52 protein-coding genes and 3 pseudogenes (2 of these 55 only partly in view) are annotated in these 46,768 nt (G+C 68.1%); 26 read left to right on the forward strand and 29 right to left on the reverse strand.

What is annotated here, in order from left to right; all coding sequences use genetic code 11:
- On the forward strand, positions 1–999 hold the 3' portion of the coding sequence (locus FND50_RS01645; protein ID WP_144284536.1) for an AraC family transcriptional regulator. 24 nt of this gene lie to the left of the window's left edge; 999 of the gene's 1,023 nt are visible here — the last part of the coding sequence; its start codon lies beyond the left edge, outside the window; the stop codon is at positions 997–999.
- Positions 1,000–1,011: 12 nt separating this feature from the next.
- Here the strand turns inward: FND50_RS01645 and FND50_RS01650 are convergent, their stop codons facing one another.
- The 7 genes and pseudogenes from FND50_RS01650 to FND50_RS01680 all read right to left on the reverse strand — a co-directional run.
- Complete coding sequence (locus tag FND50_RS01650) at positions 1,012–2,280, reverse strand: acyl-CoA dehydrogenase family protein (protein ID WP_144284537.1); 1,269 nt, start codon at positions 2,278–2,280, stop codon at positions 1,012–1,014.
- Between the two features lie 90 nt (positions 2,281–2,370).
- Positions 2,371–2,607: a tautomerase family protein gene (locus FND50_RS01655; RefSeq protein WP_005572660.1), complete on the reverse strand. Its 237-nt coding sequence runs from the start codon at positions 2,605–2,607 to the stop codon at positions 2,371–2,373.
- Positions 2,607–3,398 (reverse strand): 2-keto-4-pentenoate hydratase, encoded by a 792-nt coding sequence (locus FND50_RS01660; protein ID WP_144284538.1) that lies wholly within the window; start codon positions 3,396–3,398, stop codon positions 2,607–2,609. Before FND50_RS01660 ends, FND50_RS01655 begins: the two co-directional genes overlap by 1 nt.
- Positions 3,398–4,192: a 2-keto-4-pentenoate hydratase gene (locus FND50_RS01665; protein WP_144284539.1), complete on the reverse strand. Its 795-nt coding sequence runs from the start codon at positions 4,190–4,192 to the stop codon at positions 3,398–3,400. Before FND50_RS01665 ends, FND50_RS01660 begins: the two co-directional genes overlap by 1 nt.
- A gap of 48 nt (positions 4,193–4,240) precedes the next feature.
- The gene (locus FND50_RS01670) at positions 4,241–5,056 is read right to left on the reverse strand and encodes an IclR family transcriptional regulator (protein ID WP_144284540.1); all 816 of its coding nucleotides are present in this window, start codon (positions 5,054–5,056) and stop codon (positions 4,241–4,243) included.
- 189 nt (positions 5,057–5,245) lie between these two features.
- Positions 5,246–5,989 (reverse strand): annotated as a pseudogene (locus tag FND50_RS36595) (exodeoxyribonuclease III); the annotation flags it as partial.
- A pseudogene (locus FND50_RS01680) lies at positions 5,982–6,374 on the reverse strand (wax ester/triacylglycerol synthase domain-containing protein); the annotation flags it as partial. The pseudogenes FND50_RS36595 and FND50_RS01680, both read right to left, overlap by 8 nt.
- 240 nt (positions 6,375–6,614) lie before the next feature.
- Between FND50_RS01680 and FND50_RS01685 the strand changes: the two are divergent.
- Positions 6,615–7,286: a nucleoside/nucleotide kinase family protein gene (locus FND50_RS01685; protein WP_144284541.1), complete on the forward strand. Its 672-nt coding sequence runs from the start codon at positions 6,615–6,617 to the stop codon at positions 7,284–7,286.
- A 1-nt stretch (position 7,287) separates the two neighbouring features.
- Here FND50_RS01685 and FND50_RS01690 read toward each other — a convergent pair whose 3' ends face one another.
- Positions 7,288–8,289, reverse strand: a complete 1,002-nt coding sequence (locus tag FND50_RS01690) for a Gfo/Idh/MocA family oxidoreductase (protein ID WP_144284542.1) — start codon at positions 8,287–8,289, stop codon at positions 7,288–7,290.
- A 1-nt stretch (position 8,290) separates the two neighbouring features.
- A complete protein-coding gene (locus FND50_RS01695) occupies positions 8,291–9,475 on the reverse strand; it encodes a Gfo/Idh/MocA family protein (protein ID WP_144284543.1) in 1,185 nt (394 codons plus the stop codon).
- An 86-nt stretch (positions 9,476–9,561) separates the two neighbouring features.
- Between FND50_RS01695 and FND50_RS01700 the strand changes: the two genes are divergently transcribed.
- Entirely contained in the window at positions 9,562–10,620 is a 1,059-nt protein-coding gene (locus FND50_RS01700) for a LacI family DNA-binding transcriptional regulator (protein ID WP_260850869.1), read from the forward strand.
- Positions 10,621–10,645: 25 nt separating this feature from the next.
- Here FND50_RS01700 and FND50_RS01705 read toward each other — a convergent pair whose 3' ends face one another.
- Together FND50_RS01705 and FND50_RS01710 are read right to left on the reverse strand one after the other, a co-directional pair.
- Positions 10,646–11,005 (reverse strand): universal stress protein, encoded by a 360-nt coding sequence (locus FND50_RS01705; protein ID WP_144284544.1) that lies wholly within the window; start codon positions 11,003–11,005, stop codon positions 10,646–10,648.
- A gap of 36 nt (positions 11,006–11,041) precedes the next feature.
- Entirely contained in the window at positions 11,042–12,484 is a 1,443-nt protein-coding gene (locus tag FND50_RS01710) for a sugar porter family MFS transporter (protein WP_144284545.1), read from the reverse strand.
- A 152-nt stretch (positions 12,485–12,636) separates the two neighbouring features.
- On the opposite strand from FND50_RS01710, the gene FND50_RS01715 reads away from it, so the two are divergent.
- Both FND50_RS01715 and FND50_RS01720 read left to right on the forward strand, forming a co-directional pair.
- Positions 12,637–13,275 (forward strand): TetR/AcrR family transcriptional regulator, encoded by a 639-nt coding sequence (locus FND50_RS01715; RefSeq protein WP_144284546.1) that lies wholly within the window; start codon positions 12,637–12,639, stop codon positions 13,273–13,275.
- Positions 13,272–13,934 carry an enoyl-CoA hydratase-related protein gene (locus tag FND50_RS01720; RefSeq protein WP_144284547.1) on the forward strand — a complete coding sequence of 221 codons (663 nt, stop codon included), beginning with the start codon at positions 13,272–13,274 and terminating at the stop codon, positions 13,932–13,934. Before FND50_RS01715 ends, FND50_RS01720 begins: the two co-directional genes overlap by 4 nt.
- A 36-nt stretch (positions 13,935–13,970) precedes the next feature.
- Here the strand turns inward: FND50_RS01720 and FND50_RS01725 are convergent, their stop codons facing one another.
- Genes FND50_RS01725 through FND50_RS01735 form a run of 3 tightly spaced genes read right to left on the reverse strand, consistent with a single transcriptional unit; the run spans position 13,971 to position 16,629 of the window.
- Complete coding sequence (locus FND50_RS01725) at positions 13,971–15,170, reverse strand: acetyl-CoA C-acetyltransferase (protein WP_005237808.1); 1,200 nt, start codon at positions 15,168–15,170, stop codon at positions 13,971–13,973.
- A gap of 32 nt (positions 15,171–15,202) precedes the next feature.
- Positions 15,203–15,865 (reverse strand): 3-oxoacid CoA-transferase subunit B, encoded by a 663-nt coding sequence (locus FND50_RS01730; RefSeq protein ID WP_005260718.1) that lies wholly within the window; start codon positions 15,863–15,865, stop codon positions 15,203–15,205.
- Positions 15,862–16,629 (reverse strand): CoA transferase subunit A, encoded by a 768-nt coding sequence (locus FND50_RS01735; protein ID WP_144284548.1) that lies wholly within the window; start codon positions 16,627–16,629, stop codon positions 15,862–15,864. The genes FND50_RS01730 and FND50_RS01735 overlap by 4 nt, the downstream gene beginning before the upstream one ends.
- A gap of 197 nt (positions 16,630–16,826) precedes the next feature.
- Here FND50_RS01735 and FND50_RS01740 point away from each other — a divergent pair, with 197 nt between their 5' ends.
- Positions 16,827–17,609 carry an IclR family transcriptional regulator gene (locus FND50_RS01740; protein WP_144284549.1) on the forward strand — a complete coding sequence of 261 codons (783 nt, stop codon included), beginning with the start codon at positions 16,827–16,829 and terminating at the stop codon, positions 17,607–17,609.
- A gap of 242 nt (positions 17,610–17,851) precedes the next feature.
- Here the strand turns inward: FND50_RS01740 and FND50_RS01750 are convergent, their stop codons facing one another.
- From FND50_RS01750 to FND50_RS01765, 4 genes are all read right to left on the reverse strand, one after another.
- The gene (locus tag FND50_RS01750) at positions 17,852–18,091 is read right to left on the reverse strand and encodes a DUF6400 family protein (protein ID WP_005237803.1); all 240 of its coding nucleotides are present in this window, start codon (positions 18,089–18,091) and stop codon (positions 17,852–17,854) included.
- A gap of 166 nt (positions 18,092–18,257) precedes the next feature.
- Positions 18,258–18,812 (reverse strand): YceI family protein, encoded by a 555-nt coding sequence (locus FND50_RS01755; RefSeq protein WP_144284550.1) that lies wholly within the window; start codon positions 18,810–18,812, stop codon positions 18,258–18,260.
- Positions 18,813–18,935: 123 nt separating this feature from the next.
- Positions 18,936–19,412: a carboxymuconolactone decarboxylase family protein gene (locus tag FND50_RS01760; RefSeq protein WP_005256462.1), complete on the reverse strand. Its 477-nt coding sequence runs from the start codon at positions 19,410–19,412 to the stop codon at positions 18,936–18,938.
- Between the two features lie 17 nt (positions 19,413–19,429).
- On the reverse strand, positions 19,430–19,891 hold the full coding sequence (locus FND50_RS01765; protein WP_005256464.1) for a MarR family winged helix-turn-helix transcriptional regulator: 462 nt from the start codon (positions 19,889–19,891) through the stop codon (positions 19,430–19,432).
- A 100-nt stretch (positions 19,892–19,991) separates the two neighbouring features.
- Here FND50_RS01765 and FND50_RS01770 point away from each other — a divergent pair, with 100 nt between their 5' ends.
- The 9 genes and pseudogenes from FND50_RS01770 to FND50_RS01805 all read left to right on the forward strand — a co-directional run bounded on the left by FND50_RS01770 (position 19,992) and on the right by FND50_RS01805 (position 25,942).
- Positions 19,992–20,501: a VOC family protein gene (locus FND50_RS01770; RefSeq protein WP_005256466.1), complete on the forward strand. Its 510-nt coding sequence runs from the start codon at positions 19,992–19,994 to the stop codon at positions 20,499–20,501.
- Positions 20,502–20,553: 52 nt separating this feature from the next.
- On the forward strand, positions 20,554–21,330 hold the full coding sequence (locus FND50_RS01775) for a pirin family protein (protein ID WP_144284551.1): 777 nt from the start codon (positions 20,554–20,556) through the stop codon (positions 21,328–21,330).
- Positions 21,331–21,476: 146 nt separating this feature from the next.
- Positions 21,477–22,007: an alpha/beta hydrolase gene (locus tag FND50_RS01780; RefSeq protein WP_260850870.1), complete on the forward strand. Its 531-nt coding sequence runs from the start codon at positions 21,477–21,479 to the stop codon at positions 22,005–22,007.
- Positions 21,980–22,546, forward strand: coding sequence for an FAD-dependent monooxygenase (locus FND50_RS36600; protein ID WP_260850871.1), 567 nt, complete (start codon positions 21,980–21,982; stop codon positions 22,544–22,546). The genes FND50_RS01780 and FND50_RS36600 overlap by 28 nt, the downstream gene beginning before the upstream one ends.
- Positions 22,506–22,766, forward strand: a complete 261-nt coding sequence (locus tag FND50_RS36605) for a hypothetical protein (RefSeq protein WP_397493202.1) — start codon at positions 22,506–22,508, stop codon at positions 22,764–22,766. The genes FND50_RS36600 and FND50_RS36605 overlap by 41 nt, the downstream gene beginning before the upstream one ends.
- A 56-nt stretch (positions 22,767–22,822) precedes the next feature.
- Positions 22,823–23,775: pseudogene (locus tag FND50_RS01790) on the forward strand (DUF3500 domain-containing protein).
- A 159-nt stretch (positions 23,776–23,934) separates the two neighbouring features.
- Complete coding sequence (locus FND50_RS01795) at positions 23,935–24,519, forward strand: hypothetical protein (RefSeq protein ID WP_144288952.1); 585 nt, start codon at positions 23,935–23,937, stop codon at positions 24,517–24,519.
- A gap of 140 nt (positions 24,520–24,659) precedes the next feature.
- The gene (locus FND50_RS01800) at positions 24,660–24,860 is read left to right on the forward strand and encodes a hypothetical protein (protein ID WP_005256474.1); all 201 of its coding nucleotides are present in this window, start codon (positions 24,660–24,662) and stop codon (positions 24,858–24,860) included.
- Between the two features lie 143 nt (positions 24,861–25,003).
- A complete protein-coding gene (locus FND50_RS01805) occupies positions 25,004–25,942 on the forward strand; it encodes a dioxygenase (RefSeq protein ID WP_144284552.1) in 939 nt (312 codons plus the stop codon).
- Positions 25,943–25,968: 26 nt separating this feature from the next.
- Here the strand turns inward: FND50_RS01805 and FND50_RS01810 are convergent, their stop codons facing one another.
- Both FND50_RS01810 and FND50_RS01815 read right to left on the reverse strand, forming a co-directional pair.
- Positions 25,969–26,574 carry a hypothetical protein gene (locus tag FND50_RS01810; protein ID WP_186301218.1) on the reverse strand — a complete coding sequence of 202 codons (606 nt, stop codon included), beginning with the start codon at positions 26,572–26,574 and terminating at the stop codon, positions 25,969–25,971.
- Between the two features lie 137 nt (positions 26,575–26,711).
- Positions 26,712–27,614 carry a LysR family transcriptional regulator gene (locus tag FND50_RS01815; RefSeq protein WP_144284553.1) on the reverse strand — a complete coding sequence of 301 codons (903 nt, stop codon included), beginning with the start codon at positions 27,612–27,614 and terminating at the stop codon, positions 26,712–26,714.
- A gap of 74 nt (positions 27,615–27,688) precedes the next feature.
- On the opposite strand from FND50_RS01815, the gene FND50_RS01820 reads away from it, so the two are divergent.
- Entirely contained in the window at positions 27,689–28,645 is a 957-nt protein-coding gene (locus FND50_RS01820) for a DMT family transporter (RefSeq protein ID WP_144284554.1), read from the forward strand.
- Between the two features lie 28 nt (positions 28,646–28,673).
- Here the strand turns inward: FND50_RS01820 and FND50_RS01825 are convergent, their stop codons facing one another.
- The 3 genes from FND50_RS01825 to FND50_RS01835 form a co-directional block, all read right to left on the reverse strand.
- The gene (locus FND50_RS01825; RefSeq protein ID WP_144284555.1) at positions 28,674–29,720 is read right to left on the reverse strand and encodes a diguanylate cyclase; all 1,047 of its coding nucleotides are present in this window, start codon (positions 29,718–29,720) and stop codon (positions 28,674–28,676) included.
- Between the two features lie 70 nt (positions 29,721–29,790).
- Positions 29,791–30,690, reverse strand: a complete 900-nt coding sequence (locus FND50_RS01830; RefSeq protein WP_144284556.1) for a carbon-nitrogen hydrolase family protein — start codon at positions 30,688–30,690, stop codon at positions 29,791–29,793.
- Between the two features lie 4 nt (positions 30,691–30,694).
- Positions 30,695–32,200: an APC family permease gene (locus FND50_RS01835; RefSeq protein WP_144284557.1), complete on the reverse strand. Its 1,506-nt coding sequence runs from the start codon at positions 32,198–32,200 to the stop codon at positions 30,695–30,697.
- A gap of 127 nt (positions 32,201–32,327) precedes the next feature.
- On the opposite strand from FND50_RS01835, the gene FND50_RS01840 reads away from it, so the two are divergent.
- Positions 32,328–32,924 carry a TetR/AcrR family transcriptional regulator gene (locus tag FND50_RS01840; protein ID WP_061701157.1) on the forward strand — a complete coding sequence of 199 codons (597 nt, stop codon included), beginning with the start codon at positions 32,328–32,330 and terminating at the stop codon, positions 32,922–32,924.
- 33 nt (positions 32,925–32,957) lie between these two features.
- Positions 32,958–33,335, forward strand: coding sequence for a hypothetical protein (locus FND50_RS01845; protein WP_005237773.1), 378 nt, complete (start codon positions 32,958–32,960; stop codon positions 33,333–33,335).
- 28 nt (positions 33,336–33,363) lie between these two features.
- On the opposite strand, the gene FND50_RS01850 is transcribed toward FND50_RS01845, so the two are convergent.
- The 5 genes from FND50_RS01850 to FND50_RS01870 all read right to left on the reverse strand — a co-directional run bounded on the left by FND50_RS01850 (position 33,364) and on the right by FND50_RS01870 (position 37,304).
- A complete protein-coding gene (locus tag FND50_RS01850; protein WP_007296175.1) occupies positions 33,364–33,753 on the reverse strand; it encodes a hypothetical protein in 390 nt (129 codons plus the stop codon).
- Between the two features lie 388 nt (positions 33,754–34,141).
- Complete coding sequence (locus tag FND50_RS01855) at positions 34,142–35,215, reverse strand: alkene reductase (RefSeq protein WP_144284558.1); 1,074 nt, start codon at positions 35,213–35,215, stop codon at positions 34,142–34,144.
- Between the two features lie 163 nt (positions 35,216–35,378).
- Complete coding sequence (locus tag FND50_RS01860; protein ID WP_144284559.1) at positions 35,379–35,834, reverse strand: hypothetical protein; 456 nt, start codon at positions 35,832–35,834, stop codon at positions 35,379–35,381.
- Positions 35,835–35,907: 73 nt separating this feature from the next.
- Entirely contained in the window at positions 35,908–36,303 is a 396-nt protein-coding gene (locus tag FND50_RS01865) for a universal stress protein (RefSeq protein ID WP_011596465.1), read from the reverse strand.
- A complete protein-coding gene (locus FND50_RS01870) occupies positions 36,300–37,304 on the reverse strand; it encodes a 2-hydroxyacid dehydrogenase (protein WP_144284560.1) in 1,005 nt (334 codons plus the stop codon). Before FND50_RS01870 ends, FND50_RS01865 begins: the two co-directional genes overlap by 4 nt.
- A gap of 353 nt (positions 37,305–37,657) precedes the next feature.
- Between FND50_RS01870 and FND50_RS01875 the strand changes: the two genes are divergently transcribed.
- The 8 genes from FND50_RS01875 (at position 37,658) to FND50_RS01910 (ending at position 46,456) form a co-directional block, all read left to right on the forward strand.
- Entirely contained in the window at positions 37,658–39,241 is a 1,584-nt protein-coding gene (locus FND50_RS01875; protein WP_144284561.1) for an ABC transporter substrate-binding protein, read from the forward strand.
- 66 nt (positions 39,242–39,307) lie between these two features.
- Positions 39,308–40,234, forward strand: a complete 927-nt coding sequence (locus FND50_RS01880; RefSeq protein WP_144284562.1) for an ABC transporter permease — start codon at positions 39,308–39,310, stop codon at positions 40,232–40,234.
- Positions 40,235–40,246: 12 nt separating this feature from the next.
- The gene (locus FND50_RS01885; RefSeq protein ID WP_144284563.1) at positions 40,247–41,275 is read left to right on the forward strand and encodes an ABC transporter permease; all 1,029 of its coding nucleotides are present in this window, start codon (positions 40,247–40,249) and stop codon (positions 41,273–41,275) included.
- Entirely contained in the window at positions 41,272–42,300 is a 1,029-nt protein-coding gene (locus FND50_RS01890; RefSeq protein ID WP_144284564.1) for an ABC transporter ATP-binding protein, read from the forward strand. The genes FND50_RS01885 and FND50_RS01890 overlap by 4 nt, the downstream gene beginning before the upstream one ends.
- Positions 42,293–43,303 (forward strand): ABC transporter ATP-binding protein, encoded by a 1,011-nt coding sequence (locus FND50_RS01895; protein ID WP_144284565.1) that lies wholly within the window; start codon positions 42,293–42,295, stop codon positions 43,301–43,303. The genes FND50_RS01890 and FND50_RS01895 overlap by 8 nt, the downstream gene beginning before the upstream one ends.
- Positions 43,300–44,016: a sulfite exporter TauE/SafE family protein gene (locus FND50_RS01900; protein WP_005256537.1), complete on the forward strand. Its 717-nt coding sequence runs from the start codon at positions 43,300–43,302 to the stop codon at positions 44,014–44,016. The genes FND50_RS01895 and FND50_RS01900 overlap by 4 nt, the downstream gene beginning before the upstream one ends.
- A 122-nt stretch (positions 44,017–44,138) precedes the next feature.
- Positions 44,139–45,479, forward strand: coding sequence for a glucarate dehydratase (gudD, locus tag FND50_RS01905; protein WP_144284566.1), 1,341 nt, complete (start codon positions 44,139–44,141; stop codon positions 45,477–45,479).
- Complete coding sequence (locus FND50_RS01910; protein WP_144284567.1) at positions 45,479–46,456, forward strand: 2-hydroxyacid dehydrogenase; 978 nt, start codon at positions 45,479–45,481, stop codon at positions 46,454–46,456. The genes gudD and FND50_RS01910 overlap by 1 nt, the downstream gene beginning before the upstream one ends.
- Before the next feature lie 6 nt (positions 46,457–46,462).
- On the opposite strand, the gene FND50_RS01915 is transcribed toward FND50_RS01910, so the two are convergent.
- Positions 46,463–46,768, reverse strand: the 3' portion of a protein-coding gene (locus FND50_RS01915; RefSeq protein ID WP_144284568.1) for a hemophore-related protein. 75 nt of this gene lie beyond the right edge of the window; 306 of the gene's 381 nt are visible here — the last part of the coding sequence; its start codon lies off the right edge, out of view — the gene reads right to left on this strand; its stop codon occupies positions 46,463–46,465.

Here is a 46,768-nt window from a genome sequence, read left to right on the forward strand (position 1 = left end):
GACTCCGCCTGCACCGACAGCGCCGCGTCGATGGTGCTGAGTACGCGCGAGCTGGAGTCGACCGAAGGGCGAGTGCGCTGGGCGGACACCCTCGACTCCACCTACTGCGAGATGGACGTCGACTGGCCCGACAGGCACGCCCGGTTCGCCGCGGAATTGACGGTGCGGCCCTTCGGGGACCTGACCGTGAGTGTGGTGCACGCAGACCCGCACACGGTCGTGCGCACGCCCGAGATGATCCGGTCCGACCCCAACGACGACTACCTGCTGTGTCTGATCACTCGGGGGACGGCCACCCTCCAGCAGCATTCGCGGAGTGCGACCCTCGAGCAGGGAGCATTCGGGATCCTCGACTCGGCCGCACCCTTCGTCGTGGACGGCCGGACGGAATTCGAGCAGGTCGTCCTGCGTGCACCCCGCCAGCTATTGATCTCCCGGCTTTCCGCCGAGGCCATGGAGGGCGTCGCCGGGCTGGGGATCTCCGGGCAGACCGGGATGGGCGGCCTCGTCTCCCGTTTTCTCGTCGACATAGCAACGACCGACGCCCGGTTGTCGGTGGGGTCTTCGGCATCGGTGGCCGCGTCCGCGGTCGATCTGCTCACCTCTGCCCTCACCGAGCAGGCGCGCCCCCTGACCGCGACGAAACGGGTCCACCACGACGACCTCCGGACGGTGCAGCAGACGATGACGCGGTACCTGCACGACCCCGACCACTCGACGGCCGAGATCGGTGTCGAACTCGGAATGTCCCTGCGCTACATCCACAAACTGTTCAGCTCGACCGGCACCACCCCACGCACATGGCTGTACCAATTGCGCCTCGACCGCGCCCGAGGGCAGCTCCTCGACACCGACTCGACCGTCGCCGAGATCAGCGACCGTGTCGGTTTCCGCGACGTCTCACACTTCAGCCGCGCATTCCGCAAGCGGTTCGGCGTCAGCCCCGCGCATTTCCGTGAACAGCACAACGGGAAAGGCGGTTCACGTACAGACCGTTAGGTTTTCGTCGCTCTAGCCGGTGTGGTCGCGCCCGAAGATCTGACGCGCCAGCACCCACCGTTGGATCTCGTTGGCTCCCTCGTGGATCTCGCCGATCTTGCTGTCGCGGTAGATGGCCTCCACCGGACCCTCGGTGTCGTCGGCGCCGAGCGACCGGACGAAGCCGAGTCCGCCGAAGGCCTGCACGGCATCTCGGGCGATCCGCGCGGCTAGGTCCGTGCCCCGCAGTTTCGCCATCGCCGCCTCGGGTTCGGGGAATCGCTCGCCGGCGTCGAGCCGCAGTGCCGCTTTGAGATACAGGCTGCGGGCGGACTCCAGATCCGCGGCGTAGTCGGCCATCACGAACTGCCAGTGCTGTTTCGAGGCGAGCGAACCCCCGAAGGCGTGCCGCGACTTCAGATGGGCGACAGTCCGATCGAATGCGGCCTGCGCCATGCCGACGCCCGCGGCACCGATCCCGATGCGCCCGTAGGTGAGGGTCTGCAGCGCGATGCGCAGTCCACCCCCGACCCGTCCGAGCACCGAATCCGGCCCGAGGCGGACGTCGTCGAGATTGACATCGGCGGTGATCTGCCCGCGGTTCCCCAGTTTTCGGTCGGGGGTTCCGATCGTGACGCCCGACGCGTTGGTCGGCACGATGAAGGTCGTGAGGTCGTCACCGGTGCGTGCGAGCACCACCACCACACAGGCGACGACGGAGTTGGTGATCCACCGTTTCCGGCCGCGGAGGATCCAGCCGTCACCGTCCGGGGTCGCTTCGGTGGACACGGCGTCGGGGGACAGGTCGCTGGACGCACCCGGTTCGCTGGTCGCGAAGGCACCCACGATCTCCCCCTCGACGAGGGGCCGCAGCCAGCGGCGTCGCTGCTCGTCGGTGCCCTGGTCGAGCGCGGTGCCCGCCAGGATGCAGTGCACGTCGTAGATGGCCGCGACGCTGTTGGAGTAATACGCCAACTCCTCCACCGCGACTGCGGTCGCGGTGGCGCGATGCGACAGACCGTCGCCGCCGACGTCGGACGGGAACGGGATCCGGAACAGTCCCTCCGCCGCCATCGATTCGAACGCGTCACGTGGGAAGCCGTCGAGCCGCTCGTCGCCGCCGGCGATGCGATGCGCGACGGGCTCGATCACCCGGGTGGCGAAGTCGCGCACCCGCAGACGAAGGTCGCGAACCTCGTTCGGGGACAACGGGTCGTGATACAACTCGTCGGACATGCGCGCGACGGCGGGCGAGGCGGGCGCTGCCTCCGCGACGAGGGTGACGGGACTGTTCGGGGGCATCGGATCTCCTGAGACGGACGGCATGCGTGCCTTCCCTGTGTAACCCGGGTCTGGTTTTCGCCTCGACGTCGAATCGCAATGCCCGACTCCTCAGGTGCCGACGTCGGCGGCCGTTCCGGATACCCGGATGTTCGCCGCTTCCTCCCGCTCGGCGAGCGTGACGTCGCCGGCCGCGAAGTGCGTCTTCGGTGTCTCGCGCAGGATCACACGGACGTTCGCGACGGGCGTCCCCACCGCCCGGTGAGCGGCGTGGGTGAGCTCGTGGATCAGCAGGCGCAGTTCCTCGGGGCTGCGGCCCTCGGCTATGGTGACCTCGATGATCGGCATCAGCGACCTCCCGCCACGGTGATCGTGCCCAGATTCGTGAAGTGCGCCGCAATCCGCGCGCCCGGCTCCACCGGCACCGCGTCGGTCATCCCTCCCGTGAGCACCACCCAGCCGGCCTCGATGGCGTGGCCCCGTTCGGCGAGCGTGTTGGCGGCGAACGCCAGCGCTTCGGCCGGATGTCCGTGTACCGCAGCACCGGTCGCGGAATCGACGATCTCGCCGTCGACCTCGAGCAGGCACGCCTCGAGCGCAAGGTCGAGATCTTCGGGCCGCCGGCTGATCGGCCCGGTGACGTAGCGTCCGGACGAGTTGTTGTCGGCCACCGCGTCCATCATCGAGAACTTGTAGCCCGAGAACCGGCTGTCGATGATCTCGATCGCGCCCACGACGTGATCCACGGCGGCCAAGGCGGTCGCTGCGCTGATGCCCGGACCTTCGAGTCGGCGTCCCATGACGAACGCGATCTCCGGTTCGGCCCGCGCGTGGATCAGGCGGTCGCGGGGCACGGTCTCCCCGATCGGGAGGATCATCCGGTCGGTCAGCCACGCGGTCGACGGTGCGTCGACACCGACCTGACGTTGCTTGGCCTTCGAGGTGACCCCCAGTTTCACGCCGGTGACCTTCTCACCGCGCGCCACCCGGATGCCGAGGGCGATGTCCTGCGCGGCGTAGGCCGTTGCGAGGTCGAGGCTCTCCCACTCAGCTTTGATGGACGTCTGGGCCGTGGCATGATCTTCCGCCTGTAGAAGTCGCTCCGCCACGAGTGCTGCGCTCCATGCGTCGGTACCCATCACTGTTCCTCCTTGGTGTCGAGGACGGCCGTCACACTGCCGAGCCCGCTGATCTGCGCGACGATCGAATCGCCCGGATTCACCGGAAATGCCTTGGTCATCGAGCCGGGAAGCACGACATGGCCCGGTTCGAGTGTCACGCCCATCGGGCCGACAGTGTTCGCCAGCCACACGAGCGCGTTGAGCGGCGAGCCGAGAACGGCACCGCCCGCGCCGGTCGCGACGAGTTCACCGCCGATGTGGAGGGTGCACCCCGCCAGTCGCAGGTCCACCGCGTCGAGCGCGACCGGTCGGCTGCCCAGGATGACGCCGCCCGACGACGCGTTGTCGGCGATGGTGTCGAAGATGCCGATCTTCCAGTCCCGGATCCGCGAGTCGACGATCTCCAGTGCAGGAAGGACGAAGTCGACCGCCCGGACCGCCTCGGCGACGGTGACACCCGGTCCGGACAGAGGCCGGCCCAGCACGAACGCGATCTCGGGCTCGATCCGCGGCTGGAGGAACCGCCCCGCCGGTATGGGCTGGTGCTCGAGATGGAACATGCTCGCGGTCAGATGTCCGAAGTCGGGTTGGTTCACCCCCATCTGCCGCTGAATGGCCCGCGACGCGAGGCCCACCTTGTGCCCCTTGACGACGTCGCCGCCGAGCGTCCACTCTTCGACCTGCACTTGCTGAATGCGATAAGCGAGTTCGATCGACGCGTCGGGATGCTCCGGGGTCAGCGGGTCGATCGGTTCGCCCGTCCGGTACACCTCCAGCAACCGGTCGGCGGCCTTACGTGCGACGGTATCCATGGCACCTCTGCTCTGTGTCATTCGGTTCGGACTTCGGGTGACGGGACGTCAGGAGGCCAGCGCCGGCCGGCCCGATTCGGGAACGTCCCTGGTCGTGGTGGGTGTGGCGTGGTTCGTGTTCGCGACCGCGTGCGAGACGTCGCGGGCTGCCGCCATGACGGCACGGGTGAACTCGACGCGGCGGGGCACGAAACGGCTGACCGGGATGCTCATGCTCACCGCGGCCACGACGGAACCCATGTCGTCACGCACCGGCGCGGCGACGCAGTGGACCTCCGAGACGGCTTCACCGAGGTCGTAGGCGTGGCCGGCAGACCGCGCCACCGACAACGCGTCGAGCAGCGCCCCGGCATTTGTGATCGTCGACGGCGTGTGCCTGCGCAACTGGCGACCGGCCAAATACCGGTGCAGTTCGTTCTCGTCGAGGCTCGCCAGGAGGACCTTGCCCACCGCTGTGCAATGTGCTTCGAGACGGGCGCCGACGCGTGCACCCTGCACGGTGATGTTGTGCGTACCGACCACCTTGTCGACGTACAGCACGTGCCACCGTTCCATCACCGCGAGGTGACTGGTTTCGCCGTACCGCTCGACGAGGTTCTCGATGACCGGCGCGGCGCAGGACCGCACGTCGACGGTGCCCCGCAGGGTTTCGCCGAGTTCGATCACCCGCCACCCGATCCGGTAGCGACCACGCGTGCGGCACTGGAGCAGTCCGGTGTCGACGAGACTCGACAGCAAGGCGTGCGCACTCGATCGGGGGACGTCGATGGCAGCGGCGACCTCGGAGACCCCCCATTCCGGTTGCGTTGCGGTGAACAGGTCCAGCACCGGCCCGATCTTCTGGACCGTCTGCAGTGTCGCCACGGTGTCCGTCCTTTCTTCCCACGGCTCCGCGGGAAGCGAACGTGCACCTCGCTGAGCGTCTGTGATCTGAAACACTAGGAAGAACGCGGCCACCACACCATGACCACCAGCGCATGAATGGATGACTGCACGCGCACCACCCGCGATGGGGCGGTCAGCCGGATTCCCGAACCCCGGGAATCTCCCCGATCAGAGGTCGTAGTCCACGACGACCGGACCGTGATCACTCATCCGCCGGTCGGCCGCGGGCTCCCGGTCGGTGCCGGCCGAGACCGCAGCCTGTGCCAGGCCGGGGTCGCGAGGTGGTAGTCGATGCCCCACCCGGTGTCGTTCACCGATCAACTGCCCCAGCCACGACCACCACGAGTACGGACCGTCGACGCCAGGATGGTGCTGCCGGACCACGTCGACGAGAGTGCGCGGCGACAGGATGGAGTCGAACCACTCACGCTCCTCCGGAAGAGGTAACCCTCGACCTGGTTGCTGCGCCGCCAGTTCCGTACGTCGTGACGGGTGTGCGCGATGTTGTGGTCACCCATCAGCAGGAGTTCCCTGCCGTTCGCGCGTGCCGTGCGCCGCGAGCGGGTCAGCTGTCGCGCAAACGCGGAGAGGAAGCGCATCTTGCGATCGTAGCGGGCTTCGCCGTCGGGGGCCTCCCGCATGCGTCCGGGCTTCTGGAGGTGTTCGGGAGGCCGCCTTTCGGCAGGTACATGGACGCGATGGTGATCGGCGCCTCGGCGAGGTCGACCTCGACGTAGCGGCCCTGGTTGGCGAACTCGCCCAGACCCCGAGCCAACGGCACCGGATCCAGTTCGACGCTCTCGGTGTGCAGTTCGCCCGGTGCCCGGACCAGCGCGCTACCGCTCCACGTCCGCACGCGAAGGGCACGTGCCGAGTCAGGACCGCGACACCGTTGCGGCCCGCGACGTCCCCCCGACGAACCGTCGGCGAGCGCGTGGTGGATCTTGTTGTAGATGGCGTAGCGGCCGTCGGCGAGTCCTTCGATCAGGTGCATCTCCCACAGCGGGCGACTGCGGTCGAGCAGGGTGCCGTGCAGCCTCGACACCAACGTCATCAGTTCGGTCATGCCGCCCGGCTGGGGAAGCGCGGCGCGGCGCACGTGGTGCTCGAGATCCACCTCGTCGTGCGGGAGGTGGTCCCATCCCCACTGGCCGAGCGAGGTGACCGAACGGCGGGCCCGCTTACGGAAAGGTGGGGCGACCTGGTTGCCGGCCAGGGCCGTGTCGAACATCGCGCGCATGTCGGCCGCGGACGCCCCGTCCCGTGGGTTGAAGACCGCCAGGCCGCCGACGTGCATCGGATGCTCGCGGGATTCGCCGAGCAGAAACAACCGGTAGAAAATTGGGTGAATCGTGCCCGACCGAGCAGGTCAGTTGTCCAACCCGGCCGCGAGTGCTTGACGGCTGGCGTGGACGTGAGGCCCGTGCCGCTCGCCCCATGTCACAACAGTTCAATCTGATTGGCCGGCGGTGACATTGGGCGACGGGCGACAGGCGGAGGGCACCGAGGTCCACGTCGGCTGAGCTACGGTCTGCCTATGGACGACGAGCACGCAGTGGGCACGACTGGCGGTTCGGTGCGGTATGAAGGTGGACTGCCGGGACTGATCGCGCGCGCCCGCGTGCTCGCCGACTCGGGTCAGCGCCGGCTGCTCGGCATCACCGGACCGCCGGGTTCGGGTAAGAGCACCGTGGCGGCGGCGGTGCACGCGGCGCTGGGATCGTCCGCGGTGGTTGTGCCGATGGACGGATTCCACCTGGCGGGTGCGGAACTGGCCCGGCTCGGCCGGGCGGACCGCAAGGGCGCACCGGACACATTCGACGCCGCCGGATACGTGGCGCTGTTGCGCCGACTGCGGGAATCCGGGGGCGAGACGGTGTACGTACCCGAGTTCCACCGTGAGGTCGAGGAGTCCTATGCGGGGTCGATCGCCGTCCCGCCGGACGTTCCCCTGGTGATCACCGAGGGCAACTACCTTCTCCTCGACGAGGGACCGTGGTCGGCGGTGCGTGACCTGCTCGACGAGGCGTGGTTCCTCGCCCCGGACGGGGACGAGCGCGTTGCCCGCCTCGTCGAGCGGCACGTCCGGTTCGGCAAGTCACCCGACGAGGCACGAGAGTGGGTGCGGCGCAGCGACGAACGCAACGCCGCGGTGGTCGCGCCCGGTCGCGCCCGCGCCGACGTCGTCGTCCTCGGCGACCCCGTGTGACTCAGGCCGGGTACTCGATCCTTTCCATGCGACCGCTGCTGAGCGAGCGGGTCGCGGCCTCGGCGATCGCCTGTGCTTTCAACGCTTCCGACAGGGTCGGACCGATGGCGGCGCCGTTCTCCAGTGCGTCGACGAAGTGGTCGAGCGCGGTGCGGTAGCTGTCCCGGATCCGTTCGAACCATCCCGCGTGCAACCCGTCGTCGACGACGCGGCCCGCGTTGTACCGGGACACGGACCCGGCGCGCTGCCGTCGTGCCTCGACCATGCCCGTGGAACCGAGCACCTCGATGCGTTCGTCGTAGCCGTACCCGATCCGCCGGGTGGAGTCGATCTGGACGAGCGCGCCGCCGGGAAGGCGCAGGGTGACGGCCGACGTGTCGACGTCGCCGTAGTCGGCGAGGCGGGGTTCGGCGAGCGTGGACCCGGTCGCGAAGACGGACTCGGGGTCGAGCCCGGAGATCCACCGCGCCAGGTCGAAGAAGTGGACGGTCTGATCGCGCATCTGCCCGCCCGAGACCGCGATGTACTCGAGCGGCGGCATCGCCGGACCGCGGCTGGTCATCTGGATCAGCTCGACCGAACCGATCTCACCGGACGCGACAACCCGCTGCAGTTCGGCGTAGTCGCGATCGAAGCGGCGGTTGAAGTCGACCATCGCCCGCAACGATCGGGAGTCGGCGAATCGCACGATGTCGACGGCGCGCGCGAGGTCGAGGTCGATCGGCTTTTCGCACAGCGCCGGGATTCCCGCGGTCGCCGCGGTGCGAAGGTGCTCGGCGTGGGTGTCGGTGGACGACGCGATGAAGACGGCGTCGATCGCCGTGGCGTCGAAGACCTCCGCGAGATCGGTGGTCGCGCGGCTGCCGTGGCGCTTGGCGAGGTCCGTCGCGCGAGCGAGATCGATGTCGAAGACGAGGGCCAGGTCGACGTCGGGGTGCGCGGCGAGGTTGGCGCCGTGCACGCCGCCGATGAACCCGGCTCCGATGAGGGCGAAACGCTGCATGTCAGATACCGACCTTTTCGTGTGCGAAAGCGGGGACGACCCAGGCGGAGTCGGCGGCGTGGGAGGCGGCCGTCGCCTCGACGAACTGGACGCCGATCAGGCCGTCGCGTCCGGTGGGGAAGGACAGATCGCGGATGGTGGTGGGCTCGCCGTCGCGGCGGGCGCGCAATTCGTCCGCGAGATCGCGGTAGAAATTCGCGAACGCCTCGAGGAAGCCCTCGGGATGCCCCAGACCGGGGCGGGTGAGCCGGGCGGCGTCCTCGGACAGCGCGCGCATTCCCTGCGCGAGGATCGTGGTCCCGCCGTCGAGGTCGCGGACCGTCAGATGGTGCGGGTCCTCGTGCCGCCACTCGACGCTCGCGGTGTCGCCGAACACCCGGATGCGCAGGCCGTGCTCGTTGCCGGTGGCGGCCATGCTCGCCCACAGGGTCGCGGGGGCGCCATTGGACAGGGTGAGGCGCACGGTGGCGTTGTCGAACACCCGCCGTCCGGGGACGAGGGTGTCCAGTTCCGCCGACATCCGGGTGGCCTCGAGGCCGGTGATGTACCGCAACAGGTGGAAGGCGTGGGTACCGAGATCGCCGACGACGCTGGGAAATCCCGCGACGTCTGGGTCGGTGCGCCACCGCGCCTGCCGGTGTTCGCCGAGTTCGAGGGGCGTCGCCGCCCACCCGGACGCGTGTTCCACCGTCACGAACCGGATCCGCCCGAGGTCGCCGTCGCGCACCATCCGGGCCGCGTGCCGAACCATGGCGTAGGCCGAATAGCAGTGTGGGACGGCCAGAATTGCACCGGAGGATTCGGCGATCGCGACGAGTTCCGCAGCCGACTCCGAGTCGCGGGTGAGAGGCTTCTCGCACACCACCGAGATGCCTGCCTCCAGGAACGTGCGGGCGATGTCGAAGTGGCTGTCGTTCGGAGTGGTCACGGCCACCACGTCGACGCCGTCCTCGCGGGCGGCTTCCCGTTCGGCCATCTCCCGGTAGTCGCGGTAGGTGCGCTCGGCCGGAACGCCGAGGCTTCCCGCGATCTGTTCCGACGACGCGGCGTCCCGCCCGAAGACCCCCGCCTGTAGGTCGTACCGGTCGTCCAGGCGCATCGCGTAGCGGTGGGTCCTGCCGATGTCGGCACCCTGTCCGCCGCCGACCATGCCCGCGGACAGTCGCAGGCTTCCGTGCTTGCTCAACTCGGCTCCTTCCAGAAAGGGACAAACGTGGACCGGTCCCAGTTGTGATGAGCGTAACACGGCCCCGGCTCCATATGCTGTCCCTCGTGAACGAATCAGATCCCGGCACGAGCGAGGGCGCACCGCCGTTTCGCCCACCGACGATCCGCGACGTGGCCGCGCGAGCGGGCGTGTCGAAATCGCTGGTGTCCCGGGTGCTCCGCGGCGAGGCGAACGTCAGCCCTGCACGCCGCGAGCAGGTCACACAGGCCATGAAGGAACTCGACTACCGGACCAACACCATCGCCCGCGGACTGTCCGAATCCCGCAGCGGCACGGTCGGGGTGATGCTGAACGACCTGCGCAACCCGTGGTTCGTCGAACTGCTCGAGGGCATGACGACGACGCTCGACGCCGTCGGAATCGCGCCGGTGCTGGCCGACAGCCACCTGGATCAGCGCGTCGGGCGGGACACCGTCGAGACCCTGCTGTCGCAGCGGATCGACGGGTTGGTGGTGGTGGGCACCACCGACGCCGGGCCCGCGATCGAACGGGCCGCCGCCCTCGTTCCCGTCGTCCTCGCGGGAACCCACGAACCGAGTCTTCCCCACGTCGACATCGCCGCGGACGACGACGTCGCCGGGGCCCGGCTGGCCACCCGGCATCTGCTGGACCTGGGTCATCGGCGGATCGCCCACCTGCAGGGGCCCGGAGTCGTGGGCGCCCTGCGCCGCGACGGGTTCGCCGAGGCGATGACCGAGGCCGGGTGCGGCGACCTCGCGTCGGTGCAGTTCGCCGGCATGACCGAGGAGAGCGGATACGTCGCGGCCGGTCGGGTGCTCGACGCGGAGCAGCGGCCGACGGCGATCCTCGCGTTCAACGACGTCACGTGCGTGGGGGCGCTGTCGGCCGCCGACGATCGCGGCCTGAGAGTCCCCGAAGACCTTTCGCTCGTCGGGTACGACGACACCTATCTCGCGCGTATCCGGCATCTGTCGCTGACGTCGGTGAACAACGGCAACTTCGCGGTCGGCGCGCAGGCCGCCAAGTTCCTGCTGCAGCGGCTGGAACGACCGTCGCAGTCGCGGCGCATCCACCTGCACACGCCGACGCTCAGTGTTCGCCGTTCCACCGCGGCACCCGGAGGCCTTCCGGCGAGGGGGTAGCCGCGGTGGAGGGTGAAACCGGCTTCTATTGAGGGGTTTTCACTGCGAGTACCGGGATCGGCGACTGCAGGATGAGCCGCTGGCTCACGCTGCCGAGAAGTGCCTTGCCGACCGCGCTGCGGCGCTTGACCCCGATCACGAGGCGTTCGATGTCGGGCCGGTCGTCGATCAGATCCAGCACGGCGGTCGCGGGATCGCGGTCGCCGCGACCGATCCGGTCGAGGACGGTCACCCCGTCGTCCGCGAGGGTATGCACGTCTTCGGGTTCGGTGAGGGACAGGTTCACCACCAGCAGATCGGTGTCCAGCATCGCGGCTTCCTTCTTGCCGGCGAGGAGGGCGTGTGATCCTTCGGAGGTGTCGGTCACTGCTACGAGCACTGTCATGGAATCAACCTTTCACGGGACTCGATGCGTAGCCGGTCACGAATACTCGCGCCGGAACTGCTCTTCGAGTTCCTCGAGGGAGCGGCCGCGGGTTTCCGGAACCTGGGTGGTGATGAAGACGAGAGCCAGCACGCCGAGGCCCGCGAAGATGAAGAAGGTAGCGGCGATTCCCAGTGCCGCCACGAGGGGCGGGAAGACGAGCGCGACAATCGCATTCGCGATCCACAGCATGAAGATGCAGATGCCGATCGCGAAGCTGCGGATCTTCAGCGGGAAGATCTCCGACAGCATCAGCCACACCAGGGGACCGATCGTGCCCTGCATCGAGAAGACGAACAGCACCACGAACACGAGGATGAAGTAGGCCTTCGCGGTGCCGTCGGGCAGCAGGAATGCTGACAGGCCGACGAGCAGGTGGAACGTGGTGGTGAGGACGAAACCGCCGATGAGCATCTTCCGCCGGTCGATCCGGTTGATCAGGGCGATGCCGGTGAGGACGCCGAGCACGCTGAACAGTCCGTTGAGGGTGTTCGCGACAATGGCTGCGTTGGAGGAGAATCCGGCGTCGCCGAGAAGCTGGGTGCCGTAGTACATCACCGAGTTGATGCCGGTGGCCTGCTGGAAGACGCCGAGGCCGACGCCGATGAAGATGAGGCGGCGGATCCACTTCACCGAGAGATCCGCGGGACCGCCGGTCTGTGCGAGTTTCTCTTCCTCCGCGAGGGCCTGGACTTCCTCCAACTCGGCCCGTGCCCGTTCCGGGGACCGAACCTGCAGGAGCACGGCGAGCGCTTCGTCGTGCCGATCCTGCGACATCAGCCATCGCGGGCTCTCCGGCATCCTCAGCATTCCGGCGAACAGGACGATGGCCGGAGTGACGGCGACCAGAAGCATGAAGCGCCAGACGCTTTCGTGCTCGCCCCAGAGGTTGAAGATGACGGCGTTGATCACGAATGCGGCGAACTGCCCGCAGACGATCATGACTTCGTTGCGGGAGACCACGCTGCCGCGCCGTTCGACGGGGGAGATCTCGGCGAGGTAGACGGGCACCGTCGCGGATGCGCCGCCGACGGCGAGGCCGAGGACGAAGCGGAAAAGCGCGAGTATCTCCCACGTGGGGGACAGCACGCAGCCGAGCGTGCCGATCATGAAGATGATGGCGAGCACCAGGATGTTGTGCCGGCGTCCGTACCGGTCGGACATCCGGCCTCCGATCAGGGCGCCGATCGCGGCGCCGAAGATCAGGATGCTCACCACCAGTCCCTCGGTGAACGAGGTGAGTTGGAGGTCTTCCTCGAGTGGTTCGAGAGCGCCGTTGATGACTCCGGTGTCGTATCCGAAGAGCAGGCCGCCGAAGGTGGCGACGACGGCGATGACGCCGAGCCTGTGCGAGTGCCGTCCTGGGGCGTCGGCGGGCAGGGGCTGGGCGGTAGTTCGGGTGAGATCGCTGGCCATGAACATCTCCTCCACGTATTCCATGTACAGAACACGTAATGTGTTTATGTCCGAACAAAGCTAACTCATTGTGACTCGGGGCACAACGGCAAGTCGATCATCGGGCGGATCCCCTAGGCGAATGTTTACTCCCTACCCGCGAGTAATAGAACGCTCGATCTGTTATCGTTCGCCGTATGCCCAGGCCACGCGTCCACGATCTCGATGCCGCGCTCGATGCCGCCGAGCGGCTGGCCGTCGAGGGCGGACCCAGCGCGGTGACGCTGCGGGCGGTCGCCGCCGCCACGGAGATGTCCAACGGCGCCATCTATCACGCATTCGGCTCGCGGGGAGGGCTGGTCGGGCGCGCCTGGTTGCGGGCGGCGCACCGATTTCTCGACCTGCAACAGGAATCGGTCCAGGAGGCGCTGGGGCGTGGTCCCGTGGACGCCGTCGTCGCGGCCGCCGACACCCCGGCCGTCTTCGCCGAGCGGTTCCCGCAGTCGTCGCGACTTCTCCTCACCGTGCGCCGCGACGAACTGCTCGGATCCGACGTCCCCGAGGACGTCGCCGCCGAGTTGTCGCGCCTCGACTCCGTCCTCGTCGAACTGTTCGTCCGATTGGCGCTGGCGTTGTGGGGGCGCAGGGACGGTCGCGCGGTCGAAGTGATCGAAGCGTGCGTCGTCGGGCTCCCCACCGGACTGCTGCTGCACGCCCGGCGAAAACCGGACGACGCCATGCGCCGACGCCTGGAGGCGGCGGTCCGCGCCGTCCTCGTACTAGACCCCCCGTCCCAGGGGAAACGTCACGACAGCAACACGAAAGGTTCCCAATGACCGCCACCCTGACCTACCGGGACACGATCGCCGTCCTCGACCTCGGCGACGACGAGAATCGTTTCTCCCCCGAGTGGCTCGACAACGTCGACCGACTCCTCGACGACGCCCACGAACACGGCGCGCAGGCCCTGGTCACCACGGCCACGGGAAAGTTCTACTCCAACGGCCTCGACCTGGACTGGCTGATGGCCAACGGTGACCGCGCAGACTGGTATGTCGGGCGCGTGCAGGCCCTGTTCAGCCGGATTCTGACGCTCCCCCTGCCGACGGTGGCCGCGGTCAACGGGCACGCGTTCGGCGCCGGCGCCATGCTCGGAATCGCCCACGACTACCGGGTGATGCGGTCCGACCGTGGGTACTACTGCTTCCCCGAGGTCGACATCCACATTCCGTTCACTCCGGGGATGGCCGCGCTGATCCAGGCCAAGGTGACACCGCAGACCGCGATCACCGCCATGACCACGGGCCGCCGCTACGGCGGCGCCGACGCGCACACGAGTGGGCTGGTCGACGGGACCGCGCCCGAAGGCGCGGTCCTGGACGCTGCGGTCGACCTGATCACGCCGCTCGCGGGGAAGGACGCCGGCACGCTCGGCGCGATCAAGTCCACCATGTTCGCGCCGGCCGTCGCCGCACTCGCATCGGGCCGATCATGACCCGGTGACGCGAAACCTACTGTGCCGGAGTGATGGTCACTCGCCGGGCACGTGGAGAATCAGGGCGTCGCCCTGTCCGCCGCCGCCGCAGAGAGCGGCGGCGCCGGTTCCACCACCGCGTCGTTTCAGCTCGAGCGCGAGGTGCAGTACGACCCGTGCCCCCGACATGCCGAGCGGGTGCCCGATGGCGATGGCGCCGCCGTTCACGTTGACCCGCGACGGGTCGACTCCGAGTTGCCGGGTCGACTCGATGCCGACGGCGGCGAAGGCTTCGTTGATCTCGACGAGGTCGAGCGCCGAGGGGTCGAGTCCCTCACGGGTGCACGCCTTGTCGATGGCATTGGCCGGCTGCTGCTGAAGCGTCGAGTCCGGCCCGGCGACGACGCCGTGGGCACCGATCTCGGCGAGCCATTCGAGCCCCAGCTCCTCGGCCTTGGCCTTGCTCATCACCACGACGGCGGCCGCGCCGTCGGAGATCTGCGACGCGGAACCCGCGGTGACGGTGCCGTTCTTGCTGAAGGCGGGCCGCAGCTTCGACAGCGACTCGGCCGTGGTGTCGGCGCGGATGCCCTCGTCCTCGGTGACGACGAGCGGCTCACCCCGGCGCTGCGGGATGGTGACGGGTACGACCTCGTCGTCGAAGAGTCCGTTCTTCCACGCGGCCGCGGCGCGCTGATGTGAGGCGGCGGCGAAGGCGTCCTGCTCTTCGCGACCGATCTTGTCGGTGTTCGCGTTCCGGTCCTCGGTGAGGGCGCCCATCGCCTGCTCGGTGAAGATGTCGTACAGGCCGTCGTAGGCGAGGTGATCGACGAGGGTGGTGTCGCCGTACTTGAAACCGCTCCGCGAGTTCGGGAGAAGGTGCGGCGCCTGGGACATCGACTCCTGCCCGCCGGCGACGACGACATCGAATTCGCCGGCGCGGATCAGCTGGTCGGCGAGCGCGATGGCGTCGAGACCCGACAGGCACACCTTGTTGACGGTCAAGGCGGGCACCGACATCGGGATGCCCGCGTTGACCGCGGCCTGCCGGGCCGGGATCTGACCGGCGCCGGCAGTGAGGACCTGCCCCATGATCACGTACTCCACCAGTTCGGGTGCCACCCCGGCCTTGTCGAGGGCGCCCTTGATGGCGATGCCACCGAGATCGGATCCGGAGAGTGACGCGAGCGAACCCGTCAGCCGGCCGACGGGGGTCCGGGCTCCGGCGACGATGACGGACCTGGTGCGAGAAGTCATGAGAGTGTCCTTGGTGTCGTGACGAATGTCGCTCAGACGAGCGCGGATTCGCGGATCTCGAGGGGGGTTCCGGTGGCGGCGACGACCTCGTCGACGGTGACGCCGGGGGCGACCTCACGGAGAGCGAGGGTGCCGTCGCCGACCACGTCGATGACGGCGAGGTTGGTGATGATGCGGTTGACGACGCCCTGGCCGGTCAGCGGCAGGGTGCAGGCGTCGATGATCTTCGGGTTACCGTCCCGGTCGGTGTGTTCCATGAGGACGATGACGCGGCTCGCGCCGTGCACGAGGTCCATCGCGCCGCCCATGCCCTTGACCATCTTCCCGGGGACCATCCAGTTGGCGAGGTCGCCGGTGCGGGAGACCTGCATGCCACCGAGGACGGCGGTGTCGATGTGGCCGCCGCGGATCATGCCGAAGGACAGCGCGGAATCGAAGAATGCGGCACCGGCGTTGACGGTGACCGTTTCCTTGCCGGCGTTGATCAGGTCGGGGTCGACGTTCTCGTCGGTGGGGTAGGGGCCGGTGCCGAGGATGCCGTTCTCCGAATGCAGGGTCACGGTGACGTCGGTGCCGAGGTATCCGGGAATGAGGGTGGGCAGTCCGATGCCGAGGTTGACGTATTCGCCGTCGACCATCTCCGCGGCCGCGCGGGCGGCCATCTGCTCACGTGTCCATCCGTTGGTGCCGGTCATCGAGTGGCTCCTTCCGTGCTGCTGACTGTCCGCTTCTCGATCCGCTTGTTTTGGGGGCCGGTCTCGACGATGCGTTGAACGAAGACCCCGGGCAGGTGTACCTGGGCGGGGTCGATGGTGCCTGCGGGGACGAGTTCCTCGACCTGCGCGATGGTCACCTTCCCGGCCATCGCCGCGAGGGGGTTGAAGTTCAAGGCCGACTTGTCGAACACCAGGTTGCCGGCGGTGTCGCCCCGCAGTGCGTGGACCAGGGCGAAGTCGGCGGTGATGCCGAGTTCGAGAACGTAGCGCTTGTCGCCGAACACCCGGGTTTCCTTCGGGGGCGACGCGAGCGCGACGGAACCGTCGTCGGCGTACCGCCACGGCAGTCCGCCGTCGGCGACCGGGCTGCCCACACCGGCGGGGGTGAAGAACGCGGGGATGCCCGCGCCGCCCGCCCGGAGGCGTTCGGCCAGCGTGCCCTGCGGGGTCAGCTCCACCTCGAGCTCACCGGAGAGGTACTGACGGGCGAATTCCTTGTTCTCGCCGACGTACGACGCGGTGACGCGCCGGATCCGGCGGGTACCCAGCAGAATTCCGAGCCCGTGGTCGTCCACACCGCAGTTGTTGGAGAAGACCTCGAGGTTCCCGACGCCGGAGTCGGCGAGCGCGCGGATCAGCGAGTCGGGGATTCCGCACAGGCCGAACCCGCCCACGGCGATCGACGCGCCGTCGGACACGTCCGCGACTGCTTCTTCCGGGGTGTCGAACACTCTCGATCCCATGTGCATCCTTTCTCCTGGCCGCCGTACCGGCGATACCGTCTTCCGCATCAGATCGTCCACCTGGTGAACGTATTCGTGCGACGAGCTTTGCTCCACTAAAAGGGGTTGCTTCATGCATTTCAAGGGTTTCGGAGACAGTGCTCGCGGTTTGGACGTCGCGCCACAGAGCGTTCACTGAGTGAACGTATACTGCGGTCATGGACGACGCGCAGCGGCCGCAGGTCATTCGGCGGGTGGGAGCCCTCTTCCGGGCCATCGCGGCCCTCGAGTCGTCGGGCTCCTCGACGTCCGCCCTGGCGCGGGAGACGGGGCTCGCCCGGCCCACCGTGCATCGCCTCCTCGTCTCGCTGGCCGAGGAGGGGCTGGTGGACCGCGACCAGAAGTCGGGGAAGTGGTCGCTGGGACCCGAGCTGTACCTGCTCGGGTCGCTCGCCGCCGGCCGGTACGACATCACGGACCGCTCCCGCGACATCCTGCGCGATCTCGCACGCGAGACCGGCGAGAGTGTCTTCCTGTCCGCGCGCCGCGGTGACGAAACGGTGTGCATTGCGAGCGAGGAGGGCAGCTTCCCGCTGCGTTCCCACGTGCTGTACGTCGGCATCCGCCTGCCGCTGGGGGTGGCGTCGGCGGGTCTGGTCATCCTGTCCCACCTGCCGGACCGCGACATCGACGACTACCTGTCGCGCGCCGACGTCACCGGCGAGTGGGGAACGCAGCACAGGCGGGACGAGATCGTCGAGCGCATCGCGGAGACACGACTGAACGGGTACGCCGTCAACCCCGGGCTGCTCGTCGAGGGCAGCTGGGGGATGGGCGCCGCCGTCTTCGACGCCCAGGGATCACCGGCCTGGGCGCTGAGCATCACCGGCGTGGAGAGCCGGTTTCGCGAGGAGCGTCGCCGCGAACTGGGAGAACTCCTCCTCCGCCAGGCGCACCGGCTCACCCAACTCCTCGCCGACAGGCCGCGGAGCCGGGGGTGAGCACGATTCGGTCCGGCGCCTACGCGGCTTTCCGTCGCCGCTGAGGTCGCCCGTGGCGGGTGTCGATACTCCACAGGTGGGTGCAGTCGGGGCACTGCAGATGGACGTGGGTGCCCTGATTGCTCAGCAGGTACTGCCAATGCCGGTCGCAGTTGCGGCCGGACCCGCAGTCGCCGCAGTCCGAGCCGTGGTCGCAGCCCGGGCAGGGCAACCAGGCGCGACGGGAGAAGTCCGCGGTCGGATCAATCGGTAACACGGCCCACCGTCCGATCCGGGAGCACACCCGCCTGGACCAGCTCGTCGTAGATGCGCTGCTGCTCGGGGTCGAGGCCGGAGTACAACATGTCGTACGCCCGCTCCTCCTCCGCGAGCACGGCGACGGGATCCCAGTCCTCGCCGATCGCCTCGAGAACAGCGGTGCGCCGCCGCGCCTCGTCCAGCGTGAGGTCGAGCGCGAACGAGAGTTCGGAGTCGCTACCCATGTGGTCACCTTCGTTTCGCGGTCGCCGTTATCGAAGGGGCCAGGGTCACTCGAGCCCGCTCGAGACCGCAATGACCTGGATCACGTCGATCGAAAGTGTTGCGTCGTGTTAACGACGAAACGCCCCGCCATCCGGGTGGATGACGGGGCGCGTGGTGCGGGTGGGGTCAGGCCTGCAGGCCGGCCTCGATCTCGAGGGTGATGGTGATCTTGTCGCCGACGACGGCTCCGCCGCCTTCGAGGGGCATGTCGATGGTGATGCCGAAGTCCTTGCGGTTGAGGACGGTGGTGGCTTCGAAGCCGGCGACCGGTCCGTTGCCCATGCCGGGGTTGACGCCGTTGAACTCGAGGGCGAGCTCGACGGGGCGGGTGACGCCGTGGAGGGTGAATTCACCGTCGACCACGTAGTCGTCGCCCTTGGCGCGGACGGCGGTGGAGGTGAAGGTGGCGGTGGGGTACTGCTCGGCGTCGAAGAAGTCGGCGGACTTGATGTGGGCGTCGCGGTCGGTGTTCTTGGTGTCGATGGATGCGACCTGGATTTCGGCGGTGACGGCGGCGGTGCCGTCCTCGGCGACGGTGATCGCGCCGGTGAAGTCGTTGAACGTGCCGCGGACCTTGCTGACCATGAGGTGGCGGACGGAGAAGCCGACGGTGGAGTGGACGCTGTCGATGGCCCAGGTTCCGGCGGTGAGGTTGGGCAGGGTGGCGGTGGCGGTGGTCATGGAAACTCCTTGGGCTGTCGAACTGTCACTCGACGTCGAGGTAATTGAATCTGCAACTAATACGTTAAGCCGAAGTCGTTGCAATGTCAACTAAATTCTGCAAAACGCAGGTGGACTGCGGTGTTACTGCTTCGGCCGGACCGGATGGCGGCTGACGATGGAGATCCGGTTGAAGGCGTTCATGGTGACGGCGATCCAGCTCACCGTGGAGATCTCCTGCTCGGAGAGGAATCGCCGTGCGAAGGCGTAGTCGGTCTCCTGGGTATGCGCGTCCGGGAGGGTGGTGATCGATTCGGCCAAGGTGAGCGCCGCGACCTCCCGGTCGGAGAAGAGTTCCGTCTCCCGCCAGGCAGGCAGAACCGCGAGGCGCTGCGGGGTCTCCCCGGCCGCGAGCGCCGCGGCGACGTGAACGTCCAGGCAGTACGCGCAGCGGTTGATCTGGGAGACGCGCACGTTGATCAACTCGACGAATCGCCGGTCCATCCCGACCTCGGTGGTCGCATGACGGACTGCCTTGGCGACGCCGATCTGCGCCTGATAGACGGCCGGACTCTGCTTGTCGATGTGGACGTACTCGTTCACGGGTGCCGTGCTGCTCATGGCCGACCTTTCCGGGCTCAGGGGTGTTCCAGCAGGTGGGTGCGCATCTCGCTGAAGTCGTGACCGAGGATGCCGACGTCGCGGGGGCTGAGCAGGTCGAACATGTTGCGGCGCACCTCCGCGACGTGTCCGGGGCTGGCGGCGGCGAGCTTCTCGGCTCCGGCGTCGGTCAGCTCGGCCAATGTTCCGCGCTTGTCGTCTTCGCATTCGACCCGGCGCACCCAGCCGGTGTCGACCAGCCTGCTGATGGCCCTGGTCACGCCGCTGCGGGTGGTGGTCACCGCGTCTGCGAGTTCGCGCATCCGCAGTTGTCGTTGGGGCGCCTCCGACAGCACGACGAGCAGTTCGAAGTCGGTGAACGAGATGCCGGCGTCTCGGGTGAGCTGCCGGTCGAGTGCCTGCAGGAGGAGGCGTGTGGCGTCCAGGTAGGCGCGCCAGGTGTTCTGTTCTTCGGCGCTGAGCCATCGGGTCGGTTCCACGGCACCAGCATAGCCCAAGTAGTTGACAACGCAACGAGTTGTTGTAGTCTGAATTTAGTTGAAAGCGCAATTACTGCGCTCCGCGGAGAGGGGCAGGGCAATGAGCACCACAGACGAGCAGGAGCGTTCGCAGAGGTTCGCGGAGCAACGCGACCGGATCCGCGCCGAGCATCTGAAGCCGGTGGCGTCGAGGCCCGCGTCCTCGGCCCGCGGCCTCCATCACACCGCGCTGATCAGTAGTGACGTCGAGCGCACGGTCCGGTTCTATCAGGACCTGCTCGAATTTCCGCTCACCGAGCTGATCGAGAACCGGGACTACGCCGGGTCTTCGCATTTCTTCTTCGACATCGGCAACGGCAACCTGCTGGCGTTCTTCGACTTCCCGGGACTCGACGTCGGCCCGTACCGGGAAGTTCTCGGCGGACTCCACCACATCGCGATCAGCGTCGAACCCGGCCGCTGGGATCACCTGCGCACGAAACTGATCGACGCCGGCGTCGAACTCGTCGAACACAGTGAGGTGTCGATGTACTTCCGCGACCCCGACGGTGCCCGCCTCGAACTCATCGCCGACCCGCTCGGCGAAATGTACGGCTCACACGTTCTCTGAGAACCCTGACTCCGGGAACCCCTGCTCTGAGAAACCTGGAAAGGATTCGCTGATGACTGCCGCCATCACCCCACCCCGCCTCGACGTCCGCCGAGCCGACGACCGGTTCAAGACCAACGCCGGCTGGCTGGATTCCAAGCATTCTTTCTCGTTCAGCCGCCACTACGACCCGGCCAACACCCATCACGGGGTGCTGATGGTCAACAACGACGACATCGTCGTCCCGGGTCAGGGCTTCGACACCCACCCCCACCAGGACATGGAGATCGTCACCTGGGTGCTCCAGGGTTCACTGGTGCATCAGGATTCGATGGGCCACTCCGGCGTCATCTACCCGGGACTGGCCCAGCGGATGAGCGCGGGAACCGGAATCCTGCACTCGGAGAAGAACGACTCGTGGCGACTGGACGGCGTAACCGGCGAGCACACCGACCCGGTCCATTTCATCCAGATGTGGGTCGTGCCCGACGAAGCCGGCATCACACCCGGTTACGAGCAACTCGAAATCGACCACGAGTTGCTCGCCGGGGGACTGGTGCCCGTCGCATCGGGCATGCCGGACCATGCGGACCACTCGGCGATCCGGATCAAGAACAAGTACGCCGCAATGCATGTCGCACGACTGCAGCCCGGGCAGGCGCCGGTCACCCTGCCCGACGCACCGTTCCTCCACGTGTTCGTCGCCCGCGGTGAAGCGTCGATGGAAGGCGTCGGCATCGTCGCCGAGGGTGACGCCGTCCGGCTCAGCGGTGGCGGCGGCCAGCAGATGACCACCGGCGCCGGCGCCGAGATCATCGTGTGGGAGATGCACGCGACGATCGCTGCATGACGCGAGCCGCGGGGCAGGTGCGGGTCTTCCGTTCGGGTCGCCGAAGCTGCTACTGGGGCCCGACAGGCAGTGACCTGAGCAAGGGCCTTACAACCGCGCAAGCGGCGACCCAGGCCCGGGTTCTGCATCCGAAGGAGTTCAGTCCCTTGGACACGGCTTCGACCGTCGTCCGCCGATCCGCCGTCGAGTGCGCGCCCGATCTGCTACTCGATCTCGTCCGTCCCGCCGAAGCAGAGTGCCCCTTGCCTGCGATCGTGTGGGTGCACGGAGGTGGTTGGCGGCTTCAAGACCGCACTGCATGCCCAGATCTGGTGCAACACTTCGCAGGACACGGCTACGTCATGGTCAGCATCGACTACCGGCTCGCGCCCGAGACCTGCGACCCCGGCCAGCTCTTCGATGTCCGGCGGGCGGTGCGCTGGTTGCGCGCCAACGCCGCGGACCACGGCATCGACCCCGACCGGATCGGTGTGTGGGGATCGTCGGCCGGTGGGCACCTCGCCGCGTTGACCGGAGTGCACTCGGGCACAACATGTTTGCCCGGGGAAGAACTCGCGACCGTCGACAGCTCGGTGCAGGCCGTCGTCGACGGTTACGGGCCCGCCGACCTGCCCGGTCTCGTCGATCTCTCCGCGTCAACGGAACGGTCGTGCAGGACGGCAACACCCGGGACCTGACCAGGCTTGCCGCCCCGTGGTGGGCGAGCTCGAGCGCGGCCGCGCATCTCAATCCGCCGTGGGGCGGGCACGGGTACAACACGTGCATCGGTGACGCCGTCAACATCGCGTGGAAGATCGCGGCGGCGCTGCGCGGCTGGGCCGGACCGCAGCTGCTCGACAGTTACGAAGCCGAACGCCGGCCCGTCGCCGCTCGCACCATCGCCGAAGCCGGAGCGCAGGAAAAGGCTCTGGCGCATCACTTCTCCACCGTCGAGATCGGTCAGGACGGTCCGGCCGCGGAGGAGGCGCGCCGCCGCACGGCAGAGGCGCTCGCAGTGAAGAAGAGTGAATTCCACTCGCTCGGACTCGTTCCCGGCTACGCCTACACCGACTCACCCGTCATCGTTCCCGACAGTTCGACGCCGCCGGCGGAAGCCCGTGGAGTACGTGCCCACCGCACGCCCCGGAGCACTACTGCCGCACGCGTGGCTGGGAGACGGCCGTTCGCTCTACGACGTGCTCGGCCCGGAATACACCCTCGTGGTGCCGGACGCTGAGGGATCCTCGCGGCACACCGCCGAACTCGACGCGCTGACGGCGAAGGCCGCGGAACTCGGAGTCCCGCTGACGGTGCTGCGACTGTCCGACGCCGGGGGATCCCTGGGCAGTCTCTTCGGTGCCCCTTTCGTCCTCGTCCGACCCGACCAGCACGTGGCGTGGCGGGGCGGCGACCTCGCGAGCGCCGAGAAGGCGATCGACATCGCGGCGGGATGGTGAGAGTGTCTGCTCTCCATGAGGCGCCTCAGACGGCGACCAAGCTGCTCGTGACCGCCATGGGTTTGATCGATACGTTCGACCCCCGGCAACGGGCGACTGCGATCATCGACGATTTCGACGACCCGCGGCGGCTGAACTGGGACATCATCCCCAAACCGGACCGCACCGGCATCCCGCTCCACCAACTGGACCGTCACCAGAAGGTGCTGGTGTGGGAGCTGATCCGGTTGGCGGCGCCGCTGCGCACCTTCACGAAGGTGCTCTCGATTCCCCAACTCGAGCACGTGCTCCGGGACTACGAGCAGGACTTCCTCGGGCCGGCACTGCAGACCTGGCGCACGTCGGATTCGTACTTCCTGACGTTCTTCGGCCGGCCCGGCTTCGAGAACACCTGGACGCTCGTTTCCTCGGTCACCACGTCTGCCTCAACCTGACGATCGTCGACGAGCGGTGGATCTCCGCCACCCCGGTCGCGCTGGGCGCGCAGTACGACGGGGTGCTCAAGCCCCTCGCCGACGACGAGGGCCTGGCCTTCGACCTGCTGGCCTCCCTCGACGACGAGCAGCGCGGCCTCGCCGTCATCCACGACGTCGCACCCGCCGACTTCGTGACCCGGCAGGTGCCGCGGATCGGGGCCTACGAATACCCGGACCACTACGACCTCGGCATGCCCGGGTACACCATCACCGACGCCGACCGGGTCGCCCTGAAGTTCGTCCGCGACCGGCCGTCCGGGATCAGCGGCGCGAAGTTGTCCGGTGACCAGCAGCGCGCCCTGCTGGGACTCGTCGAGCTATCTCGAACGACTGCCCGAGGAGGCCGGCGAACGGCACCGGCAGGCGGTGCGAGAGGGGGGCATCGAGTGCACACCGTGCTGCGGGACTTCGACAACGACTTCGGACACGACCTCCTCGCACTCCACGCGGGGACCGACTCGAAGTGGGGCGGCGGGCACCTGAACAGCCGGACGGTGTCCAGCGAACAGTCCGATCCGAACCTCGAACCCTGAGTGCCGCTCGGCCCCGCACAGCGCTGAGCGGGGCCGACTCCGGTCTGCCCGCCGAGTGTGAGACTCGTCAAGTTTGTTCATTTCGGTTTCCCTGTTGCCTGATCAGTGGCGACACTGGTGAAGCAGACATTTAACGTGGACGAAACAATGAGGTGGATGGTGTTGGGGCGCTCGAAGGCAGCCGTGGTGTACTCGGTGTCGGGTCGACCGTCCAACCCGTTCGCGCGACCGGTCGATCGCTTCGCGGCCACCCTGAAATCCGTCATCGTCACGCTCGCGGGTCTCGCGATCGTGCTCGCCGCCGTGATCGGCACCTGGGAGTACCACCAGGAGAGTGCGCGGGCCGCGCAACAACGCGCCACCACGACCCTCGTCGAGGCCGTCACCAACGCCGACGCCCCGATCACCCTGTCGCCCCGCGGCTCGGTCCGGACCACCCCGATGGTGAAGGCGACGTGGGCCTGGGGCTCCGAGTCCCGGACCGACAGCATCGAGGTTCCCTCGGGGACTCCGACGGGCACCTCGAAGACCATCGCCGTCGGCGACGACGGAAGCTGGGCCGGCCCGCGAATCACGACCTCCGACGTCGTCAGCGCCGCGGTCGCGGCAGTGCTCATCACCCTCGCCGCGAGCGCGCTGCTCCTGGGTGCGGTGTGGGCGATGTTCTCCCGCGCCGTCGAACGCCGCCGCCAGCAGTACTGGGACGAGAGCATCCGCAGGCTGTTCGCGACCTACCGTCGCTGACGCTCCGTAGGCCCGGTTCGACACGGCTCGTACACGCGGATGTGAATCCGCTTCGGACGACACCCGATCGCGCTGTGCCGTGTCGGTTTCGGTGGACCTACTCCGGGCTATTCAGTTGATGCCGAGGAAAGGTGGGAGCCATGTCCGACAGGGATGCTTCTATATTCGAGAGCGAACGCGAGCTCGACGAAGAGTCCGTCCGTAAGGCTCAGAGGACCGTCGCCCACCACTCGATCGATGCCGAAGACTGCCGGATGCTGCTCGCGGCCCTCGGCATTCCCCTCGTGCGCGACCTCGACAACGAGTCGGTCTCCGGCGCAGCCGGTGCAGAATCCCTGTGACCGACGCGTCTCGCTGAGACAGACCCAGGCGACCGCCGCTGGGCGACAGGCGTTCACAGCGACTCCACAGCGGAGCTCGAGGCTGCCTGCACCGGCGACCGCTTGTATGGGATGTAACCCGAACAGCCCATGGAGAGGTCCTCATGACGAACAGCCCGCGTCACCACGCCGACGAAGTGCACGAGCACGACCGCGGCCTCAGCCACGACCTGAAATCGATGTTGTCGCGTCGCCGCGCACTGTTCGTGTTCGGCGCGGCGGGTGCGACCGCGCTCGCCGCGTGCTCGACGGCGGGGTCCACGGCGACATCGTCCTCGTCCTCGACGGAGGCGGCCGCGTCCACGGCGGAGACGGTGAGCGGCAGCACGTGCGTGGCGGCGGCGCCGCAGGAAACGGCCGGCCCGTATCCCGGCGACGGGTCGAACGGCCCGAACGTGCTGGTCGAGTCGGGGATCGTGCGTCAAGACATTCGCAGCAGCTTCGGTGCGTACTCCGGGACGGCGGGCGGTGTCGCGACGACCATCGAACTGAACCTGCAGGACCTGACGAAGGACTGCGCGGCCGGCGAAGGAATGGCGGTCTACCTGTGGCACTGCGACCGGGACGGCGAGTACTCGCTCTACGGCCAGGGCATCACCGAGCAGAACTATCTCCGTGGCGTTCAGGTGGCGGATTCCGCGGGCAGGGTGTCGTTCACGTCGATCTTCCCGGCCTGCTACTCGGGCCGCTGGCCGCACATCCACTTCGAGGTGTTCGACTCATTGGAATCTGCGGTGGCGGGTGAGGACTCCCGGTTGACGTCTCAGATCGCGGTGCCGCAGGACGCGTGCACCACCGTCTTCGCCTACGACAGCGGCTATGCGAACAGTGTCGGCAACCTGTCGAAGGTCTCCCTGGACTCGGACAACGTGTTCGGTGACGGATGGGATGCCGAGTTGGCCACCGTGTCGGGCGAACCGGCCACCGGTATGTCGATCTCGATCACGATCGGTGTCGCCGAGAAGTCGGCGAACACGCAGTCTGCGCCGAGCGGTCCCGGTGGGGGCGGCGGACAGCCGCCGAACGGGGCACCCGGCCGGTAACCGGCGCGGCTCGGTTCCGCCGTCCGTCAGCTGACGTGCCACCCGGGTGGTCTGTCGAGTTCGTTCCATTCACGGGTCAGCTGAGCCTGCTGCCGGCGGGACGCAACCCAGTGGACGACGAGGAAGAGGAGGCAGTAACCGCCGGTCGCTGTCACCCAGATCCCGCACGCGACGCTCACCGCCGTGGCGGCGTTCTGCGAACCGGTCTCCGGCGCCGCGACGAGACCGCCGTTCGGATCGAGCCAGACGGTGACGGTCTGACCGGCCTTCGTGCCCGATTCGGTGGGAACGTCGGCGGTGCGTGTCTGCCCGTTCGCCGACCACTGCACCCGTGCATGCGCTTGATACTGGGGAGCGGCCGGCAGGGGTTCTCCCGTGCTCCCGGTGCGGGAATCCTCGACGAGCGTGGCGGGTGTCGGGTGGTGGGTGGCGAGTTCGGCCTGCGTCTCCTGGTCCAGTCGCGAGTACGTCTCGGTTCCGACGGCCGCGGCCAGCGGAACCATCAAGAGCACGAAGAACACCCCGATGAGAACCATCGCGGAGCGGAGCCGGTCGCACCCCCTCATGAGCGGGTTGCGGCTCCATGGACCCAGACGCCACAGGCGTATCGGCGCTGCACACGTATCGCTCATCGCGCACCTCCGGGTGGTTGCCCACCACCATTGTGCAACCGAAACGCCTGCACGTGTAGGGCCTTCTGACAGGTGTTCGCACGCGGCCGGTGTTGCCGGGTCAGATCCTTCGCGACAGGTCGGGCCACGGGGAGCTGTCACGCATCGATGCCGGCGAAGGCTTCGGTCAGTGCCTCGATCCCGGCCCGGACCGTGGGCCGGTCGTTGTCGGCGCGGCGGAGCGCGTAGATCTCGCGCTCGAGTGTGGGACGCACCGGGACGATCGCCACGTTGTCCGGCACCCAGACGCGGGCCAGGCGTGGCACGAGAGCGGCGGCGAGTCCGTGCGCGACGAACTCGAGTTGAGCCGCGAATTCGGGCACCTCGTACCTGATATCCGGTTCGACGCCGCGGTTACGCAACGTCTGCACCAGCCAGGTGTGGTACACCGCGCCCTTCTTCCACGTCGTCCACGGCATGTCCGCGATCTCGTCGAGATCGACGTGGTCGCGCGACGCCAGCGGATGCTCCCGGGACAGTGCGACGTCGGCCGAGTCCCGGTGCACCAGGGTGTGCACTGCGTCCTCGGGCAGGTGCAGCGGCATCGTGACCCAGCTGTCGACGACGGCGAGGTCGAGTTCCCGGCGCACGATCGCGGGTATGAGGTCCTCGGTCTCGCCGGCGAAAAAGCTGACCCTGAGCTGCGGGTGGCGCCTGCGCAGCGTCGCCACGGCAGTCGGCACGACCACCCTGCCTGCGGAGGAGAAGGACCCGATTCGCAGGTCTCCCACCACATCGCGGTCGAGGGAGACGACCTCGGATTCGGCCTGCGCCAGAAGCGATATCACTTCCTGTCCGCGACGGGCCAGGAGCCGCCCCGCATCGGTGAGCTGAACGCCGCGGCCCGCGGGTACCAGAAGTTCGACGCCGACCTCCCGTTCGAACTTGCCGAGTTGCTGCGACACCCCGGACGGCGTCACGTGCAGGGCGCGGGCTGCGGCACCGATCGATCCGTGTTCGGCGACAGCGCACAACGCGCGGAGGCGATCGACACTCAACATGGTAGTAACTCTACTTCTTTCATGACACGACTATTCACTTGTTGTAATGGTTAGAGCCTCGGAGAATTTTCGGTGTGACTACCGCCCTCCGTTTGCGTCCCCGTGCCCTCGTCAGCCCCTCGTTCAGCGTCGCGTCCGTGGATCCGCGACTGCTGGTGCTGGCGGGTGCGGTGGCGACGTCGCTGACCGGCAGTCTCATCAAATTGTCCGGGGTGGAGCCGGCCACGTCGACGTTCTTCCGGTGTGTGCTGGCGCTGCCCATCCTCGGACTTCTTGCGCTGCAAGAATTTCGGCGGTACGGCGGGATCCCGCGCAGGGTGATCGCGGCCCAGGTACTCGGCGGGATGATGCTCGGCGTCGACTTCGCGTTGTGGGCGCGATCGATCCACCTGATCGGCGCCGGCATCTCCACCGTCGTCGTCAACGTGCAAGTCGTCGTCGTGCCACTGCTCGCGTGGGTCTTCTTCCGTGCACGGGTGCCGGTCCGGTTCGTCGTGGCCGTTCCCTTCCTGTTCGCCGGTGTGGCTCTCGCCGGTGGAATCCTCGGCGGCAGCGGCGAGGGTGACCAGCCTTTCCTCGGAACTCTGCTGTCGCTGGCGGCGGGCGTGGCGTACGGGATCTACATCTTCGTCATCGGCCGCGCCGGATCCGCACACCGGGCGTCGTCGCAGGTCTTCGTGTCGACGATCGCCGCCGGCGTCGTCGGGACCGCAGTGGGATCACTGTGGGGAACGGTGGACCTCACGCCGGGATGGCCCGCGCTGGGATGGCTGGCTGCGCTGTCACTGAGCAGCCAGGTACTCGGCTGGGTCCTCATCGGATTCGCCCTGCCGCGGCTCGCCGCCGAGGTGGGCGCCACCTTGCTGCTGCTCCAGCCGGTCCTGGCGATGCTGTTCTCCGTCGTGATCGTGCACGAGCGGCCCAGCATCGGGCAGTTCGCCGGCTGCGCGCTCGTCGTCGCCGCGGTGTGGATGGTCACCCACGTGAAGCCGGCGGACCGTCGTCCGGTGACCGCGCGAATCGCCGAATGACTCGGAGTGCGGCGTCTGCCCGGGCGTTTCACCCCGTCCGCAGTGTGGGTTCGTCGCCGGGCGGTTCGGGTGGGTGCTGTCGCTGCTTCGCCGTGTACAGCTCGCGGTCGGCGGTTCGATAGAGCGCGGTGAGTGGGTCGGTCTCTCCGGTGCACGACGCGGCGCCGAGGCTGAACGGGGTAGGGCTTTCGCGGGCGAGTTGCGCCATCACGCCGGGCAGCTCGGCGTGGTGCTCGCCGACCACGCAGGTGACGAACTCGTCGCCGCCGACCCGGGCGAGAAGGGCGCCGCGGGGCATGTGCTCGGCGAGGTAGTTCGCGAGGTCGACGAGAACCGCGTCGCCCGCGGCATGGCCGTAGTGATCGTTGGTGGACTTGAACTGGTCGACGTCGATGAGGACCAACGTCACGGAGACCTCTCCAGTGCCCGCGCCTTCGAGGGCGTGCCGGAACGCGAGCTCGAAACCGGCGCGGTTGAGCAGGGCCGTGAGTCCGTCGGTGCTGGCCGATTCGATCAGAGTCCGGGTGAGGGATCCGAACATCTCGGCGGCGCCGACCACGCAGGTGACGGCCACGACGAGAACGGCGGCCTTCACGGTCACCGTGTCCACCTCGACCGGCACCAGCGTGAAGGCGGTGGGTGCGACGACGACTCCGACCACCATCAACCCGCTGAGGCATCCGACGAGGAGCCGCGACTGCCGTTTCGGGTAGAACACGACGAAATACATCGCCAGGAACATCGCCGCGATCGCGCAGAGCAGTTGGGCGACGGCGAGAACGAGACCGGACATCACGATCGGAGTGGCGAGCAGTGCCGCTGCCGTGCAGACCTGGTAGGCCCGTCGGCTCGGTCTGCGCCCGCCCCGGTACAGCACGACGAGTGCGAACACTCCCAGGAGAATGCCGGCCGTGCGAGCGGCGACGGTCTCCGGCCGGATCGACAACCCGACCACGGGAGGGAGGACGAACCCCGCCAGGTGCAGCGCAGTCGTGATCCACAGGTAGCGGCGCAGGATGCGCGGCTGATAGTCCTGCAGGACCGTGTCGACGGACGAAGCAGCGAGGGGTCTCACTCTCGCAATTATCCAGGACCGGTCCCGGCAGGGGGGTCTCTCGTGACCGCCCCTTCCGGGAGGGCGCGAGTCAGCTGGGCGTGGACGCCGCGATCGGCACGGCGGGTTCGTGCCACGGAGGCGTGTGGATGCCCGCGCCGCCGTACATCGGGAGTCGGATCCCTTCGCCGTACCGGGCGATCTGGTCCCAGGGACGGTTGAGGCCGAACGTGCCGTAGGTGCGGACCCGGGTCACGGCGTCGAGGTCGAGGGTGTCGACGAGCACTTCTTCGCCCGACCCTGCCTGCTGGCGGATGATGCCCTCGGGGTCGACGACGACGCTGGCACCGACTGCGGCCGGGTCGGCGCCGTTCACGTTGACGATGTACACCTGGTTGGTCCACGCGTTGGCGCGGGAGCAGACGAGTTCCATCTCGCGGTCGCGGGTGGTGGTGAGGGTGGGTTGGATGATCACTTCCGCGCCGAGCCAGGCCAGTTGGCGTGCGGTCTCCGGGAAAGAGCCGTCGTAGCAGATGGCCAGACCGATCCGGCCGGTACCGGGAATGTCGAAGACGACGAACTCGCTGCCGGGCGCGGTCTGCTCGTACGGCTGCCAGGGGAAGACCTTGCGGTAGCGGGCCACGACCTCGCCGAGGGGCGACACGGCGATGGCGGTGTTGTAGATCTTGTCGTCGTCGCCGCGCTCGTAGAGGCTTCCCGGCACCAGCCACAAGCCGGTTTCCTCGGCGAGTGCGCAGATCCGGTCGATGTGGGGGCCGGCGAGTGGCAGTGCCACCCGGTCCATCCAGTCGGCGCGGGCCTGCAGGAGGGGTGCCTCCGCGGCCAGCACGAGTTCGGGGACCACGACGAGTTCGACGTGTGGGAAGGTGTCGCGCACGGCGCGGACCTGGTCGGCGAACCGCTGCCAGGTGGCCTCCACATCGAACGGGATCGGGGCGGTCTGGACGGCGGCGATGGTCAGTGTGCGCATGGTTTCAGTCCTCTGTGACGGTCAGTTCGGTGACGGCGGTGCGGCCGTCTCGGAAGAAGTGGCGGAAGCGGGTGCGGACGAGCAGCATCGCCACGGCGCCGACGGCGATCGAGCCGACACCGAGCAGGAACACCCCGCCGATGCCGTGGAACGAGGTGGCCCCGTAGCCCGGGTCGAGCATGTCGTGGGCGCTGCGCGCGAAGGCGGCGAGCATGATCGTCCCGCCCAGTGCGGGCAGGATGCCCCGGAGGAACAGGTCGCGCGGGGAGTTGTTCAGGCGGTGGCGGAAGTACCAGACGCAGGCGAGACCGGTGACGCCGTAGTAGAACGCGATGAGCAGGCCGATCGAGAGGATCGCGTCACCGAGGAAGTTGCCGGAGACGAGCGTGAGGGCGGTGAGCAGGACCGCGGCGGTCGCCCCGAAGAACACGGTGCCGAACGCGGGGGTGCGGTAGGTGGGGTGGATTCGGGTGAAGGTGCGGGGCAGTGCGCCGTGGGCGCCCATGGAGAGGGTGGCGCGTGAGCTGCCGATGACACAGGTGAGCAGCGCCGAGATCGCCGACACGCAGATGGCGAGTTCGACCACCTTCGACAGGCCCGCGCCGAGAACCGGCGGCCCGAGCGTGGCGAGTACGTCTCCCGCGTTGTCGGGATTGCCCAGGCCCAGCCCGTCGGTGCCGATGCCGGCGAAGCTGATCGCGGCGAATCCGGTGAAGAGGTAGGTGCCCAGCAGGACGAGGGTGGAGATTACGGCGGCCTGACCGGGGATGCGGTCGCTGTCACGGGTTTCCTCGTTGACGGTGATCAGCGCGTCCCAGCCCCAGTAGATGAACAGGCACAGCAACACCGCCTCCGCGAAGGGACCGAAGCCGCCGAACGCGAACGGATTGAGCCAGGACAGGCTCGGTGCGGAGGCGCCGGTGCGGGCGAACGCGGCCGCTCCGAACCCGAACAGGGCGACCAGTTGCAGCCCCAGCAGCACGTATTGCACGGAGGCCGCGAGTTGCAGCCCGCGGTAGGCGATGGTGGTGACCGCGGCGACGATCAGGACTGCGGTGACGATCACCGCGACGTTGTCGGACGCCAGCGAATCCAGGCCGAGCAGGGTCAGGAGGTACCCGGCTCCGACTCGGGCGAGTGCCGTCATCGCGATGAGGGTCGCGATCTGCACCACCCAGCCGCCGGAGAGCCATCCCGTGTGTGGACCGAACGCGCGGGTGGTCCAGACGAACGTGGTGCCGCAGTCCGGCATCTCCCGGTTCAGCTCGCGAAAAGCGAACGCGGTCAGGAGGATCGGCACGAAACCGAGGAGCAGGGCGGCGGGGGCGAGGTTTCCGACGACCATCGTCACGAAACCGAGCGTGACCGCGATGCTGTAGGCCGGCGCGACCGAGGACAGGCCGAGCGCGACTGCGGCGAGCAGACCCACGGAGCCGCCCTGCAGTCCCTTCCCGGTGGGTGCTGGTGGTGGGTCGAGACTCGTCTCGGCGTCGGTGGGATTGATCGACACGGTGACTCCTGAGATCGGGCTGGATTCTTTAAATAGAAATTTAAGAACAGTGTGATCTACCTGTCAATAGCTGGGCGGGTATCGTCTAAATCTCCATATAGAAACCGGGGAAGGGCGGAACGAGGGCGTGGCGCGGAAGAAGGATCAGGGGGCCCGCCGGGCCGAACTCGGTGAGGCCGTCCAGCGGGCGGTGCTCGCGCGTGGACTGGAGGGCCTGCGTCTGCGTGACATCGCGGAGCAGGCCGGGGTCACCCCTGCGGCTGTGCTCTACTACGGCGACCTGGACGCGTTGATCTACGAGACGTATCAGCGGGCCATCGAGCGGTTCAGTCAGGAGCGCGAGCGCGTCGCCGACCAGTTCCCCGACGCGCGCGACCGCCTCCGGGCCTGCATCGACCACGGCGTCGCGAGCGGGCCGGACGACGAACTGGTCCGACTGCTGTTCGAGTGCTGGCCGAGATCGCTGCGTGACGCCAAGGCGGCGGCCCTGGACAGTTCGCTGACCGAGCGTCAAATCGCCGTCTACTACGGCATTCTCGTCATCGGTGAGACGCAGGGGCACTTCACGCTCACCGACCCGCCGCGCCTGCTCGCAGCGAACTTCGTGGCCATGGAGGACGGTTACCAGATGGAGGTGCTGGCCGGACGCCGCAGCCGCGCCGAGGTGATCGCCAGCCTCCACTCCTACGCGCGCGCGGCCACCGGCCATGATCTGAGCGGCTAGACCGAGTACGGGAAACTGGGAGTAACAGATAGGTTGGATGCGCGTCGCCAGGCCCGGCCGCCGAGCACCGACAAGGAGCCTCCCATCAAGATCCTGCAGAACGTCTCGAGCGAGATCCGCGAGTGGGAACACGCCGTCACGACGGTGATGCTCCGAATACGCCAGATCGGGGTGCTGATCGACCGTCTGGGGCCCGCGCTCGACGACCTGTCCGAACTGCTCGACGCGGCCAAGCAGATCGCGGAGACCGCGGAGGGGCTCGCCGTCAGCGCGAAGGGCATCGACCAGAGCGCCGAGATCATTGCCCGTGACGCCGAGAAGATCGCGCAGGCGCTGCCCGCGGTCGAGCGGCTGGGGAGACTCGCAGACCGCCTACCCGGTGGGGGTAGACGGTCTGCTGCCGGGCGGTGACGAGCGGATGTAGCCCCGTCAGGCGGTGTTACCTGGCGAGGTCGTGGACATCCGTGCCGACGAGGCGCAGTTCGGTGGGCTGCGCATCCGGGTCGTCGGCGATCCCCGAAATCGGCATCATCGCGAGGGCCTGGTCGAATGCGTCGACGAGCCATTCGCCGGTCACCGTCACGAGCCGGGTGTCCTCGGCGGCGGGCTGCTTCTGAAAGAAACTCACGACCCAGGGGTTCTGCGCGTCCGGATCGGAACTGAGATCCCCCGGTGCGTTGGTGGCGAGCAGGTGAATACCGCGCTCGAAATCGACCCGGACGGCATATCCGGTGCCGGTGTTGACGACGGTGGCCGGGCGGTGCGCGGCCAGTGCCAGCGTCATCAGGGCATCGGCGTAACGAGTGGTGTGCTCCACGGTGAGTGGCATGAACGATCACCTTTCAACTTCTGTGAGCGTCGCCGCGGCAGAGCAGGCCCGGAGTTCAGTGGTCCGAAAATGCAGTTCCTCCGACAGGTCACGAGAAGATAGAAGTAAAGCTGTTCGTCGGGAGCTTCGACTGCGAGAGCGTCGTGCGGAATGGTGCTCTCACTGTCGGCCACCTTCGAGGTGGGCGTCCTGGCACAGCGTGCACAGTTGGTACGCCCGATTGGAGCACGGACGCGCCGGGGCGGCCCGTGAACTCGGTAGCTGTGTACTCAACTACGACTAACCGTACGGTGCCGGACCCGGATACGCGACACGGGGGCGTCCGTCGGATAGCACTGTGGCCCATGACCTGGCGTCATGGGCCACAACGTGTCGGCCTGGGGACAGCTCAGTGCTGCAACACCGGGTAGTCGGTGTAGCCCTTCGCACCCTCCGAGTAGAAGGTCTGGGGGTCCGGGGTGTTGAGCGGCAGGTCTTCCTGCCAGCGCCGCACGAGATCCGGATTGGCGATCGCGGGACGCCCGACGACGACGGCATCGCCGTGGCCGTCGTCGAGGATTGCCAGCGCTTCGTCGCGGGTGGTGATCGCCCCGAAACCGCTGTTGATCAGCACCGGGCCGCCGAAGCGCCTCCGCAGGTCCTGCGCCAGGGGCCCGGACGGGTCCTTGTGCAGAATGCTCAGGTAGGCGGGCTTCAGCGGAGCGATGGCATCGACCAGCGCGCCGTAGGTGGCTTGAACGTCGTCGGCGTCCAGTTCCAGGGCGTCCTGGATGTTGTGTTCGGGCGAGATGCGGATACCCACCCGGCCGGCGCCGATGGCGTCTGCCACGGCCTCGAACACCTCGACGACGAAGCGTGCCCGGTTCGCGGGTGTGCCGCCGTACGCGTCCTCACGCAGGTTGGATGCCGGGGAGAGGAATTCGTGCAGCAGGTAGCCGTTCGCGGCGTGGATTTCGACGCCGTCCATCCCGGCTGCCACCGCCTTCCGCGATGCCTGGACGAACTCCTCGATGACGGCGGAGAGTTCCTCGGTACCCAGCGCGCGGGGCACCGGGTACGGCTCCTTCCCCTCGTAGGTGCGGGTCTCGCCGTCGATGGCGACGGCGCTCGGACCGACGACCTCGTGACCGCCGGTGGTTCCCTCGTGGGTGACGCGGCCGGCGTGCATGACCTGCGCGACGATCCGTCCACCGGCCGCATGCACGGCGTCGGCGACGTTCTTCCAACCCGCAACCTGCTCGGGTGTCACCAGCCCGGGCTGGCCGGGGAAGCCCTGGCCGGCGTGGCTGGGGTAGGTGCCTTCACTGACGATCAGACCGAGAGAGGCCCGCTGTCGGTAGTGCTCGACCACCAGCGGTCCGGGCACGCCGTCACGCCCGGAGCGGACGCGGGTCAGGGGTGCCATCACGACCCGGTTGGGCAGTTCGAGTTCGCCGAGTGTCAAGGGGGAGAAGAGATTCACAAATATCGGTCTTTCCGTAGGTCGTGTTCGGCGGCGCCGTTCTCGGTGCCGCCGCGCAGTGTCGGGATCCACTGGGGGAACGGGCACACGGGCCGGGGTATTCCGACTCGAGACGGCCGTCACTGTGAGGGCGCCGATCCCCCGGGCCGGGGAGTGCGTTCGCCTACAGGCTGTGGTCGCACTCGAGAAGGGCGTCGAGCCAGAGCAAGGCTTCGACGAGGGCCTGCATGCGCGTGAGTGCGGTGTCGGCAGGCACGGGCGGCGGGGGATCGGATCCCGCCCGGTGCCTGCTCCGCAGGTGTCTCACGACGGCGGTGAACAGCCACTCGGCGGGCGCGGGCAACTCCTCGTTCAGCGCGGTTGCGTCGTGCACGACGGGGACGACGCTGATGAAGCTGTCGACGGCATCGTTGACGCTCGAGGCCGGATCCGCGATGAGGTCGGCGATGGTGGTGACGATCCACGACACGACCGCGGTGAACGCCGACCGGTCGCTGCCGTGGTCGCACGCGATCTGGGAGATCTCGGGTGCGAGCGCCCGGAAGTCGCGGTCGCCGACCAAGGTCAGGAGGCGACCGCCCAGTTCCGCGCCGTCGGCGCGTTGAGGCCCATCGATCATGGCTGTCCCACGGCAGGTATTCGGCGCCGTGAGGGTTATGGATGGGCCGGGGCTCCGAGGCCGTCCGGGCGGCTCAAACCTCTGCTGCGACGGGAGGCTTGACCCCGACGACCGGGCACTGCGCCTCGAGGAGGACGCGCTGGGCGACGGAGCCCATGAGGAGTTTGCCGACGGGGGAGCGTCGTCGCATGCCGAGGACGAGGAGTTCGGCGGCGGAGTCGTAGGACGCGTCGATGAGGTTGTCGGCGTGGGAGCGGTCGGGTTCGTTCCGCGCGATGCGGTAGTCGACGCCGGCTGCGTCCGCTTCCTCCCTTGCGGAGTGCAGTTCGGCCCCGAAGCCGGGATTCGAGGCGCTGTCGCCGTCGGCGATCACCACGAGATCGGTTGCGCGCATGCGGGCTTCGGCGAATCCGAAGGCCAGGGCGCCACGACCTTCGACTGTCGGGACGTAGCTGAGAATGACGCTCATCGTGACCTCGGCTCGAGTACGGGGGTGGTGAGGGTGCCCTGCGCGAGGTATTCGTCGAGGTTCTGCAGGGTGAGAGCCTCCATCGCGGCTCGGGTCTCGGTCGTGCCGCTCGCGACGTGGGGGAGGAGAACGACGGTGTCGAGCGCGAGGAGTGCTTCGGGAACGTGCGGTTCCCGGGCGAACACGTCCAGTCCGGCACCGGCGAGCTTGTGTTCGGTGAGCAGTTCGACGAGCGCGTCCTCGTCGACGACGCTTCCGCGTGCCACGTTGATCAGGTAGCCGTCGGGTCCGAGGGCTTCGAGAACCTCTCGGTCCACGAGCTTTTCGGTGCCCTTGCCGCCCGCTGCGGCGACGATCAGCACGTCGACCCCGGCGGCGAGTGCGGCGGCCGAGCCGACGTACGCGAACGGGGAGCCGGGAACCTCGCGACGATTGTGGTAGGAGATCGTGCAGCCGAAGCCGGTGAGGCGTGTGGCGATGGCGGAGCCGATGCGTCCCAGCCCGACGATGCCGACCCGGGTGCCGCTCACCTGCCGGGTGAGGGGGAAGTTGCCCTCGGCGGGCCAGCGGCCGTCACGCACGAAGCGGTCGGCGGCGGAGAAGCCGCGGAGCGTGTCGATCAGCAATCCGACGGCGGTGTCGGCGACGCAGTCGGTGAGGACGTCGGGGGTGTTGCTCACGCCGATGCCGAGTTCCTCGGCGAGCACGACATCGGTTGTGTCGTAACCGACTCCGAAGTGCACGATGGCGCCGAGGTTCGGCAGTTCCGTCATCAGCGCGGCGTCGACTCCGGTGCGACCGGACGTCACGACCGCGGTGACGGACTCGCCGTGCTCGGCGAGGAAGCTGGTGCGCTCGTCGCCGAGCGGGAGGTCGAGTGCGTCGTACTTCTCGGTGAGCGTCGCGGTGAGAGACGGCTTCAGCGTCCCGACCTTCAGGACGCGTCCTCCCGAAACAGTCTGTACAGCAGCTTCTTTCACGGACGTCTCTGCGGTCACCATCGTGCCTCCTGGCGAGTGGTGACGCGACTCTCCGCGTCACCGGTTACCCGTACGTTAAGCGGCGCTCGGAATACCTGTCCAACACGTAAATAACATGGATCGATACTCAAACGGCATTGGTTGGCGGCGCGTTGACGTGCGCAGATGCCGTAACCCCCTGTATGTGCCGGTCAGCGGCCTGCCGGGGTGATCGCAGTCTCCATCAATCAGGCGTGTGACGGCCCTCACGAGCCGTTTTGCGCCGTCTCCCCCTGTTGACGGCTCCTCCGGGCCGCTCATAGCGTGTGTCTACCGTCACAGGCGGGCCCTCTTCACTCGCGTCGAGTACGCGACACATCCCTACGGAGGACACCATGAGCCCTGCACGTTCGTTGCAGCAGGGAACCCGTTACCGCGCCGTCGTCGTGGCCACCGCCGCACTGACGGTGCCGGCTCTGGTCACAGGTTGCTCGGTGGCCAATTCGAGCCACAGCGACGCCGCCAGCCCCGACACGTTGCGGATCGTGCTCCCGCAGGAGCCGCCCACACTCGAACCCTGCGACGCGTCACTCACCTCTACCGGAGTCGTCGTCCGCTCCAACATCACCGAGCCGCTGGTGGAACGCAACGCCGATACCGGCGATCTCGAACCGAAGCTCGCCGACTCGTGGGAGCAGACGTCGGACACGGTCTGGACGTTCCGGATCCGTCCGGGCGTCACGTTCAGCGACGGCAGCGTCTTCGATGCCGAGGACGCCGCCTTCTCGATCGATCGCACCGTCAACTCGACCATCGGCTGCGACGTCGACGGGTACGTCTTCGGCGACGACGAACTCGTGGTGAACGCGATCGACCCGTCGACCGTGACGGTGCAGACCCCCACCCCCGACCCGATCCTTCCGCTCCGGATCTCGTTCGTGGAGATGGTGCCGTCCACCACCGACGCCCAGGACAAGGTGCGCGATCCCATCGGCACCGGTCCCTACGAGATCGACTACTGGGATCACGGGCAGCGACTCGCGCTGGTCCGCAACGACACGTACTGGGGCACGGCGCCCGAGTACACGCGGGCGATCTACCAGTGGCGGACCGAGGGCAGTGTCCGGGCCGCGATGGTCACCAACGACGAGGCCGAACTCGCCACGTACCTCGGTCCGGAGGACGGCGCGGGCGACCTCGGCGTGGCCTACCCCAACAACGAGACGACGGCGCTGCGCATGATGGCCACCGAACCGCCGCTCGACGACTACCGCGTCCGCGAGGCCATCGACCTCTCCGTCAACCGGGCAGGGATCGTCAAGGCGCTGTTCCAGGGTCTCGGCGAGCCGGCCGGGCAACTCGTCGGCAGCAGCATCGTCGGGTTCGACCCCGACCTTCAGCCGACCCTCTACGACTCCGATCGCGCCGCGCAACTGGTGGCGGAGGCCAAGGCCGACGGCGTTCCCGTCGACAACCAGATCCGTCTGATCGGGCGCACGGGCCAGTTCCCCAAGATCAACGAGACCATCGAGGTCATCCAGAACTCGCTGAGCAAGGCCGGCCTGAACGTGAAGATCGAGATGATGGACACGGCCGGGCAGATGCAGTACCAGATCCGGCCGTTCCCGCAGGGCACCGGACCGATTCTGCTGATGATCCAGCACGGCAACCAGGCGGGTGACGCGCAGTTCACCGTCGACCAGTACATGCGCAGCGACGGATACCAGAGCTACTTCGGCTCGCCCGGATACGACGCGCAGATCGACGCGGCCGAGCAACTCGTCGGCGACGCCCGCCAGGACGCGTTCGCCTCGGTACTGGCCAACGAACCGAAGGAGATCCGGCAGTTCGCGTACATCGCTCACATGAACGCGGTGCTCGCCAAGTCCCCGACGGTGCAGTACGCGCCCAACTCCGCGACCGGCGACGAGATGCGCCTGAGCGAGATGACCCACGCGGACACATCCGCGAACGGCTAACCCCTCTTCCCAGCCCCCGGAGGAACTGAGATGTCCCAACCGAACCCGATCCGAAGGCGGTGAGTCATGTTCGCCTTCCTGCGCCGACGCGTCTACACCAGCCTCGTACCCCTCCTCGTCGTCCTCTTCGGTGTGTTCCTGCTCGCCCGCCTCACCGGCGACCCGACCAACCTCTACCTCCCGGTCTCCGCGACACCGGATCAGCGCGCCGAGTTCGCGGCCGAGAACGGCCTCGACAAGCCGGTGCTGAGCCAGATGGTCGACTACCTGTCCGGGGTCGTCCACCTCGACTTCGGCGAATCGCTGCGCACCGGTGAATCCGCCGCGACCATGGCATTGCGGGCGTTCCCGGCCACGCTGCAGCTGGCGTTCTTCACGATGCTGCTCGCGATCATCGGCGCCATCGTGATCGGTTGCTGGGCGGCGTACCGGCCGAATTCGCTCGCCGACCGGATCTCGAGCCTGCTGTCGATGACCGCGGCCAGCATCCCCGACTTCTGGTTCGCCATCACCGGCGTGTGGATCTTCGCGGTGGTGCTGGGGGTGCTGCCCACGTCGGGTACCGGAAGCGCGCTGTCGTGGATCCTGCCGATCGCCACGCTGCTCATCCGGCCGCTCGGCGTGCTCACCCAGGTGGTCCGCGGCGCGATGGTGTCGGCGCTGTCCGCACCATACGTACGTCTTGCTCGGAGCAAGGGCGCAGGCGACCTGCGTGTCGTCACCCACCACGCGCTCCGCAACGCCGCGGCTCCGGCGCTGATGGTGGCCGGCGACCTCACCGTCGGACTGGTCAACGGCGCCGTCGTCGTCGAGGCGATCTTCGGATGGCCCGGCATCGGCAAGCTGATGATCGACGCGATCCTGCAGCGCGATTTCGCGGTCCTGCAGGCGGCGGTGCTGCTGACCGCGGTCAGCATCTTCGTCCTCAACATCCTGATCGATGCGGGCTACGCACTTCTCGACGCGCGTGTCCGTGAGAAGTCCAAGGTCTAGGAGGCCGCCGAGATGTCCATAGACAACGCACCCCGCCTGGACGGAGCCGGCGACCTCTACCCGGGCCCCGACGAGACGCCTGCCGTCGCGGGCCCCGTCGAGGAGTCCGTTCCGGCACCGAAGCCCTCCCGGAGCAAGGCACCGTTGTGGCGACTGCTCCTGCGGGACCGGATGGCCACGGTCGCGGCGGCGATCCTGGTGTTCGTGTTCCTCGTCGCCGTCTTCGGCCCGTGGCTCGTCGGCGACGCCGCGACGGATCAGAATCTCGACCAGTCCAACCTCGCACCGTTCCACGTGGCGAACGGGTGGATGAACATCCTCGGCACCGACCCGCTCGGACGCAGCATGCTGGCCCGGTTGATCGTCGCGTGCCGCACCACCCTCCTGGTGGCGCTGCCCGCGGTCGCGCTGTCCTGCGTCATCGGGTCCCTCGTCGGCATGTGGGCGGGCTACCACCGCGGCTGGCGGGAGACGACGGCGATGCGCGTCGCCGACGTCATCATGAGCTTCCCGTCCCTGCTGATGGCCGTCGTCGTCCTCTACGTGTTCTCGCCCAGCGCCGCGAACATCGTCCTGGTCCTGGCCATCACCCGCATCCCGATCTACCTCCGCACCGCCCGCGCGGAGTCGGCGGAACTGCAGAGCCGGTTGTTCGTGGACGCCGCCCGCACGTTCGGCGCCCGCAGCGGGGCCGTCATCCGCCGGCACGTGTTCCCCATCCTGCTGCCGACGCTGCTCACCGTCGCCACCCTCGACTTCTGCTACGTGATGCTCGCCGAGTCGTCGCTGAGCTTCCTGGGCATCGGCATCCAGCCGCCGGACATCAGCTGGGGCCTGATGGTGTCCCAGGGCCGGACGTACCTGCAGACGGCGTGGTGGCTGTCGTTCTTCCCCGGTCTCGCCATCGTGATCACCACCGTGTCGGCGACCGTGCTCGCGGCGTGGGCCCGGATCGCCACCGACCCCGCCCAGCGCTGGCGTCTGACCGTCCCGCGGTCACGCCGCTCCCGGCTGTTCCCCACCCGAAAGGTCGTCTCATGAGTGCACCCGCACCGGCTGTCGAATCGCTCGACGTCGCAGACACCGACCGCGTCGCCCTCGAGGTCGCGGATCTGACCGTCGACCTGCGTACCCCCTCGGGCACGGTCCGGGCCGTCGACCACGTGTCGTTCACCGCGCGGCGCGGCGAGACCCTCGCGCTGCTCGGTGAGTCGGGGTGCGGCAAGTCGATGACCGCGCAGGCGCTCGTCGGCCTGCTCGAACCGATCGCCGACATCACCGACGGTTCGGTCCGTCTCGGCGACGTCGACCTGGTGACGGCGAAGGCCAAGACACGCCGCACCCTCGCCGCCACCGAATTGGCCATCGTGTTCCAGGATGCGCTGACCGCGCTCAACCCGGTGTACACGGTCGGCAGGCAGTTGGCCGAACCGTTCCGGATCCATCGCGGGCTGTCCGCGAAAGAGGCGCGGCGGGAGGCGATCTCGCTGATGCAACGGGTCGGGATTCCCGAGCCCGAATCGCGCGTCGACTCCTACCCGCACCAGTTCTCCGGCGGCATGCGGCAGCGCCTGCTGATCGCGATGGCCGTCGCACTGAGCCCGACGGTCCTGCTCGCCGACGAGCCGACGACGGCACTCGACGTCACGGTGCAGGCGCAGATCATGTCGCTGCTGCGGGACCTGCGCACCGAGCACGACATGGCTGTCATCCTCATCACCCACGACCTCGCCTTGGTCGCGGAGGAGGCCGACCGCGTCGCGATCATGTACGCGGGCAACGTCGTCGAGACGGGCCCGGTCGCCGAGGTCTTCTCCTCGCCGCAGCACCCGTACACCAAGGGCCTGCTCGATTCGGTCCCCGTGCACGCGGTCCGCGGCGAAGACCTGAAATCCATCGGCGGCACCCCGCCCGACCTGCATTCCATTCCGTCCGGCTGCGTCTACCAGGCGCGCTGCCCGCTGGCCCGCGACCTGTGCCGGACCACCCGCCCGCCGCTCGCCGACGTCGCCACACCTGGTCGCCGCTCGGCGTGCCATTTCCCCGAGGAGGTCTCGCATGTCTGAGTCGATTCTGAAGGTGCGAGGCCTCACCAAGACGTTCAAGGTGCCTGCCAACGCGGCGGGCAAGAATCAGCTGCGCGCGCTCGACGGCATCGACCTCGACCTCGCCCGCGGCGAAACGCTCGGGCTCGTCGGCGAATCGGGTTGTGGCAAGTCCACTCTCGCCCGCACGCTGATGATGCTCGAGCGGCCGGACTCCGGTTCGGTGACGTGGGACGGCGTCGATCCGTTCTCGCTGAAGGGCAAGGACCTGCTGGCGCTGCGCCGCCGCGTGCAGATGGTGTTCCAGGACCCGTACGCGTCGCTGAATTCCCGGATGTCGGCGGCCGACATCATCGCCGAGCCGTGGCGCACCCACAAGACGATGTACAAGACGAGCCGCGACCGGGCGGCACGGGTGCGGGAACTGCTGCACCTGGTGGGTCTGCGGCCGAGCGACGAGCACCGGTACCCGCAGGAGTTCTCCGGCGGTCAGCGGCAGCGACTCGGGATCGCCCGCGCCCTGGCGTTGAACCCGAGCGTCGTCATCTGCGACGAACCCGTGTCGGCGCTCGACCTGTCGGTGCAGGCGCAGGTGCTCAACCTGCTGAACGACCTGCAGAAGCAACTCGGCATCTCGTACGTGTTCATCTCGCACGACTTGTCGGTGGTCCGGCACGTCGCCGACCGCGTCGCCGTGATGTACCTCGGGCGGATCGTGGAGGCGGGTGCGACGGACGCCGTCTTCGACCGTCCCGCCCACCCGTACACCGAGGCCCTGATGTCGGCGGCGCCGAAGCTGGACGCCGATTCCCGCGGCAAGCGGATCATCCTCGACGGTGAAGTGCCGTCGCCGCTGAACCCGCCGTCGGGCTGCCGGTTCCGCACCCGCTGCGGCCACGCGACCGACATCTGCGCGAGCACCGTGCCGCCCACCGCCGTCGACGAGCGGGAGAGCGGCCATGTCGCCGAATGCCACCACCCCCGGCGTCCGACCGAACTCGGCGTCCCCGTCGCGGTCGGGTGAGCGGGGCAGAGTTCGCGATCATCGCGTTCGCCGTCTTTCTCGCCTCGTGCATGCAGGCGTCGATCGGATTCGGGATGGGGATGCTCGCCGCACCCGTCGTCGCGCTCGTCGATCCGGGCCTGCTGCCCGGGACGCTGATCATGACGGCGACGGTCGTCACGGTGATGGTCGTGTGGCGGGAACGCGACGCCCTCGATCTGTCGGGCACCGGGTGGGCGCTGGCCGGCCGGGTACCGGGCACGATCGCCGGCGCGTTGCTGCTGGTGGTGCTGCCGGAACGGGGGCTGTCGCTGCTGCTCGCCGCCGTGGTGCTGGCCGGGGTCGTCTTCGCGACGCTGGGCTGGGCACCGCCGCCGCGACGCCGGAACCTCGCCGTCGCCGGCGCCGCGTCGGGTCTGCTCGGCACGGCCACGTCGATCGGCGGACCGCCGATGGCACTGGTGATGCAGGGGTCGAAGGGTGCGCAGCTGCGCGGCAACATGAGCGCGTTCTTCCTGGTCGGTTCCACACTGTCGGTGGCCGTTCTCGCCGCGACGGGGTCGGTGCACCGCGAGTCGGCGGTGATGTTCCTGCTGCTGATCCCGGCGACGGTGCTCGGCTACGTGGCCTCGCGGTTCGTGAATCGCCACCTGGACGCGGCGCGCCTGCGCCGGGCGTCGATCACGGTCTCCTGTGTGGGTGCGTTGATGCTGATCGGACAGCAACTTCTCTGATGCAGTGTCTGCATCGTTCGATGCTCAACAAGTCTTGGACATGTATCGATCGGGCCACTTAAAGTTTTGGTTGTGAGGCGCCTCACGGGCGGCGCTGCGCTGTGAAGGAAGGTTTTCGGAAGATGAGTACAACGAGCACCACCCCGGTCGTCACCGACATGCGTGTGGTCCCGATCGCGGGACACGACAGCATGCTCTTGAACCTGTCCGGCGCGCATGCCCCGTACTTCACCCGAAACCTGGTAATCCTCACCGATTCCGACGGCAACACCGGTGTCGGCGAGGTGCCCGGCGGTGAACCGATCCGCCGTACCCTCGAAGACGCCCGCGCGATCGTGACGGGGCGCAGCATCGGCGAGTACAACGGCGTTCTCGCCGATCTGCGGCGCACGTTCGCGGACCGGGACGTGGCGGGCCGCGGCAACCAGACGTTCGACCTTCGTGTCGCGATCCACGCTGTCACCGCCGTCGAGTCGGCACTCCTCGACGTTCTCGGGCAGCACCTCGGTGTTCCCGTCGCGGCCCTGCTCGGCGAGGGCCAGCAGCGCGAGAAGGTGCAGGCGCTCGGCTATCTCTTCTTCGTCGGCGACCGCAACAAGACCGACCTCGAGTACCAGTCGGGTGCGGCGGAGTCCGACGACTGGCTGCGCCTGCGGCACGAGGAGGCGCTGACACCGGACGCGGTCGTGCGACTGGCGGAGGCGGCCCAGGCGCGGTACGGCTTCGCCGACTTCAAGCTCAAGGGCGGCGTCCTGGCGCCCCGCGAGGAGGCGGCGGCCGTGACGGCGCTGGCCGAGCGGTTCCCCGACGCGCGGGTCACTCTCGACCCCAACGGCGGGTGGCTGCTGTCGGAGGCCATCGAGATCTGCCGCGGACTGAAGGACGTGCTCGCGTACGCGGAGGACCCGGTCGGCCCCGAGGGCAACTTCTCCGGCCGCGAGGTGATGAGCGAGTTCAAACGCGCCACCGGACTGCCGACCGCCACCAACATGATCGCCACCGACTGGCGCGAGATGGGGCACACCATTCGCTCCGGCGCCGTCGACATCCCGCTCGCCGACCCGCACTTCTGGACGATGGCCGGGTCGGTCCGCGTCGCCCAACTCTGCGATGCGTGGGGCCTCACGTGGGGTTCGCATTCCAACAACCACTTCGATGTGTCGCTCGCGATGTTCACCCACGTCGCGGCCGCGGCTCCGGGCGACATCACCGCCATCGACACCCACTGGATCTGGCAGGACGGTCAGCGGATCACCAAGGACCCGTTCGAGATCGAAGACGGCTACCTCACCGTGCCGTCGACGCCCGGCCTCGGTGTCGAACTCGACATGGACCGTGTCGAGGCCGCCCACGAGCTGTACCGGCAGAAGGGGCTCGGCGCGCGCGACGACTCGATCGGGATGCAGTTCCTGGTGCCCGGCTGGACGTTCGACAGCAAGCGCCCGGCGTTGGTGCGCGCCTGATGAAGGTCGTCGTCGGCGACCGGAACCTGCTGCCGCATCGCGAGCTGTTCGAGTCGGGACTGCCGTTCGGTGCGACGGTGTCGTGGCATCGGACATTCGACGAGTCGGCGATCGTCGCCGACCTCGCCGACGCCGACGTGTACGTGGGTGGCCGGTTCACCGCCGCGATGGCGGCCGCGGCGCCGAAGCTGCGCCTGCTGCACGTCGCCGGCGCGGGCACCGACAACGTGGCGTTCGCCGCGCTTCCCACAGACACCCTGGTGGCCAACACCTTCCACCACGAGGACTCGATCGCCGAGTACATCGTGTCGGCGGCGCTGATGCTGCGACGCGGATTCCTCCGGCACGATCGCGCCCTCCGTGGCGACGTCTGGGCCACATCGGTCTACGACGACGCGATCGCGCAGTCCCGGTCGATGCGGGGCGCACGGGTCGGATTCGTCGGTTTCGGTCACATCGGCCGGCACTCGTGGAACCTGCTGCGCGCGTTCGGTTCCGAGGGCTGCGCGGTGACCGGCCGGGGAAATCTCGACGCCGCCGCGGAAGGCCTCGCATGGGCGGGAGACAACACGTCGCTGCTCCGGCTCCTGACGGAGTCCGACGTGGTGGTGGTGTCCGCACCGCTGAACGATCACACCCGCGGCATGATCGGCGGCTCGGAACTCGACGCGCTCGGCCCCGACGGCATCCTGATCAACGTCGGGCGCGGCCCCCTCGTCCAGGAACAACCGCTGTACGACGCGCTGGCGTCGCACCGGATCGCGGCCGCGGCTATCGACGTCTGGTACTCCTATCCCGATACCGGCGGTCACGGCGCGTCGAGCGCGCTGCCGTTCCGCGACCTGCCGAACATTCTGATGACCCCGCACTCGTCCGGCGTCACCGACCACACGTTCGTCGGTCGCGTCGGCGACATCACCGACAACATTTGCAGGCTGGACACGGGGCAGACGGTCCTGCGCACCGTCCGCCCATAGCGTGCGTCAGTAGTTACCGCAGGTCTCGGCGATCGTCAGCGCCTTCGCGCGCCACTCGGCGGCCGGTCCCTCGGTCGGGACGGTGTCCAGTCGGCTCTTCAGCTGGGGGTGCGCGTCGAGGACGGCCTGGCGGTCGGCCGGCGACTTCGAGAAGAAGTCCACCAGCTGGGCCTTGCGCTCGGGTGCCTGGTCGAGGCGTGCGGCGAGCTGCGGAGTCACGTCGTGCATCGCCGCATCGATCTGCGCGAAGCTGCAGGTGGAGTTCACGAGGCGGGCGGAGTCGGAGTCGACCGGATCGGCAGAAGCGATGCC

This window comes from Rhodococcus sp. WB9 (assembly GCF_007558985.1).
GTDB classification, from domain to species: domain Bacteria; phylum Actinomycetota; class Actinomycetes; order Mycobacteriales; family Mycobacteriaceae; genus Rhodococcus_F; species Rhodococcus_F opacus.

Coding starts and splice junctions, on each gene's coding strand:
- FND50_RS01650 (WP_144284537.1), bottom strand. CDS start 2,280: ATGCCCCCGAACAGTCCCGTCACCCTCGTCGCGGAGGCAGCGCCCGCC.
- FND50_RS01655 (WP_005572660.1), bottom strand. CDS start 2,607: ATGCCGATCATCGAGGTCACCATAGCCGAGGGCCGCAGCCCCGAGGAA.
- FND50_RS01660 (WP_144284538.1), bottom strand. CDS start 3,398: ATGGGTACCGACGCATGGAGCGCAGCACTCGTGGCGGAGCGACTTCTA.
- FND50_RS01665 (WP_144284539.1), bottom strand. CDS start 4,192: ATGGATACCGTCGCACGTAAGGCCGCCGACCGGTTGCTGGAGGTGTAC.
- FND50_RS01685 (WP_144284541.1), top strand. CDS start 6,615: ATGGACGACGAGCACGCAGTGGGCACGACTGGCGGTTCGGTGCGGTAT.
- FND50_RS01690 (WP_144284542.1), bottom strand. CDS start 8,289: ATGCAGCGTTTCGCCCTCATCGGAGCCGGGTTCATCGGCGGCGTGCAC.
- FND50_RS01705 (WP_144284544.1), bottom strand. CDS start 11,005: ATGACAGTGCTCGTAGCAGTGACCGACACCTCCGAAGGATCACACGCC.
- FND50_RS01710 (WP_144284545.1), bottom strand. CDS start 12,484: ATGGAATACGTGGAGGAGATGTTCATGGCCAGCGATCTCACCCGAACT.
- FND50_RS01715 (WP_144284546.1), top strand. CDS start 12,637: ATGCCCAGGCCACGCGTCCACGATCTCGATGCCGCGCTCGATGCCGCC.
- FND50_RS01720 (WP_144284547.1), top strand. CDS start 13,272: ATGACCGCCACCCTGACCTACCGGGACACGATCGCCGTCCTCGACCTC.
- FND50_RS01725 (WP_005237808.1), bottom strand. CDS start 15,170: ATGACTTCTCGCACCAGGTCCGTCATCGTCGCCGGAGCCCGGACCCCC.
- FND50_RS01730 (WP_005260718.1), bottom strand. CDS start 15,865: ATGACCGGCACCAACGGATGGACACGTGAGCAGATGGCCGCCCGCGCG.
- FND50_RS01735 (WP_144284548.1), bottom strand. CDS start 16,629: ATGGGATCGAGAGTGTTCGACACCCCGGAAGAAGCAGTCGCGGACGTG.
- FND50_RS01740 (WP_144284549.1), top strand. CDS start 16,827: ATGGACGACGCGCAGCGGCCGCAGGTCATTCGGCGGGTGGGAGCCCTC.
- FND50_RS01750 (WP_005237803.1), bottom strand. CDS start 18,091: ATGGGTAGCGACTCCGAACTCTCGTTCGCGCTCGACCTCACGCTGGAC.
- FND50_RS01755 (WP_144284550.1), bottom strand. CDS start 18,812: ATGACCACCGCCACCGCCACCCTGCCCAACCTCACCGCCGGAACCTGG.
- FND50_RS01760 (WP_005256462.1), bottom strand. CDS start 19,412: ATGAGCAGCACGGCACCCGTGAACGAGTACGTCCACATCGACAAGCAG.
- FND50_RS01770 (WP_005256466.1), top strand. CDS start 19,992: ATGAGCACCACAGACGAGCAGGAGCGTTCGCAGAGGTTCGCGGAGCAA.
- FND50_RS01775 (WP_144284551.1), top strand. CDS start 20,554: ATGACTGCCGCCATCACCCCACCCCGCCTCGACGTCCGCCGAGCCGAC.
- FND50_RS01800 (WP_005256474.1), top strand. CDS start 24,660: ATGTCCGACAGGGATGCTTCTATATTCGAGAGCGAACGCGAGCTCGAC.
- FND50_RS01805 (WP_144284552.1), top strand. CDS start 25,004: ATGACGAACAGCCCGCGTCACCACGCCGACGAAGTGCACGAGCACGAC.
- FND50_RS01810 (WP_186301218.1), bottom strand. CDS start 26,574: ATGAGCGATACGTGTGCAGCGCCGATACGCCTGTGGCGTCTGGGTCCA.
- FND50_RS01815 (WP_144284553.1), bottom strand. CDS start 27,614: ATGTTGAGTGTCGATCGCCTCCGCGCGTTGTGCGCTGTCGCCGAACAC.
- FND50_RS01830 (WP_144284556.1), bottom strand. CDS start 30,690: ATGCGCACACTGACCATCGCCGCCGTCCAGACCGCCCCGATCCCGTTC.
- FND50_RS01850 (WP_007296175.1), bottom strand. CDS start 33,753: ATGCCACTCACCGTGGAGCACACCACTCGTTACGCCGATGCCCTGATG.
- FND50_RS01860 (WP_144284559.1), bottom strand. CDS start 35,834: ATGATCGATGGGCCTCAACGCGCCGACGGCGCGGAACTGGGCGGTCGC.
- FND50_RS01865 (WP_011596465.1), bottom strand. CDS start 36,303: ATGAGCGTCATTCTCAGCTACGTCCCGACAGTCGAAGGTCGTGGCGCC.
- FND50_RS01870 (WP_144284560.1), bottom strand. CDS start 37,304: ATGGTGACCGCAGAGACGTCCGTGAAAGAAGCTGCTGTACAGACTGTT.
- FND50_RS01875 (WP_144284561.1), top strand. CDS start 37,658: ATGAGCCCTGCACGTTCGTTGCAGCAGGGAACCCGTTACCGCGCCGTC.
- FND50_RS01880 (WP_144284562.1), top strand. CDS start 39,308: ATGTTCGCCTTCCTGCGCCGACGCGTCTACACCAGCCTCGTACCCCTC.
- FND50_RS01885 (WP_144284563.1), top strand. CDS start 40,247: ATGTCCATAGACAACGCACCCCGCCTGGACGGAGCCGGCGACCTCTAC.
- FND50_RS01890 (WP_144284564.1), top strand. CDS start 41,272: ATGAGTGCACCCGCACCGGCTGTCGAATCGCTCGACGTCGCAGACACC.
- FND50_RS01895 (WP_144284565.1), top strand. CDS start 42,293: ATGTCTGAGTCGATTCTGAAGGTGCGAGGCCTCACCAAGACGTTCAAG.
- gudD (WP_144284566.1), top strand. CDS start 44,139: ATGAGTACAACGAGCACCACCCCGGTCGTCACCGACATGCGTGTGGTC.
- FND50_RS01910 (WP_144284567.1), top strand. CDS start 45,479: ATGAAGGTCGTCGTCGGCGACCGGAACCTGCTGCCGCATCGCGAGCTG.